General features: G+C 72.3%; 53 protein-coding genes (2 of these 53 running past the window's edge). 30 read left to right on the top strand and 23 right to left on the bottom strand.

What is annotated here, in order from left to right; translation table 11 throughout:
* The 4 genes in view from AB3M81_RS11265 to AB3M81_RS11250 are tightly spaced (at most 49 nt apart) and all read right to left on the bottom strand, a layout consistent with a single transcriptional unit that may run on beyond the window.
* Window positions 1-720: the 5' end (the start) of a protein kinase family protein gene (locus AB3M81_RS11265; RefSeq protein ID WP_412904007.1), read on the bottom strand. The gene continues 849 nt to the left of window position 1, outside the view; only the first 720 of its 1569 coding nucleotides appear in the window; the start codon lies at window positions 718-720; its stop codon lies beyond the left edge, outside the window.
* Between the two features lie 45 nt (window positions 721-765).
* Window positions 766-2406 (bottom strand): murein biosynthesis integral membrane protein MurJ, encoded by a 1641-nt coding sequence (gene murJ, locus AB3M81_RS11260; RefSeq protein ID WP_412904006.1) that lies wholly within the window; start codon window positions 2404-2406, stop codon window positions 766-768.
* A complete protein-coding gene (locus tag AB3M81_RS11255; RefSeq protein WP_412904176.1) occupies window positions 2399-4444 on the bottom strand; it encodes a DUF6049 family protein in 2046 nt (681 codons plus the stop codon). The genes murJ and AB3M81_RS11255 overlap by 8 nt, the downstream gene beginning before the upstream one ends.
* A gap of 49 nt (window positions 4445-4493) precedes the next feature.
* Window positions 4494-5918: a CCA tRNA nucleotidyltransferase gene (locus AB3M81_RS11250; protein WP_412904005.1), complete on the bottom strand. Its 1425-nt coding sequence runs from the start codon at window positions 5916-5918 to the stop codon at window positions 4494-4496.
* 124 nt (window positions 5919-6042) lie between these two features.
* On the opposite strand from AB3M81_RS11250, the gene AB3M81_RS11245 reads away from it, so the two are divergent.
* Window positions 6043-7620, top strand: coding sequence for an ABC-F family ATP-binding cassette domain-containing protein (locus tag AB3M81_RS11245; RefSeq protein ID WP_412904004.1), 1578 nt, complete (start codon window positions 6043-6045; stop codon window positions 7618-7620).
* A gap of 42 nt (window positions 7621-7662) precedes the next feature.
* Here the strand turns inward: AB3M81_RS11245 and AB3M81_RS11240 are convergent, their stop codons facing one another.
* The 6 genes from AB3M81_RS11240 to AB3M81_RS11215 all read right to left on the bottom strand — a co-directional run bounded on the left by AB3M81_RS11240 (window position 7663) and on the right by AB3M81_RS11215 (window position 14588).
* Complete coding sequence (locus AB3M81_RS11240; protein ID WP_412904003.1) at window positions 7663-8958, bottom strand: ABC transporter substrate-binding protein; 1296 nt, start codon at window positions 8956-8958, stop codon at window positions 7663-7665.
* Between the two features lie 61 nt (window positions 8959-9019).
* A complete protein-coding gene (locus tag AB3M81_RS11235; protein WP_412904002.1) occupies window positions 9020-10156 on the bottom strand; it encodes a branched-chain amino acid ABC transporter permease in 1137 nt (378 codons plus the stop codon).
* Window positions 10153-11049: a branched-chain amino acid ABC transporter permease gene (locus tag AB3M81_RS11230; RefSeq protein ID WP_412904001.1), complete on the bottom strand. Its 897-nt coding sequence runs from the start codon at window positions 11047-11049 to the stop codon at window positions 10153-10155. Before AB3M81_RS11230 ends, AB3M81_RS11235 begins: the two co-directional genes overlap by 4 nt.
* Entirely contained in the window at window positions 11046-12899 is a 1854-nt protein-coding gene (locus AB3M81_RS11225) for an AMP-dependent synthetase/ligase (protein ID WP_412904000.1), read from the bottom strand. Before AB3M81_RS11225 ends, AB3M81_RS11230 begins: the two co-directional genes overlap by 4 nt.
* Window positions 12896-13702 (bottom strand): ABC transporter ATP-binding protein, encoded by an 807-nt coding sequence (locus AB3M81_RS11220; protein WP_412903999.1) that lies wholly within the window; start codon window positions 13700-13702, stop codon window positions 12896-12898. Before AB3M81_RS11220 ends, AB3M81_RS11225 begins: the two co-directional genes overlap by 4 nt.
* Window positions 13703-13775: 73 nt before the next feature.
* Entirely contained in the window at window positions 13776-14588 is an 813-nt protein-coding gene (locus tag AB3M81_RS11215) for an ABC transporter ATP-binding protein (RefSeq protein WP_412903998.1), read from the bottom strand.
* A 119-nt stretch (window positions 14589-14707) separates the two neighbouring features.
* Here AB3M81_RS11215 and AB3M81_RS11210 point away from each other — a divergent pair, with 119 nt between their 5' ends.
* Window positions 14708-15304, top strand: a complete 597-nt coding sequence (locus AB3M81_RS11210) for a TetR/AcrR family transcriptional regulator (protein ID WP_412903997.1) — start codon at window positions 14708-14710, stop codon at window positions 15302-15304.
* 3 nt (window positions 15305-15307) lie between these two features.
* On the opposite strand, the gene ppgK is transcribed toward AB3M81_RS11210, so the two are convergent.
* Window positions 15308-16057 (bottom strand): polyphosphate--glucose phosphotransferase, encoded by a 750-nt coding sequence (gene ppgK / locus AB3M81_RS11205; RefSeq protein ID WP_412903996.1) that lies wholly within the window; start codon window positions 16055-16057, stop codon window positions 15308-15310.
* A 106-nt stretch (window positions 16058-16163) separates the two neighbouring features.
* Between ppgK and AB3M81_RS11200 the strand changes: the two genes are divergently transcribed.
* Complete coding sequence (locus tag AB3M81_RS11200) at window positions 16164-17102, top strand: DUF808 domain-containing protein (RefSeq protein WP_412903995.1); 939 nt, start codon at window positions 16164-16166, stop codon at window positions 17100-17102.
* A gap of 109 nt (window positions 17103-17211) precedes the next feature.
* Here the strand turns inward: AB3M81_RS11200 and AB3M81_RS11195 are convergent, their stop codons facing one another.
* The 3 genes from AB3M81_RS11195 to AB3M81_RS11185 all read right to left on the bottom strand — a co-directional run bounded on the left by AB3M81_RS11195 (window position 17212) and on the right by AB3M81_RS11185 (window position 19613).
* Window positions 17212-17832: a LysE family translocator gene (locus tag AB3M81_RS11195; protein WP_412903994.1), complete on the bottom strand. Its 621-nt coding sequence runs from the start codon at window positions 17830-17832 to the stop codon at window positions 17212-17214.
* A 91-nt stretch (window positions 17833-17923) separates the two neighbouring features.
* Complete coding sequence (locus tag AB3M81_RS11190) at window positions 17924-19024, bottom strand: inositol-3-phosphate synthase (protein ID WP_412903993.1); 1101 nt, start codon at window positions 19022-19024, stop codon at window positions 17924-17926.
* A gap of 7 nt (window positions 19025-19031) precedes the next feature.
* Window positions 19032-19613 (bottom strand): PadR family transcriptional regulator, encoded by a 582-nt coding sequence (locus tag AB3M81_RS11185; RefSeq protein WP_412903992.1) that lies wholly within the window; start codon window positions 19611-19613, stop codon window positions 19032-19034.
* A gap of 164 nt (window positions 19614-19777) precedes the next feature.
* On the opposite strand from AB3M81_RS11185, the gene AB3M81_RS11180 reads away from it, so the two are divergent.
* Window positions 19778-21973 carry a transglycosylase domain-containing protein gene (locus AB3M81_RS11180; RefSeq protein WP_412903991.1) on the top strand — a complete coding sequence of 732 codons (2196 nt, stop codon included), beginning with the start codon at window positions 19778-19780 and terminating at the stop codon, window positions 21971-21973.
* Window positions 21974-21976: 3 nt separating this feature from the next.
* Here the strand turns inward: AB3M81_RS11180 and AB3M81_RS11175 are convergent, their stop codons facing one another.
* Together AB3M81_RS11175 and AB3M81_RS11170 are read right to left on the bottom strand one after the other, a co-directional pair.
* Window positions 21977-23011, bottom strand: coding sequence for an alanine racemase (locus tag AB3M81_RS11175; protein WP_412903990.1), 1035 nt, complete (start codon window positions 23009-23011; stop codon window positions 21977-21979).
* 194 nt (window positions 23012-23205) lie between these two features.
* Window positions 23206-24318 (bottom strand): lipid II:glycine glycyltransferase FemX, encoded by a 1113-nt coding sequence (locus tag AB3M81_RS11170; RefSeq protein ID WP_412903989.1) that lies wholly within the window; start codon window positions 24316-24318, stop codon window positions 23206-23208.
* Window positions 24319-24420: 102 nt separating this feature from the next.
* On the opposite strand from AB3M81_RS11170, the gene AB3M81_RS11165 reads away from it, so the two are divergent.
* On the top strand, window positions 24421-25311 hold the full coding sequence (locus AB3M81_RS11165) for a siderophore-interacting protein (protein WP_412903988.1): 891 nt from the start codon (window positions 24421-24423) through the stop codon (window positions 25309-25311).
* A gap of 3 nt (window positions 25312-25314) precedes the next feature.
* On the opposite strand, the gene AB3M81_RS11160 is transcribed toward AB3M81_RS11165, so the two are convergent.
* Together AB3M81_RS11160 and AB3M81_RS11155 are read right to left on the bottom strand one after the other, a co-directional pair.
* Entirely contained in the window at window positions 25315-26115 is an 801-nt protein-coding gene (locus AB3M81_RS11160; protein ID WP_412903987.1) for a siderophore-interacting protein, read from the bottom strand.
* Between the two features lie 66 nt (window positions 26116-26181).
* Window positions 26182-26619: an HNH endonuclease gene (locus AB3M81_RS11155; RefSeq protein WP_412903986.1), complete on the bottom strand. Its 438-nt coding sequence runs from the start codon at window positions 26617-26619 to the stop codon at window positions 26182-26184.
* A gap of 101 nt (window positions 26620-26720) precedes the next feature.
* Here AB3M81_RS11155 and AB3M81_RS11150 point away from each other — a divergent pair, with 101 nt between their 5' ends.
* From AB3M81_RS11150 to AB3M81_RS11095, 12 genes are all read left to right on the top strand, one after another.
* Entirely contained in the window at window positions 26721-28238 is a 1518-nt protein-coding gene (locus tag AB3M81_RS11150; RefSeq protein WP_489671972.1) for a circularly permuted type 2 ATP-grasp protein, read from the top strand.
* Window positions 28238-29164, top strand: coding sequence for an alpha-E domain-containing protein (locus AB3M81_RS11145; RefSeq protein WP_412903985.1), 927 nt, complete (start codon window positions 28238-28240; stop codon window positions 29162-29164). Before AB3M81_RS11150 ends, AB3M81_RS11145 begins: the two co-directional genes overlap by 1 nt.
* Before the next feature lie 31 nt (window positions 29165-29195).
* Entirely contained in the window at window positions 29196-30038 is an 843-nt protein-coding gene (locus tag AB3M81_RS11140; RefSeq protein WP_412903984.1) for a transglutaminase family protein, read from the top strand.
* A gap of 84 nt (window positions 30039-30122) precedes the next feature.
* Window positions 30123-31196 (top strand): L-glyceraldehyde 3-phosphate reductase, encoded by a 1074-nt coding sequence (gene mgrA / locus AB3M81_RS11135; RefSeq protein WP_412903983.1) that lies wholly within the window; start codon window positions 30123-30125, stop codon window positions 31194-31196.
* Between the two features lie 52 nt (window positions 31197-31248).
* Window positions 31249-31992: an ABC transporter ATP-binding protein gene (locus tag AB3M81_RS11130; protein WP_412903982.1), complete on the top strand. Its 744-nt coding sequence runs from the start codon at window positions 31249-31251 to the stop codon at window positions 31990-31992.
* Window position 31993: 1 nt separating this feature from the next.
* Window positions 31994-34552 carry an ABC transporter permease gene (locus tag AB3M81_RS11125; protein WP_412903981.1) on the top strand — a complete coding sequence of 853 codons (2559 nt, stop codon included), beginning with the start codon at window positions 31994-31996 and terminating at the stop codon, window positions 34550-34552.
* Window positions 34553-34670: 118 nt separating this feature from the next.
* On the top strand, window positions 34671-34964 hold the full coding sequence (gene rpsF / locus AB3M81_RS11120) for a 30S ribosomal protein S6 (RefSeq protein ID WP_412904174.1): 294 nt from the start codon (window positions 34671-34673) through the stop codon (window positions 34962-34964).
* 76 nt (window positions 34965-35040) lie between these two features.
* Window positions 35041-35610, top strand: a complete 570-nt coding sequence (locus tag AB3M81_RS11115) for a single-stranded DNA-binding protein (RefSeq protein ID WP_412903980.1) — start codon at window positions 35041-35043, stop codon at window positions 35608-35610.
* Window positions 35611-35645: 35 nt separating this feature from the next.
* The gene (rpsR, locus tag AB3M81_RS11110; RefSeq protein WP_067861076.1) at window positions 35646-35882 is read left to right on the top strand and encodes a 30S ribosomal protein S18; all 237 of its coding nucleotides are present in this window, start codon (window positions 35646-35648) and stop codon (window positions 35880-35882) included.
* An 18-nt stretch (window positions 35883-35900) separates the two neighbouring features.
* Window positions 35901-36347, top strand: coding sequence for a 50S ribosomal protein L9 (rplI, locus tag AB3M81_RS11105; RefSeq protein ID WP_412903979.1), 447 nt, complete (start codon window positions 35901-35903; stop codon window positions 36345-36347).
* Window positions 36344-38029 carry an ABC transporter family substrate-binding protein gene (locus AB3M81_RS11100; RefSeq protein WP_412903978.1) on the top strand — a complete coding sequence of 562 codons (1686 nt, stop codon included), beginning with the start codon at window positions 36344-36346 and terminating at the stop codon, window positions 38027-38029. The genes rplI and AB3M81_RS11100 overlap by 4 nt, the downstream gene beginning before the upstream one ends.
* Window positions 38029-38814, top strand: a complete 786-nt coding sequence (locus tag AB3M81_RS11095; protein WP_412903977.1) for a siderophore-interacting protein — start codon at window positions 38029-38031, stop codon at window positions 38812-38814. Before AB3M81_RS11100 ends, AB3M81_RS11095 begins: the two co-directional genes overlap by 1 nt.
* An 86-nt stretch (window positions 38815-38900) precedes the next feature.
* Here the strand turns inward: AB3M81_RS11095 and AB3M81_RS11090 are convergent, their stop codons facing one another.
* Window positions 38901-40208, bottom strand: a complete 1308-nt coding sequence (locus tag AB3M81_RS11090) for an MATE family efflux transporter (protein ID WP_412903976.1) — start codon at window positions 40206-40208, stop codon at window positions 38901-38903.
* Between the two features lie 408 nt (window positions 40209-40616).
* On the opposite strand from AB3M81_RS11090, the gene dnaB reads away from it, so the two are divergent.
* The 4 genes from dnaB to chrA all read left to right on the top strand — a co-directional run bounded on the left by dnaB (window position 40617) and on the right by chrA (window position 44839).
* Window positions 40617-42011 (top strand): replicative DNA helicase, encoded by a 1395-nt coding sequence (dnaB, locus tag AB3M81_RS11085; RefSeq protein WP_412904173.1) that lies wholly within the window; start codon window positions 40617-40619, stop codon window positions 42009-42011.
* 162 nt (window positions 42012-42173) lie between these two features.
* Window positions 42174-42956 (top strand): hypothetical protein, encoded by a 783-nt coding sequence (locus AB3M81_RS11080; protein ID WP_412903975.1) that lies wholly within the window; start codon window positions 42174-42176, stop codon window positions 42954-42956.
* A 46-nt stretch (window positions 42957-43002) separates the two neighbouring features.
* On the top strand, window positions 43003-43614 hold the full coding sequence (locus AB3M81_RS11075; protein WP_412903974.1) for a class F sortase: 612 nt from the start codon (window positions 43003-43005) through the stop codon (window positions 43612-43614).
* A gap of 28 nt (window positions 43615-43642) precedes the next feature.
* Window positions 43643-44839 (top strand): chromate efflux transporter, encoded by a 1197-nt coding sequence (gene chrA / locus AB3M81_RS11070; protein WP_412903973.1) that lies wholly within the window; start codon window positions 43643-43645, stop codon window positions 44837-44839.
* On the opposite strand, the gene AB3M81_RS11065 is transcribed toward chrA, so the two are convergent.
* The 3 genes from AB3M81_RS11065 to AB3M81_RS11055 form a co-directional block, all read right to left on the bottom strand.
* Window positions 44834-45712, bottom strand: coding sequence for an SGNH hydrolase domain-containing protein (locus tag AB3M81_RS11065; protein ID WP_412903972.1), 879 nt, complete (start codon window positions 45710-45712; stop codon window positions 44834-44836). The two genes, chrA and AB3M81_RS11065, sit on opposite strands and share 6 nt — an antisense overlap.
* A 128-nt stretch (window positions 45713-45840) precedes the next feature.
* The gene (locus AB3M81_RS11060; RefSeq protein WP_412903971.1) at window positions 45841-46770 is read right to left on the bottom strand and encodes an SGNH hydrolase domain-containing protein; all 930 of its coding nucleotides are present in this window, start codon (window positions 46768-46770) and stop codon (window positions 45841-45843) included.
* 138 nt (window positions 46771-46908) lie between these two features.
* Window positions 46909-48573 (bottom strand): FAD-binding dehydrogenase, encoded by a 1665-nt coding sequence (locus AB3M81_RS11055; RefSeq protein WP_412903970.1) that lies wholly within the window; start codon window positions 48571-48573, stop codon window positions 46909-46911.
* A gap of 88 nt (window positions 48574-48661) precedes the next feature.
* Between AB3M81_RS11055 and AB3M81_RS11050 the strand changes: the two genes are divergently transcribed.
* The 4 genes from AB3M81_RS11050 to AB3M81_RS11035 are packed head-to-tail and all read left to right on the top strand — an operon-like array spanning window position 48662 to window position 51945.
* Window positions 48662-49834: a PucR family transcriptional regulator gene (locus AB3M81_RS11050; RefSeq protein WP_412903969.1), complete on the top strand. Its 1173-nt coding sequence runs from the start codon at window positions 48662-48664 to the stop codon at window positions 49832-49834.
* A 14-nt stretch (window positions 49835-49848) separates the two neighbouring features.
* Entirely contained in the window at window positions 49849-50463 is a 615-nt protein-coding gene (locus AB3M81_RS11045; protein ID WP_412903968.1) for a GyrI-like domain-containing protein, read from the top strand.
* 19 nt (window positions 50464-50482) lie between these two features.
* Window positions 50483-51262 carry an inositol monophosphatase family protein gene (locus tag AB3M81_RS11040; protein WP_412903967.1) on the top strand — a complete coding sequence of 260 codons (780 nt, stop codon included), beginning with the start codon at window positions 50483-50485 and terminating at the stop codon, window positions 51260-51262.
* Window positions 51259-51945 (top strand): NAD-dependent deacylase, encoded by a 687-nt coding sequence (locus tag AB3M81_RS11035; protein ID WP_412903966.1) that lies wholly within the window; start codon window positions 51259-51261, stop codon window positions 51943-51945. The genes AB3M81_RS11040 and AB3M81_RS11035 overlap by 4 nt, the downstream gene beginning before the upstream one ends.
* Before the next feature lies 1 nt (window position 51946).
* Here the strand turns inward: AB3M81_RS11035 and AB3M81_RS11030 are convergent, their stop codons facing one another.
* Window positions 51947-52786 (bottom strand): MOSC domain-containing protein, encoded by an 840-nt coding sequence (locus AB3M81_RS11030; RefSeq protein ID WP_412903965.1) that lies wholly within the window; start codon window positions 52784-52786, stop codon window positions 51947-51949.
* Between the two features lie 90 nt (window positions 52787-52876).
* Here AB3M81_RS11030 and AB3M81_RS11025 point away from each other — a divergent pair, with 90 nt between their 5' ends.
* The 5 genes from AB3M81_RS11025 to AB3M81_RS11005 form a co-directional block, all read left to right on the top strand.
* Entirely contained in the window at window positions 52877-54049 is a 1173-nt protein-coding gene (locus AB3M81_RS11025) for a sensor histidine kinase (RefSeq protein WP_412903964.1), read from the top strand.
* Complete coding sequence (locus tag AB3M81_RS11020) at window positions 54046-54696, top strand: hypothetical protein (RefSeq protein WP_412903963.1); 651 nt, start codon at window positions 54046-54048, stop codon at window positions 54694-54696. The genes AB3M81_RS11025 and AB3M81_RS11020 overlap by 4 nt, the downstream gene beginning before the upstream one ends.
* Before the next feature lie 88 nt (window positions 54697-54784).
* Window positions 54785-55558, top strand: a complete 774-nt coding sequence (locus tag AB3M81_RS11015; protein ID WP_412903962.1) for a cutinase family protein — start codon at window positions 54785-54787, stop codon at window positions 55556-55558.
* A gap of 94 nt (window positions 55559-55652) precedes the next feature.
* Complete coding sequence (locus tag AB3M81_RS11010; protein WP_412903961.1) at window positions 55653-56225, top strand: uridine kinase family protein; 573 nt, start codon at window positions 55653-55655, stop codon at window positions 56223-56225.
* A 51-nt stretch (window positions 56226-56276) separates the two neighbouring features.
* Window positions 56277-56823 carry the 5' portion of a hypothetical protein gene (locus tag AB3M81_RS11005; protein ID WP_412903960.1) on the top strand. Its footprint extends 206 nt past the window's final position, so 547 of the gene's 753 nt are visible here — the first part of the coding sequence; it begins with the start codon at window positions 56277-56279; its stop codon lies off the right edge, out of view.

Here is a 56823-nt window from a genome sequence, read left to right as displayed (position 1 = left end):
CCGGTGCGGCTCCAGGATGCGGTCGCAGATGAGGTCGACGTCGCGCAGCACGCCGGCACGGACCTGGCGCGGGCGCAGCAGGTGGCCGTGCTCCGTGGGCGCGGCGCGCAGCCCGTCGACGTGACCGCCCGGCCACCGGCTGACGAGGCACGCGTACAGCAGCTTGCCGAGCGCGTTGACGTCCGCGGCGCGGTACGTGGCCAGGTCGTCGGCGGAGTCCTGGTGGTCGGCGGGGGCGAGCGCGGTGGCGACGCCGAGGCCCACGATCCGCACGGCGCCCGACTCCTTGAGCAGCACCTGGTGCGGCGTCAGGCGCCGGTGGACGAGGCCGCGGTCGTGCGCGTGGGCGATCGACTCGGCGACCTCGGCGACGATGGCGGCCGCGCGCCGGTTGGGCAGCGGGGACTGGGCGAGCAGGCGGCTCAGCGGCGTCGCCTTGGCCCACTCGCGGACCACGACGTGCACGCCGTCCTCGTCCTGCAGCAGGTCCAGCACCCGCAGGAACCGATGGTCCGTGACGGTCGTGGAGAGCCGCGCGGCCTGCAGGAAGTTCTCACCGCGCGGGTCGTCGGCCGGCAGCAGCTCGACACGGACGTTGCGGTGCAGGATCCGGTCGACGGCGCGCCAGTTCGAGGCCCCCAGGCTCTCGCTGACCAGGTCCGCGAGCTCGTAGCGCGAGGCGAGCACGTCGCCGGAGACGTGTGGTCTCCGGTCGCTCATCGTTCCTCCTCGGCCGGCCGTGCGGACCCACTCATCGTACGTGCGTCAGGAACGGCGCAGGACCGAGGTGACGACATAGCGCAGCTCCTCGATGCGGAGCAGGCGTGCGGCCAGCACGGTGGCGACCGCCCCGGCCAGGCCGACCACCACGAGCTCGCCGAGCGCCGAGAGCGGAGACAGCTCGCCGGCGTCCACCGAGGTCCACGCCCAGCGCCCCGCCAGCATGACGCCGGCGGCGACGACGCACACGACCGCGAGGCGCACCACGAACCTCACCGTCTCGCGCTCGGCCAGTGAGCCGATGCGACGCGACAGCAGGGTCGTGGAGACGGCCAGGCCCAGCAGGTACGCCAGGCCGTAGGCCAGCGCGAGCCGCGTGGAGACCTCGATCGGCGCGGCGCCGCGCGTCAGCAGCAGCGCGAGCGCGATGTTGGATCCGGCGATGACGGCCTGGATCCAGAACGGCGTGCGGGTGTCCTCCAGCGCGTAGAACCCGCGCAGCACGACGTAGTGCAGGCTGAACATCACCAGCGCCAGCGCGAACGCCGAGATCGTGGTGCCGATCGCCTCGGTGTTGCCGCGGGCGGCGCCGAACCCGGCCAGGACCGAGGCGATGGGCAGGCCCAGGCACGCGATGGCCACGCCGATCGGCGCGATCAGCATGAGGGCGAGTCGCAGCGTCCGGCCCAGCTCGAGGCGCATGCGGCCGAAGTCGCGGTCGGCCGCGAGTGCCGCGAGGGTCGGGATGATCGCGGTCGCGAGCGAGACGGTGATGACGCCGTGCGGCACCTGGCTGATCAGGAAGCCGACGTCGTAGACGACCTGGCCGGCGCTGGACTCGCCGCGCTTCGCGCCCTCGATGTCGGCGCCCGACGCGAGGCGCACGATCACGAAGTACGAGATCTGGTTGACGACGATGAACGCCAGCGTCCATGCGCCGAGGCGCGCCGTCTTGCCCAGGCCCACACCGCGGAAGTCGAAGCGCGGCCGGTACGAGAAGCCCACCTGGCGCAGGTAGGGCACGAGGACGAGCGCCTGCACGGCGATGCCCGCGGTGGAGCCCAGGCCCAGCAGCCAGGCCTCGCCGGTGCTGAAGCCGTCGGCCGCGCCCGGGGCAGCGACGCCGAAGACGATCGCGTACGCCCCCAGCACGCCCAGCGCGACGAGGTTGTTGACGATGGGCGCCCACATCATGGGCCCGAACCGCTGCCGGGAGTTGAGGATCTGCCCCACGAGCACGAAGGCGCCGTAGAAGAACACCTGCGGCATGCACAGCAGCATCAGCAGCGCGGCCGACTCCCGCTGGCGGGTGAACTCGTCCGTGAACAGCTCCGCGCCGAACAGCAGGCGCAGCAGCAGCGGGACGGCGATCATCAGCACGACCGTGGCGGCGCCCAGCACGAGCAGGCCGAGCGTGATGATCCGGTTGGCGTACGCGTCGCCGCCGTCCGGGTCGTTCTTCATCGCCCGCACCAGCTGGGGCACGAGCACGACGTTGAAGATGCCGCCCGCGACCAGGATGTAGAGCGAGTTCGGGATCGAGTTCGCGACGTTGAAGATGGAGCCGTTCAGCGCACTGCCGACGACGGCGAGCAGGACGAGCGAGCGCAGCAGGCCCGTGATGCGCGAGACGATCGTCCCGAGCGCCATCCAGGCGCTGGCGCGGGCGAGGTTGCCGTCACTCATCGTCGTCCTCGGGGTGCTCGGTGGCGTCGGGCTCGGCACGGCGGCGCCGGCGGCGGCCCAGGAAGCGACGCGCCCACGTCGCGATGACCAGCAGGCCGGCCGCGCCCATCGCGATCCACACGATGAGCCCGACGTTGCTGGAGCGGATGTTGAACACGGCCGGGTCGCCGAAGCCGGCACCGCTCTCGGTCACGAGGCGCGCGGTGACCGTGCTGGAGGTCTGCTCGCCCAGGTCGACCTCGACCGTCACGGTGTGGCGCTCGCCGGGCGCGATCTCGACCGCGTCGATGTCCTGCAGGTCCAGCGCGGGGTTGTCGGCGTCGAGGGAGAGGCCGACCCGGACCGTGCGGCGCGTGTCGTTCGCGACCGTTAGCGGGAACCCGCCGCGGCGGCTGGAGAGCGTGATGGTGGACGGGCTGTCGATCGAGATCCCGGCCAGCTCGGACTGCAGCGCGCTGATCTGGCGGTCGACCTTCTGCAGGGCGACATCGGGGTCCTGGCGCCAGCGGACCGAGAGGTCCTCGACGACCGAGCGGGACAGGTCCACCCGCTCGTCGTCGACGAGGACCTCGTTGAACAACGTGGCGGTGCGCGAGAAGGTGGCGACCCGGTCGAGCAGCGTGGCCGGGAGCGAGGTCGTGTCGACGTCGTCGGGGACCGAGCCGGTGTAGCTCAGCGGCGAGGCGCGGACCAGGTCCGAGGCCGTGACCGGCCGGGTGAGGCTCCCGCTGCCGCGCACCGAGACGGCCTGCGCGGCCACCGCGACGCCGCTGGCGCCGGGGTTCCAGCTGGGATCGACGATCGTCAGCGCGTCCGCGCGCGAGCCGGGATCGCTCTCGCGCGAGAGGACCGCGAGCGCGGCGTCCGTCAGCACGCGCTGGCGCAGGGTCACGGCGGTCTCGACGCCGGGCGTGTCCGGCAGCGTGCCGTTGACCAGCAGCGGCAGGGGGCCGCTCGTCGTCTCGAGGTTCACGACCGAGCCCAGGCGCGGCTCCCAGTCGGGCACGCTGCGGCGCGACACGAGCGTGGGCCCGTCGTCGCGGGCGCGCACGTCCTCGAGCATCGAGCGGGTGACACCGGAGATCGTCGGCCAGCTGGCGCGCGACCCGGTCAGCGCGTGCTCCACGAGCGCGGCGGAGGTGGCGGCGTCGACCTGCTTCCAGAGGGCCTCGGCGTTCTCGGGGTAGCGGTTGAGCGCCAGCTCGTCGGGTCGGGCGTACGACACGATCCACGTGGTCGAGTCCAGGGCCAGCTCGCGGAGCTGGTCGAGCCACAGGCGCACCGCGGCCGCCTGCTCCTGCGTGACCTCGGCCCCGTCCGGGACCTCGTCGGGGTCGGTGAGGTGGGCGAGCTCGTCGAGCAGCGACGGGTCCAGCACGATCGTCCGGCCGGCGCGGGGCGTGGCGCGGGCCGCGTCGAGGTAGTTCCGCAGCTGGCCGTTCGCGACGGAGCCGGCGACCTGCTCCCAATCGGGGTCCGCCGCCTCCCACGTCGGGGTGAACGGGAACACGAGGCCGGCCGGGACGGCCGCGGCCGAGTCGTCCACCCACGGCAGGAAGGTGGTGGCCCGGGCGACGGCGTTGGAGGAGCGCTCGCCCTCGGCATCGGTCGCCAGCACCTGGACGCCCACGGGGTAGACGCCTCCGGGTCCGGCCAGGCCGAGGCGGCGGACCGGAACGCGGATGTCGAAGGGGGCGGAGGCGCCGGGCGCCAGGGTGCCGACCTCGTCGAACGAGCCGGCGTCGATGACGCGCTCGCCCGTGTAGGACTGGCCGTCCTCGATCGCCGTCTGGATCTGCGCGCGCGACTGGAACGGGCTGCGCGGGATGACGAGGTAGGCCTGGACCGCGGACCACGGGGTGTCGCCGGTGTTGCGGATGACGCCGCGCATCCGGATGGTGCCCCGGTCCGACAACGCCGAGGGGGTCAGGGCGTCGATGCGCACGGCGAGCGAGCCCTCGCTGGCGTCGGCCTGCGGGGTCGGCGCGCCCACCAGGAGCGACACGGCCACCACGAAGGCGGTGAGCCAGGCGCGCATCGTCACCACGTCATCGTAGTGGGGCCGGTGCGCCGGTCGGCGGCGCAACTCAGCGGGCGGCCCACCAGGCGCGGAGCGCCTCGATGGCCTGGTCCTGCGGCAGCGGGCCGCGGTCCATGCGCAGGTCGAGCAGGAAGCGGTACGCCTCGCCCACCTCGCGGCCGGGGCCGATCTGCAGGATCTGCATGATCTGGTTGCCGTCGAGGTCGGGCCGGATGGACTCGAGCTCCTCCTGCGCAGCGAGCTGGGCGATGCGCGCCTCGAGGTCGTCGTAGGTGCGCTGCAGCCGCAGCGCCTTGCGCTGGTTGCGCGTGGTGCTGTCGGCGCGCGTCAGGATGTGGAGCCGCTCGAGCTGGTCGCCGGCGTCGCGGACGTAGCGGCGCACGGCCGAGTCGGTCCACTCGCCGGTGCCGTAGCCGTGGAACCGCAGGTGCAGCTCGACCAGCATCGCGACGTCGTCGGTGATGTCGTTCGGGTACCGCAGCGCGCGCATCCGCTTGCGGGTCAGCTTCGCGCCCACGACGTCGTGGTGGTGGAACGTGACCGTGCCGTCGTCCTGGAACCGCCGGGTCCTCGGCTTGCCGATGTCGTGCAGCAGCGCCGCGAGGCGGATCGTCAGGTCGGGACGCTCGTCGAGCCGGTGCTCGAGGTCGATCGCCTGCTCCAGGACCGTCAGCGAGTGCTCGTAGACGTCCTTGTGGCGGTGGTGCTCGTCGCGCTCGAGGCGCAGGGCCGGCAGCTCGGGCAGGACGCGATCGGCCAGCCCGGTGTCCACCAGGACGCGCAGGCCGCGGACCGGGTCGTCCGACAGCAGCAGCTTGTTGAGCTCGTCGCGCACGCGCTCGGCCGAGACGATCTCGATCCGGTCCGCCATCGCGGTGATCGCCTCGGTGACGTCGTCGGAGGCGATGAAGCCCAGCTGGCCCACGAAGCGGGCCGCGCGCATCATGCGCAGCGGGTCGTCGCCGAACGAGATCGCCGGGCCGATGGGGGTGCGGATCGTGCGGTCGGCGAGGTCGTCCAGGCCGCCGTGCACGTCGACGAACTCGAGGTCGCCCAGGCGCAGCGCCATCGCGTTGACGGTGAAGTCGCGGCGCGCGAGGTCGTCGGACAGGTTGGTGCCGAACGCGACGACGGGCTTGCGCGAGTCGGGGTCGTACTCGTCGGCACGGTACGTCGTGATCTCGAGCGTCTCGGTGCCCTTGCGCAGGCCGATCGTGCCGAAGGCGCGGCCGACGTCCCACAGCGCGTCGGCCCAGCCCGCGACGATCGACTCGATCTGGTCGGGCGTGGCCGAGGTGGTGAAGTCCAGGTCCGTCACCGGGCGGCCCAGCAGCGCGTCGCGGACGGGCCCGCCGACCAGCGCGATCTCGTGGCCGGCGTCGGCGAACCGCGCGCCCAGCTCGGTCAGCACGGGGTGCGTCGCGAGCAGCTCGTCGAGGCGCCTCTTCTCGTGCGGGGTCAGTTCGGCCACGAGGGTCGAGTCTATCGGCCCGCCCGCGACCCGGGACGGTCGACGGCGCGGGCCCCGCCGGGTTAGGCTGGTGCCATGGAGAGCTGAGGTCCCGACCGCCCGCCCGCGACCCCGGAGATCTCGCATGTCCTCCTCCCTCCTTTCCTCCCACGCCTCGTTCGTGCTGCCCGACGGCCGCACGCTGCTGCGCGACCTCACGTTCTCGCTCGGTCCCGGGCGCCACGGGATCGTCGGCGACAACGGCAGCGGCAAGACCGCCCTGCTGCGACTCCTCGCCGGCGACCTGAGCCCCACCACCGGCACCGTCGAGGCGCGCGGCCGCCTCGCCCACCTGCGGCAGACCCGCGCCCCTGCCTCGGCCTCCGTCGCCGACCTGATCGGCGTCGGCCCGGTCCTGGCGGCACTGCGCCGCATCGAGGACGGCTCCGTCGACCCCGCCGACTACGACGCCGTCGGCGACGACTGGGACCTGCCCGAGCGGCTCCACGCGTGGCTGGACCGCACGGGCCTGGGCCACGTCGGCCTCGACCGGCCCGCCTCGTCGGTCTCCGGTGGGGAGGCCACGCTGCTCGGGCTCGTCGGACTGCTGCTGCAGCGGCCCGACGTGCTGCTGCTGGACGAGCCGACCAACGACCTCGACGCGGACGGCCGCGCCCGGCTGACCGAGATCGTGGACGAGTTCAGCGGCACCCTGGTCCTGGTCAGCCACGACCGCGCCCTGCTCGAGCACGTCGACCACATCGGCGAGGTCCGCGACGGCACGGTCCGCTGGTACGGCGGCACCTACAGCGAGCACCTGGCGATGGTCGAGGCCGAGCAGGACGCCGCCCAGCGCGCGGTCGCGACGGCGCGGGCCGACGTGCGGCGCCAGCGACGCGACCTCGTCGAGCAGCAGGTGAAGCAGGCACGCCGCGACCGGCAGGGCCGCGACCACGCGGGCAGCCTGCCGAAGATCGTCGCCGGGGCGTACCAGCGCAAGGCGGAGGTCAGCGCCGGGCGCCTGCGCGGGATGCACGAGCAGCGGCTCGAGCAGTCGCGGGACGTGCTGTCCGCGGCGCAGGACCGCGTGCGCGACGACCGGCGCATCCGGGTGGACCTGCCGGACACGGCCGTCCCGCCTCGTCGCGACGTGCTGCGCGCCGAGGGGATCGTGGCGGCACACGGGTCGGCCGCCCCGGTCGACCTCGTCGTGCGCGGACCCGAGCGGATCGCGGTGGTCGGGCGCAACGGCGCGGGCAAGACCTCGCTGCTGCGCACGCTGCTGGGGATGGAGCCGGCGCGGGCGGGCCGGTCCGAGGTGCTCGTGCCGTGTCGGTACCTGCCGCAGGGCGTCGACCTGCTCGATCCCGACCGGTCGGTGCTGGAGAACGTCCGCGCCGCGGCGCCGGACGCGCCGGTGCAGCAGGTGCGAGCCCAGCTGGCACGGTTCCTGTTCCGCGGCGGCGCGGTCGACCAGCTCGTGGGGACGCTCTCGGGGGGCGAGCGCTGGCGCGCGACCCTCGCGAGCCTGCTGCTGGCGACGCCCGCGCCCCAGCTGCTCGTGCTCGACGAGCCGACCAACAACCTCGACCTGGCCTCGGTCGAGCACCTCACTGAAGCGCTCGAGGCCTACCGCGGCGCGCTCGTCGTGGTCAGTCACGACGCGGCGTTCCTGGCCGACCTGCGCCTCGACCGCACGCTCGAGATCGGCCCCCGGGCATGACGAAGGGGGCCGGCCCACCGGGCCGGCCCCCTCCTCACCGCATCAGTTCAACGCGAAGCAGGGCTCCGTGTAGTCGTAGTCCTTCGCGGTCGAGCCGGCCGACATCTCCTGCTCGATGGAGACGCCCGTGGGCGCCGTCTTGTCGACCTTGGAGATCACCGACTGGCGCCACGCGACGTCGTTCGGCTCGCCCGTCTGGTTGAACGCCTCGTCGGGCAGCATGCCCTCGTAGTCGACGCTGTCGAGCTCGGTGGCCGCCTTGGCCACGTTCTCGCGGGTGATGCCGCCGTCCATGTCGGCCGCGGCCTCGAGCGCGGCCAGCAGCGGGTACTCCCACACCCAGCCGGCGGTATAGCCGTCGCTCGGGGACTTGACGTCCGCGAGCGCCTCGCGCATGGCCTCGTGGCCGTCCGAGTCGGTGCCCCACGGACCCCACGGGCCCGCCTGGAAGTACATCGCCTCGAGCGCCGGAGCGGCCTCGGTCTGCAGCAGCGCCGGGTTCCACGTGGGGCTCGATCCGACGACCGTGCCCTTCCAGCCCTGCGCGGCCGCGCCGCCCAGGATCGTGGCCATCTCGGCGGGACCGGTCGTGATGTAGACCAGGTCCGGCTTCTCCTTCAGCACCGCCGCGACGGCGCCGGCCTGGTTGTCCTGGCCGGTCGCGGTCTCGACGGCCTTGAAGTCGAGCCCGTTGGCCTCGGCCGCGACCTTCACGCCCGCGGCGGCGTCTCCGCCGTAGTCGTTCGGGTAGTGGATCGCGAGCACCTTGCCCTTGACCCCGCGGTTGGCGACGGCCCAGTCGACGCCGTTCATGGCCTCGAAGCAGTAGTTCGCGCCGGACTGCAGGATCTGGTCCTCGAAGTCCCACGCCGAGTTCCACGAGGCCGGCACGCCGACCACGTTGTCGGACTTCATGTCCTCGAGGATCGCCAGGGTCTGCGAGGAGCCCAGCGTCTGGCCCAGGGCGAGGATGTCGTTCCTCATCTCCTGGTACTTCTTGTTGTGGATCTCGGGGTTGTACTCGGCGTCGGCGATGTACTTGTCGATGTTGACGTCGTAGCCGCCCACGCCGCCGTCCTCGTTGACCTTCTTCCAGAACGCCTTCTGCGCGTCCGTGATCGGCACGGCCAGCGGGGCGAACGGGCCCTTCGTGAGGTCCGAGATCGCGCCGAGGTAGATGCAGCCGTTGTCCTTGTTCACGGCGTCCGGGCAGGCCTCCTCGGTGATGCCCGGTCCCGCGGCGCTGTCGTCGTCCCCGCCGCCGCGGCAGCCCGCGAGCACGAGGGCCGCCACCGCCGCACCGGCGGCCACGCGGGCCCACTTGCGGTGTTGCTTCATTGATCATCCTCCTGGGTGGTTCGACGGAGCGGTCGCGCCGTCGGCGGCCTCGCGGCCGGGTCTAGTAGGAGAAGGGCCAGCCCTTCCAGTAGTTGCGCAGCCGGACCCAGATGCCGAAGAGTCCGCGCGGCTCGAAGATGAGGAACCCGATGATGAGGGCGCCGTAGAGGATCGCCTCGAGCTGGAAGACCGAGAGCAGCTCGCCGGGGATGTAGTGGGCGATGAACTGGCTGATCCGCGGCAGCAGCGCGATGAACATCGCGCCCATGATCGAGCCGCTGATCGTGGCGACGCCCCCGATCAGCACCATCGCGAGGTACTGCACGGACAGCAGCAGGCTGAACGCGCCGGGCTCGAAGACGCCGATCACGGCGTAGTAGAGAGCGCCGGTGACGCCCGCGAAGAACGAGGACATCGCGAACGCCATGACCTTGTACTTCGTCAGGTCGACGCCGATCACCGCGGCCGCGACGTCACGGTCGCGCACCGCGCCGAACGCGCGGCCCACGCCCGAGCGGGCGATGTTGCGGCCCAGCACGGCGAACACGATGAGGAACACCAGGGCCAGGAAGAACTGCGCCTGGCCGCGGGACAGGCCCGAGATCGGCTCCATCGAGGCGAAGTCGATGCCGAACAGCTCCAGCTCGGCGCCGCGCCGGCCGACGCCGGGACCACCGGTGATGTCGCGCGCCTCGCGGAAGATGTGGTCGCCCAGGAACACCAGGCCGAGCGTCACGATCGCCAGGTACAGGCCGCGCAGCCGCACGGCGAGCGGTCCCACGAGCAGTCCGGCGAGCGCCGCGGTGACACCGGCGGCCGGGAGCCAGATCCACATCGGCAGCCCGTAGCCGAGCAGCGCGCCGTCGGGATCGCCGCCGAGGACGGCACCGGTGTAGGCGCCGACGCCGATGAAGAAGGCGTGACCGAGCGAGACCTGGCCGGCGTAGCCGGTCACCAGGTTGAGGCCGATCGCGCCGACCGACGAGATCATGCCGAGCGTCAGCACCTGCAGCAGGTCGTCGGTCAGCAGGAACGGCACGACGAACGAGGCGATCACGAGGCCGATGACGCCCCGACGCTTCGCGGACGTGTTCGCCAGCGCGAGGTCCTGGGAGTAGCTGGTCCGCAGCAGCGGACGGCCGCGGACGCCGGTGGACCGGCGGGCGTGCGTGGACGGGGCGGAGCGCAGGACGGTCATACGCGCTCGACCTCCTTCGTGCCGAAGAGGCCGTAGGGCCGCACGAGCAGCACTACGAACATGAGGGCGTAGGGCGCCACGAGCGAGAAGTTGTTGCCCAGCCAGGGCGCCACGTCAGGCTGGTAGACGGCGGTGAGCAGCTCGACGATGCCGACGGCGAGTCCGCCGATCACCGCGCCGGGGATGCTGTCGAGTCCGCCGATGATGATGGCGGGCAGCGCCTTGAGGGCGATGATCCACGTGTTCTGCTCCAGGCCGGCGCCGGTCGCCGCGACGAACGTGCCCGCGATGGCCGCGAGTCCGCCGGCGATGGCCCAGGCCAGCGCGAAGATCGCTCCGACGCGGATGCCCTGTGCGAGCGCCGTCTCCTGGTTGAGCGCGGTGGCGCGCATGGCCAGGCCCGTCCGGGCGTACCGGAAGAACAGCGCGAGGGCGACGACCGTGACGGCCGTGACGGCGATCAGGCCGAGCCGCTGGTGCGAGATCGCCAGCCCGGCGAACTCGAACCGCTCGCTGCCGTTGGGGTACGAGACCGAGCGCGGGTCCGGGCCCATGTACCGGTTGGTGAGGATGCGCAGCACGATGTCGACGCCGATCGTGATGATCGCCAGCGTGAACACCGGCTTGCCCACCATGGGCCGCAGCGCGAGCCGCTCGACGAGCATCCCCAGCAGCGCGCCGAGGACGACCGCGACCAGCAGCGCCGGCCAGAACGCCAGGTCCCAGGCGGACGTGGCGTGGTACGCGAACAGTCCGCCGCACACCATGAGCGCCGGCTGGGCGAAGCTGATGACGTGCGTGGCCTTGAAGATCATCACGTAGCCCAGCGCGAGCAGCGCGTAGATCGAGCCCTGCGCGAAGCCGTTGAGCAGGGTCTGCAGGAACTGCGTCATGCCGAGACCCCCGTCCGCTCGTCGTAGAGACTCTCGATCTCGGCGGCGAACCGCGTCGTGATCGCCGAGCGCTTGATCTTCTGGGTCGCCGTGAGCTCGCCCTCCTCGTGGTCGAGCTCCTTCGGCAGCAGCGCGAACCGCTTGATCGTCTCGACGCTGGCGAACTTGCGGTTCGTCTCGTCGACGATCGACTGCACGAGCTCGCGGACCTCGGGCTTCTCCGACAGGTCGCGGTAGGTCGTGAACGGCAGGCGCCGTTGCTGGGCCCAGTTGCCCACCGTGTCGAGCTCGATCCCGATCAGCGCGGTCAGGTACTTGCGACGGTCGCCGATCACGATCGCCTCCTTGATGTAGGGCGACGACTTGAGGCTGTTCTCGATCTCGCTGGGGCTGATGTTCTTGCCGCCGGCGGTGATGATGATGTCCTTGATGCGGTCGGTGATCCGGATGTGCGTGCCGTCGACCCACTCGCCGACGTCGCCGGTGTGCAGCCAGCCGTCCGGGTCGATCGTCTTCGCCGTGGCCTCGGGGTTGTTCCAGTAGCCGACGAACGTGCCCGCGTGCCGCGTGAGGATCTCGCCGGTCTGCTCGTCGATCCGCACCTCGGCGCCGACCTGCGGCTCACCGACCGTGCCGACCTTGACCCGCCCGGCCATGTTGGCCGTCGCGATCGCCGAGTTCTCGGTCATGCCGTAGACCTCGTGCATCGGGATGCCGATGCCCATGAAGAACTCGAGCACCTCGGGGGCGATGGGCGCCGCGCCGGACGCGGCGTAGCGGACCTTCGCCAGGCCGAGCCGCTCGCGCAGCGGGCGGTAGAGGCAGACCCAGCCGACCGCGTAGACCGCCCGGGTGGCCGCGGTGTGCCGGCCCTCGTTCTCGACGAGGGTGCGGCCGATCCACGCCGCGCGCTTCATCCAGAAGTCGAAGCTCCTGCGCTTGAGCCACGACGCGCCGCTCATCCGGATGTGGACGCCGGCCGCGACCTTCTCCCAGATGCGCGGGACGCCGAACAGCAGCGTCGGCTGGACCTCGCGCAGCGCCTGCTGCACGGTCTCGATCGACTCGGCGAAGTTGACCTGGGAGCCGACGGCCGCGTTGAACCACGTCGTGAAGACGCGCTCGGCGACGTGGCACAGCGGCAGGTACGACACGACGAGGTCGCGGTCGCTGGCCGGCGGGTCGACGAAGGCGCCGCCCTGCTGCAGGGTCCCGATGACGAACTCGATGTTGCGCATCGAGAGCATCGCGCCCTTGGGCGGGCCGGTGGTCCCGGACGTGTAGACGAGGGTCGCGAGGTCGTCGGGCACCGCCGACTCGAGCCGCTCGGTCACGGCGTCGGGATGCTGGGCGCGGTGCTGCTCGCCGAGCGCGACGAAGTCGTCCCACGCCATGAGGCGCGGGTCGTCGTACCGGCCGCGGATGCCGCGCGGGTCGACGTAGACGACGAAGCGCAGCTCGGGCAGCTCGTCGGCGATCTCGAGGTACTTGTCGACCTGCTCCTGGTCCTCGGCGACGAGGACGCACGCGCCGGAGTCGCGCAGCACGTGCAGCACCTCGGGCGCGGGGTTGGTCGGGTAGAGGCCCACCGTGGCGGCGCGGATCGCCGTGATGCCGATGTCGCAGTACAGCCACTCGCGCCGGTTCTCGCTGTGGATGGCGACGCGGTCGCCGACCTTCACGCCGAGCGCGAGCAGCGCGTGGCCCACCAGGACCGAGCGGTCCCAGTACTGCGCCCACGTGACCTCCTCCCACAGGCCGAGGTCCTTCTCGCGCATCGCGATGCGGTCGGGGGTGTCCTGGGCGCGGGCGCGGATCCGCTTCGGCAGCGTGTCGGGTGCCGCGGTCATGCGAGGTCCTCCTGCAGCTCGGCGACGACGGCGTCGTCCACGGGCCCGAGGTAGGCCCGGATGACGTCGGGATGGGTCTGCACCTCGTGGGGCGTGCCGGTGGCGACGGGCTTGCCGAAGTCCATCGCCATGACGCGGTCGGCCAGGTCCATGACCAGGCCCATGTCGTGCTCCACGAGGATCATCGGGACGTGCAGCTCGTCGCGGATGTCGAGGATGAACCGCGCCATGTCCTCGGTCTCCTCGCCGTTCATGCCGGCGACGGGCTCGTCGAGCAGCAGCAGCTTGGGCTCCATCGCCAGCGCGCGGCCGAGCTCGATCCGCTTCTGGATGCCGTACGGGAGCATGCCCACGGGCAGCTGGCGGTAGCCCTCGATCTCGAGGAAGTCGATGATCTCCTCGACGCGGCGGCGGTTCGCCACCTCGGCGTGCTTGGCGCGGCCGAGCCACGCCACCGCCGACGGCCAGCCGTAGCCCAGGTGGGCGTGACGGCCGAGCATGAGGTTGTCGACGACGTCGAGGTTCTCGAACAGCTCGATGTTCTGGAACGTGCGCGCCATGCCGAGGTTGGCGATGCGGTGCGGGCGCATGCCGCGGATGTCGGTGCCGTCGAACTCGACGCTGCCCTGCTGGGGCCGGTAGACGCCTGAGAGCACGTTGAAGATCGACGTCTTGCCGGCGCCGTTCGGGCCGATCACCGCGAACAGCTCGTCGGGATAGACGTCGAAGTCGACGCCCTGCAGCGCCTTCACGCCCGAGAACGACAGCTCGACGTCACGGACCTTGACCACGGGTTCAGTCACAGGACCCTCCTCGGGTCGGGGGAACAGGCAACGGGATGCGGCGGCACCGGGCGGTCGGCGGACGACCCGCGGTTCACGACAGCCATCGCTTCCTGCGCTTGTAGTGCTTGATGTCGCGGTAGCTGGTGGCCGTCTCGCCGCGGCCCAGGTAGAAGTCGCGGATGTCCTCGTCGTCGAGCAGCTCGGCGGCGGGCTTGTCCATGACGATCTTCCCGTGCTCCATGACGTAGCCGTGCTGGGCGATCGAGAGCGCCATCGTGGCGTTCTGCTCGACCAGCAGCACGGTCGTCCCGCGCTCGTTGATCTGCACGACGATGTCCTTGATCTGCGACACGATGCGCGGCGCCAGGCCCAGGCTGGGCTCGTCGAGCAGGAGGATCTCGGGCTGCGCGACCAGCGCGCGGCCCATCGCGAGCATCTGCTGCTCGCCGCCGGAGAGGTAGCCCGCGGTGTTCTTGCGGCGCTCCTTCAGGACGGGGAACAGGTCGTAGACCTCCTCGATCGCCTCGCTCAGGCCACCCTTGCGGGTGTGCCCGCCGACGCGCAGGTTCTCCTCGACCGTGAACTCGGCGAACACGCGACGGCCCTCGAGCACCTGGCCCAGGCCGGCGGCGACGATCTTCGGCGCGTCGGCGGTGTGGATGGGGGTGTCGCCGAGCAGGATCTCGCCCTTGGTGATCTCGCCGTCGTGGATGTCGAGCAGTCCCGAGAGCGCACGCAGCAGCGTCGTCTTGCCCGCGCCGTTGGCGCCGAGCAGGGCGACGATGCTGCCCTTCGGGACCGTGAGGCTCACGCCTCGCAACACCAGGATGACGTCGTTGTAGACGACCTCCAAGTTCTTGACCGTCAGCACGTTCTCCCCCTCGGTGTCGGCGGTCTCCGCCATGAATGTGACGACATCCTCACATAGAAAGTGATCCGCGTCACGGACTATCTACACTCGGAGTGTCGAAACTTTCGACGCCTGCTTGCCCACAGGGGGTGCCGCGGGTGGAACATAAGGCGGTGACCTCCATGCAGTACCGCCAGACGGACGGCCGGATGCAGCGCAGCGAGCGCACGCGCGCCCAGATCGTGGAGGCGCACGTCGAGCTGCTGCGCGAGGGCGTGCTGCGGCCGACCGCCGCGGTGATCGCCGAGCGCGCGGGCGTGTCGCGGCGGACGCTGTGGTCGAACTTCCACGACATGGAGGGACTGCTGACCAGCACGGTCGACCACTGGTTCCGCCTCGACGACGAGCTCCGCGGCGAGATCGACCCCGAGGCGCCGCTGGACGAGCGGATCGCGGCGTTCTGCGCCGAGCGCGAGCGGCGACTGGTCAACATCGCGCCGGCGGCCCGCGCGGCGGTGCTGAGCGAGCCGGACTTCGACGCGCTGCGCAGGAGTCGTGAGGGGCACATCCACCGCGTGCGCACCGACCTCGAGCGGGTGTTCGCGCGCGAGCTGGCGGGCGAGGACGAGCCCGGCCTGCTGGTCGACGCGATGACTGTCGCGGTCAGCTGGAACGCGTGGTCACTGATGTTCGACGACCACGGCTATCCCGCGGCCCACTGCCGCCGGCTCATGGAGCGCGCCCTGCGCGCCCTGCTGCACGTGGGCTGACGCTCAGCCCAGCACGCCGAGCTGCGCCGCGCCGATGATGCCGGCGTTGTTGCGGTGCTTGGCGGGGATGATCGGGGTGCGCAGGTCCAGCAGCGGCAGGAACTTGTCGCTGTCCTTGCTCACGCCGCCGCCGACCACGAACAGGTCGGGCGACAGCAGCCGCTCCAGGTGCGCGAAGTAGGTCTGCAGGCGCTCGGCCCACGCCTCCCACGAGAGCTCCTCGCGCTCGTACGCGCTGGCCGCGGCCCAGGTCTCGACGTTCGCGTGGCCGTCGACCTCGAGGTGGCCGAACTCGGTGTTGGGCACCAGGGTGCCGGCGTTGATCAGGGCCGAGCCGATGCCGGTGCCGAGCGTGATGACGCAGACCAGGCCGTGCTCGTCGCGCGCGGCGCCGAAGTCGTTCTCGGCCACGCCCGCCGCGTCGGCGTCGTTGACCACGTGCACGGACCGGCCGAGCACCTCGGTGAACAGCGCGTCGACGTCGGTGTCGATCCACGACTCGTCGATGTTGGCGGCCGAGCGGGCGACGCCGTGCTGCACGACCGCCGGGATGGCCACGCCGATCTGCGGCACGTCCTGCGCCTCGGGGAAGTGCTCGACGATCTGGCGGGCGACCTCCGCGACCGCCTCGGGGGTCGCGGGCTTGGGGGTGGGGATGCGGAACCGGTCCGCCGCCAGCTTGCCCTTGTCCAGATTGACCGGCGCGCCCTTGGTGCCCGTGCCGCCGATGTCGATGCCGAAGCCCATGACCATGCCAGAACCCTATCCGTGGGGCCCCGCGCCCCGACACCTTCGCCACGCCGAGGCCCGCACGGTCGTCGGCGCGCAGGACCCCGGACCCCGCCCGTACGCTGACCCCATGGCTGGAGGACTTGTCGCCCTGCTCGACGACGTGGCCGCGCTCGCGCGGCTCGCCGCGGCGTCCATCGACGACGTGGCGGCCGGTGCCGGCAAGGCCAGCGCGAAGGCGGCCGGCGTGGTCGTCGACGACGCCGCGGTCACGCCGCGCTACGTGCACGGCGTCGACCCCAAGCGCGAGCTGTCCATCATCGGCCGGATCGCCAAGGGCTCGCTGCGCAACAAGCTGCTGTTCATCCTGCCGGCGCTGCTCCTGCTGAGCGAGCTCGCGCCGTGGATCCTCACGCCGCTGCTCATGCTGGGCGGCACGTACCTGTGCTTCGAGGGCGCCGAGAAGATCTGGCACGTCCTGCACCCGCACCACGAGAAGGCCGAGGAGCCGGCGACGGCGCAGGGCCCCGAGGCCGAGAAGAAGGTCGTGTCGGGCGCCATCCGCACGGACTTCATCCTGTCGACCGAGATCATGGTGATCTCGCTCAACGAGGTGGCTGACGAGGGCTTCTGGGCCCGGGCGATCATCCTCGCGATCGTCGCGCTCGGCATCACCGCGCTCGTGTACGGCGCCGTCGCGCTGATCGTGCGCATGGACGACGTGGGCGTGGGCCTGGCGGCGCGCAGCTCGGCGCTCGCCCAGCGCACGGGCCGGCTGCTGGTCAAGGCGATGCCGCGCGTGCTGCAGGCGCTCGCGATCGTGGGCATCGCGGCGATGCTGTGGGTCGGCGGCCACATCCTGCTCGTCGGCACCGACGACCTCGGCTGGCACGGGCTCTACGGCCTCGTGCACGACCTCGAGCACGCGGTCGGCGAGGCCGTCCCGTTCGCGCACGGCGCGTTCGAGTGGCTGGCCAACACGGCGGCCTCCGCCCTCATCGGCCTCGTGGTCGGCGCCGTCGTCGTGGCGGTCGTCAACGCCGTGAAGCGCCTGCGCGGCGCCCACTGACCCCTCCGGGGTCCGAGATCCGTAGCGGTGTCCACCTGGATCGAGGCGGACCGAGCCGGATCGGGTGGACAGCGCCACACATCGTGCGCGGCGGAGGCCGCGCCGTGGCTCAGGCCTCGGCGGCGAGCACGGTCGCGAAGCCGAGCATGACGGCACCGGTCGCGCCGTCGACGCCCCGGCGGAACGGGGGCCGGGCGAGCTTCGTGGCGGCGGCGTGCGCGATCTCGATCACGACGAGGTGCACGAGGCCGCCCACTGCGACGAGCGTGAGCGCGTAGCCCAGCAGCACCGCCATGCCGTCGCCCGGGGAGACGAACTGCGGCAGCACCGCGAGGTTGAACGCCAGCACCTTGGGGTTGGTGATGTTGCACAGGAAGCCCTGCCGGAACGCGGTCCGGCGGCGCACCGGGCGGGCCGAGCCGCCGACGGCCCACGCGTCCTCGCCACGCCGGACCGCCGCGCGCAGCGCCGTGAAGCCGAGCCACGTCAGGTACGCGACGCCCGCCCAGCGGATCGCCTCGAACACCGGCTCGGCGTGCGTGATGACCGCGCCCAGGCCCGAGGCTGCCAGGACGCCCTGGATCGCGCAGCCGGTGACGATGCCCAGCGCCGTGAACAGGCCGCGGCGGCGCCCGCCGAGCACCGACGCGCGCAGCGTCAGGAACGTGTCCGGGCCCGGCGCGACGGCCAGCAGGACCACGAACAGCAGGAAGGACAGGTAGGTCGCCACGACGCGATGCTATCGCCGCGCCGGACATGCGAAACGCGCCGGATCCCCAAGGGATCCGGCGCGTTGCGCGACAGGTGCGGAGAGCTGGAGGTCAGCGCTCCTCGGTACCGGCGATGAAGCCCTCGAGGCGGGCGCGGCCCTCCTCGTCGGGACGCTGCTCCGGCGGCGACTTCATCAGGTACGACGAGGCCGACAGCAGGGCGCCGGAGATGCCACGGTCCTTGGCGATCTTGGCGGCGCGGATGGCGTCGATGATGATGCCGGCCGAGTTCGGCGAGTCCCAGACCTCGAGCTTGTACTCCAGGTTCAGGGGCACGTCGCCGAAGGCGCGACCCTCGAGGCGGACGTAGGCCCACTTGCGGTCGTCGAGCCACGCGACGTAGTCCGACGGGCCGATGTGGACGTTCTTGTCGTCGACCTTGCCGGCCAGCGGGCCGTGCAGGTTCGAGGTGACGGCCTGCGTCTTGCTGACCTTCTTCGACTCCAGGCGCTCACGCTCGAGCATGTTCTTGAAGTCCATGTTGCCGCCGACGTTGAGCTGGTACGTGCGGTCCAGCGTGACGCCGCGGTCCTCGAACAGCTTCGCCATGACGCGGTGCGTGATGGTCGCGCCGACCTGGCTCTTGATGTCGTCGCCGATGATCGGGACGCCGGCGTCCTCGAACTTCTTCGCCCACTCGGGGTCCGAGGCGATGAACACGGGCAGGGCGTTGACGAACGCGACCTTCGCGTCGATGGCGCACTGCGCGTAGAACTTGTCGGCCTCCTCCGAGCCCACGGGCAGGTAGGAGACGAGGACGTCGGCCTGCGTGTCCTTGAGGACCTGGACGACGTCGACGGGCTCGGCGTCGGACTCCTCGATGGTCTGCAGGTAGTACTTGCCCAGGCCGTCGAGCGTCGGGCCACGCTGCACCGTCACGCCGGTCGGCGGGACGTCGGTGATCTTGATCGTGTTGTTCTCGCTGGCCTGGGTGGCCTCGGACAGGTCGAAGCCGACCTTCTTGGCGTCGACGTCGAACGCGGCGACGAACTCGACGTCCTTGACGTGGTACGGACCGAACTGGACGTGCATGAGACCGGGGACGGTGCCCTGCGGGTCCGCGTCCTTGTAGTACTCGACGCCCTGGATCAGGGACGTGGCGCAGTTGCCAACGCCGACGATGGCCACGCGGACCTTGTTCTCCGAACTCATGGAGACCTCACTTTTCCTTGTCTGTCGTGCTGATGTCTTCGTGCTGCATGAACGCGTCGGCGCGTTCACGGTCGATCAACTCGGTCAGCCAGTTGATCTCGCGCTCGACCGACTCGAGGCCGTGGCGCTGAAGCTCGCGGGTGTAGGAGTCCATCCGCTCCCGGCGCTGGGCCGAGGCCTTGCGGACGTTCTCGAGGCGCTCCTCCAGCCGTGACCGGCGTCCCTCGAGGATGCGCACCCGGGTGGGGGAACTGGTGCGGGCGAACAGGGCGAAGCGGACGCCGAAGTTCTCGTCGTCCCACGCGGACGGGCCACCGTCCTCGAGCAAGGACGTGAAGTACTCCTTGCCCTCGGCCGTCAGCCGGTAGACGATCCGGGGGCGCTTGCCCCGCGGGGACGTCTCGGTGTCGGCCGCGATGTAGCCCGCCTTGGTGAGCTGCTTGAGGCAGGGGTAGAGGGTGCCGTAGGACAGCAGCCGCGTCCAGCCCAGCAGCCCGTTCACATGCTTGCGCAGCTCGTAGCCGTGCATCGGGGAGTCGGCGAGCAGGCCGAGGACGGCCAGCTCCAGGGCCGCACCGCGTCGGGCCATCGTCGCCCCCCTTCCCGAACACACGAACCGATGCCACGAATGGCTATATCGGTACGATACATCGAGTCACGTCGTTCGTGAACACCGCCGCGGCCCGTCGGGTGTTTCTCAGGAACACCCGTCAGACTGGAGCGCTGGTGCAGTCGTTGGAAAGGAACCGGTTCGTGGCGAGAACTCGCACGAAGAAGAAGCAGGGCCGACTCTCGCGGTTCGCCGGCAGGATCGGCGGCACGGGGTCGTGGCCCGTCCGCACGCTGCGCTGGCTGCTCTTCCTGGGCACGCTCGGCTTCGTCGGCGGTGCGCTGCTGGTCGCGGTGCTGTACGCGACGATCGAGATCCCCGATCCCAACGCGGACTTCCAGACCGAGACGACCAACGTCTACTACTCGGACGGCAAGACCAAGATCGGCAGCTTCGCCACGCAGGACCGTGAGCGCCTCGAGTACGACGAGATCCCGAAGATCATGCGCGACGCCGTCGTGGCCGCCGAGGACCGCACGTTCTGGGAGAACCGCGGCATCGACATCAAGGGCATCGTCCGCGCGGCGCGCGACAACGCCACGAGCGGCCAGATCACCGGCGGCGGCTCCACCATCACGCAGCAGTACGTGAAGATCCTCTACCTGAACCAGGAGCGCTCCTACTCCCGCAAGGTGAAGGAGGCGATCCTCTCGGTCAAGATCCACAACCAGCTGACCAAGCAGGAGATCCTCGAGGGCTACCTCAACACGATCTACTACGGCAACGGCTCGTACGGCGTCGAGGTCGCCTCGCAGAACTACTTCGGCAAGCCGGCCGCGAAGCTCAACGTCGGCCAGGCCGCGTTCCTGGCGACCGTCATCAACAACCCCTCGTACTTCGACCCGTACGCCGAGGGCGCCGCGGACCGCGTGCTGCCGCGCTTCAACTACGTGCTCGACGGCATGGTCAAGCGCGGCTCGATCACCGAGGAGGAGGCCGCCAAGTTCCGCGACCGCTTCCCCAAGTTCAAGAAGCAGAAGGCCAACCAGCGCTTCGGCGGCCCCAAGGGCCACCTGCTGAGCGTCGTGAAGGACCAGCTGCGCGCCGAGGGCTTCCTGGACTCCGAGATCGAGGGCGGCGGCTTCCGCGTCGTCACGACCTTCGACAAGGACAAGCACGAGGCCGCGGTCGAGGCCATCAAGCAGGTCCGTCCCGAGGGCCTCGACGAGCTCAACACGGCGCTCGTGTCCGTCGAGCCCGGCAGCGGCGCCGTCCGCGCGATGTACGGCGGACCCGACTACCTCAAGAACCAGCTCAACTGGGCGATGCTGCGCACGCAGCCGGGCTCGACGTTCAAGGCGTTCGCGGTCGTCGCGGCGCTCGAGAACGGCTACAGCCTGCAGACCCGGTTGAACGGCAACGCGCCGTTCAAGGTCGGCGACGCCGAGATCGAGAACCAGGGCGACGCCGGCGGCAAGTCGTACGGCTTCATCAACCTCGAGCGCGCCACGCAGTTCTCCGTCAACACCGCGTTCGTCGACCTGACCGACCAGATGGAGGACGGCGAGCGCAAGATCCTCAAGGCCGCCCGCGAGGCCGGCATCCCGGACTCGACGGTCGACCAGATCGAGCCCGTCATCGGCGTCTCGCTGGGCTACGCGCCCGTCGCGCCGATCGACATGGCCAACGCGTACGCCACGTTCGCGGCCGAGGGCAAGCGCGCGCAGTGGTTCGTCATCGACGAGGTCGAGGACACCCACGGCGCCCGGGTCTTCAAGCACCGCGGCTCCACCAAGCAGGCGATCGACAAGGACGTCGCCGCGGACACGCTGGCGGCGCTGCAGGCCGTGGTGAACGGCGGCTCGGGCACCAGCGCCCGCACGTTCTGCCCCACGGTCGGCAAGACCGGCACGGCGACGGCGACCGACCCGGACGGCGAGGGCGACCACGTGTCGTCGTCGTGGTTCGTCGGCGCGACGCCGAAGCTGGCCACGGCCGTCGTCTACAACCGCGGCAAAGGCAACGAGGAGCTCGAGGGCTACCTGAACCCGTTCTTCGGCGGCACGTACCCGGCCCAGACCTTCGCGGCCTACCAGAACCGCGCGATCGAGGGCGAGGAGTGCGGCACGTTCCCGCCGCGCGCCAACATCAAGGCCGACAAGGGCACCTCCGTCGCGCCGCCGGTCACCCCGAAGAAGAAGCCGAAGAAGGAAGAGCCGGAGAAGACCAAGTCGACTCCGAAGCCGACGCCCAAGCCGACGCCGACGCCCGAGCCCACCCCGGAGCCCGAGCCGACGCCGACGCAGGACCCGGTGCCGCAGCCGACGCAGCCCACGGCTCCGCCGGCGGCCGGCGGCAACCGCCCCGGCATCGGCGGCGGGGGCGGCGGGGGCGACTGAGGCTCAGGCCTCGGCGACCCGGTCGAACGCCGCGATCGTGTAGCGGACGGCGGCCGGGAGGCGGTCGCCGACGGCGGGCACGGCCGCGCCCTCGGGCAGCAGGATCATGCTGGCCTGCATGTGCGGCGGCTCGACGAACCAGCGCTGGCGGCCGTCGACCGTGAAGGGCGACAGGGCGAGTCCGGCGGCGGCGAGGCCGCCCTTCGCGACGGCCTTGCCGCGGCCCGCGACCCCCTCGACGGCACGCGGCGCCTCGAGGCCGATGCCGTGGCTCGTCCCGCCGGCGACGACGAGGACGTGGCCGGCGCGCGGGACCCGGCCCTGGCGGTAGCCGACGCGCTCGCCGCGCTGCACGGTGTGGACGTCGAGCACCGTGGAGCGGACCTCCAGCGTGTCGAGGCGGCCGAGCCACAGCGACGTGCCGACGCGCGGCCGGATCGTGAGGTTGGGTCGCTCGGCGCGCAGCTGCTCGAGCTCGTCGACGGTCAGGTGCGAGACGTAGACGGTGGTGGTCTCCAGCGCGGACGTCTCCAGGACGGCGCACAGGGTGCGGGCCTCGGCCAGGTTGCCGCCGGACATCGGCAGGTGGATCGCGAAGCCCTCGACGGTGAGCGGCGCGGCGGCCAGCTGTCGGGCGGCCTCGGCGAGGCTGTGGCGATCCAGGCCATGGCGTGCCATCGAGGTGATCGCCTCGACGACGACCCGCGCTCCGGGCAGCCTCGCGGCGAGCGCGGGGATGTCCTCGACGCGGCTCACGGTGTGGATCAGCCGCGGGTCGGCGATGCGCGGCGAGAACGGGCGCCACGGGGTGAGGACCTGGACGTTGCCGGGGAAGGCGCCGAGCAGCTCGTCGGCCTCCTCGTACGTGCCGACGGCGATGAGGTCGGCGCCCAGGCGGACCGACTCGCCGGCCAGCCGCTGGCGTCCGAGGCCGTAGCCGTTGCCCTTGACGACCGGGACGAGGCCGGGGTGGGCGTCGCGCGTGGCCAGCAGGTGGGAGCGCCACTCGGCGGCACGGATCGTCAGGTCGAAGGCCATGGGTCCATCATCGCGCGTGGGCGCCCGCCCGCCCGCGACCGGTCCACGGCGCGGGCGGCAAGGTGGCGAGGCGGCGTCCCCGCCCGCCCCGTGCCCGACTCTTGGAACACGTTCCACCGTCGTTCGCTCGCGAAGCGTGCGACGCGGTCCAGAAGTCGGCGTCGGGCGGCGGGGCGGTGCCCCGGCCCGCCGGCTCAGCCGCGGCGCTTCATGTACGCCGTGAAGGCGGCGTAGAGCGGGCGGTTGATGGGCAGGTCCCACTCGCCGAGGTACTCCACGGCCTCGCCGCCGGTGCCGACCTTGAACTGCAGCAGGCCCACGTGCGGGTCGTCGGAGTCGAGCGTGTCCGTGATGCCGCGCATGTCGTACACGTCCGCGCCGGCGGCGAGCGCGTCGCGCATCATCTGCCACTGCACCGCGTTCGAGCCGCGGACCTCGCGCTTGGCGGTCGTCGAGGCGCCGTACGAGTACCAGGCGTGCGTGCCGACCTGCACGAGAGTCGTCGAGGCGACGAGGTCGCCCTCGTGGTGCGCGAGGTACAGGCGCAGGCGCTGGGGATCCTCGGCGGTCATCGCGTCCCACATCGTGTGGAAGTACGACAACGGCCGCGGCGTGAAGTGGTCGCGCTCGGCGGTCTCGACGTAGACGCGGTGGAACTCCGCGAGGTCGTCGCGCGTGCCGAGGCTGACCTCGACGCCCTGCTTGGCGGCCTTCTTGATGTTGCGGCGCCACAACTGGTTCATCGCCTTGAGGACGTCGTCCTCGGAGCGGCCCGCGAGCGGCACCTGGAAGTTGTACTTGGGCTGGCCGGCGGAGAAGCCGCCCTCGGCGGCCTGCTCGCGCCAGCCCAGTCGGCGCAGCCGGCCCGCGAGCGCGATCGCGGCCTCGTCGGCGTGATCGGCGGGCACGTCGCCCAGGCGCGTCAGCACGTCGTCGGCCAGGGCCGCCTTGAGCGTCGCGGCCGCCCAGCGGCGGGTCACGACCGGCGGGCCGATGCGGATGCCGAAGGCGCCGTTGGCCTTGAGGTGGTCGCGCAGCGCGGTCAGCGCCGCCTCCACGTCGCCGCTCCAGTCGAGCACGGGACCCTCGGGCAGGTACGCGAGATAGCGCTTCAGCCTCGGCACCTGCCGGTAGAGGACGAGGCCGGCGCCGACGAGGCCGGACTCGTCGAACCAGCCCAGCGACTCGCCGCGCCACTCGGCCTTCACGGCGGCCCACGCGGGGGTCTGCAGGAAGCTGGCCGTCCCGCGGGAGGCGACGAAGGAGAGGTGCTCCTCGGACGAGATGGGGCGTACGCGGATGGTCACGCCCTTGAGGCTATCCAACAGGTGTTGTTAGCCTGACCTAACCGGGACTTCCCGGTGGGGCTCGATCGCACCGGTGGCGCCCGTACGAACGAAGGGAACCCCGTGAAGACCTTTGCCGCGACCGTCCTGGGTCGGCGCCAGCTGACCCCGCACCTGGTCTCGATCTCGCTCGGTGGGATCGACGGCTGGCAGTCGACGGGCATCCCGGACGAGTACGTCCGGCTGCTGCTGCCCGCCCGTCCCGGTGCGCCCATCGCGCTGCCCACCATCAACGAGGACTTCTCGTACAGCTACCCCGAGGGCGCCGAGCCGCTCGTGCCGCGGGTCTACACGATCTCGGACCACCGCGTCGTCGACGGCGACGTGCGCGTGGACGTCGACGTCGCGCTGCACGAGCACGGCGCCGGCTCCGACTGGGCGCGCACGTGCCAGCCGGGTGACCAGGTCGGCATCATCGAGCCGCACGGCCTCTACCGTCCGGCCGAGGACGCGCGCCGCCAGCTCTTCGTCTGCGACATCACCGGCGTGCCCGCGCTGGCGCGCATCCTCCGCGACCTCGACCCGGGCGTCGTCGCCGAGGCGCACGTCGTGCTGACCGACGCCGCCGACGAGGTGCCGCTGCCGTCCGCCGCGGACGTCCACGTCGAGTGGGAGGTCGTCGAGGACGAGCACATGATCCCCAACGCGCTCGAGGAGGCCGTCAAGCGCCGTGACCTGCCGGCCGATCCCGCGGGGCACTACGTCTGGCTCGCCGGCGAGGCCCGGGCCAGCCGCGCCATCCGCAAGCACCTGCGCCGCACGCTCGGCTGGCCGCAGGCGGCGTTCTACACGTGCGGCTACTGGCAGATCGAGGCCGAGAAGTGGAACGCGCGCTACGAGGAGGTCGCCGAGATGATCCAGGCCAAGGCGCTCGCGGCGTACCGTCGCGCCGGCCAGGACGAGGGCGCCTACCTCGACGAGCTCGACGACATCTACGAGTCCGTCGGCCTCTGACGCTCAGCGCGCGCGGCGCCAGTAGCCCGCGGCGCTGATCCGCACGCGCGGCACCTCGCGCGAGAGCAGGTGCCGCCGCAGCCGCCGGGCGAGCGACTGCTCGCCCGCCACGAACGCGTGCACGCGCGACCGGTCGAACACGACCGTCTCGGCCGTCTCGAGCGCGACCCGGCCGGGCGGGTCGTCCTCGTCGCGGCTCAGCCACACCAGCTCCACGCCCGGCGGGTGGTCGAGCTCACCGGCATCGTCGATCGAGGGCACCTCCAGGACCGCCGTGCCGGTGGCGTCCTCGGGCAGGGACGCGAGCACGCCGGCCACCGTCGGCACCCCGGTCTCGTCGGCGACGAGCAGGACGTGGTCGCTGCCGCGCGAGCGGTCGAACGCCTGGCCCTCGTCCACCGCGGCGAGCCGGTCGCCCGGTCCGCAGGACTGCGCCCACGCCGAGGCCGGCGCGTCGGTGCCGTGCAGCACGAAGTCGATGTCGAGCTCGGGGCCCTGGCGGCCGATCGGCCGGAACCGCCGCACGGCGTAGTCGCGCAGGACGGGCCGCTCGTCACGGTCCAGGGTCAGGTAGCGCAGGCGCTGCAGCGGCGTCACGCGGTCGGGCAGGTCGTCGAGCGAGGAGGGGTTGGCGCTCGGCAGGACGAGGCGCAGCCACTGGCCCCAGCCGGACGCGGTGAACCCGGTGATCGCGTCGCCGCCCACGGTGACGCGCTGGTAGTGCGGGGCGACGCGCTCGCTGCGCAGGACCTGCAGCCGCAGCAGCGGCCGTCCCCGCAGCGGGACGAGCGCGAACGATCCCATGGCATCCCCCTCGGCACCATGCTGGACCACTCGGGCGCGGATGTGAACGCCGAAGTGTGGCTCGCGTCACACCAGCAGTGCCGCCGTGGGTCTGCCGGGAACCACGAGCAGGGGCATGCCGGCCTCGTCGGGCGTGCGATTGCCCTTGCGGTGGTTGCAGCGCAGGCACGCGGCGACGGCGTTCTCCCACGTGAGCTCGCCACCGCGCGAGCGCGGCACGATGTGGTCGACCGTCTCGGCCTCGCCTCCGCAGTACGCGCACGAGCGGTCCCGCGCCTTGATCGCGCTCTTCGTGCACAGGTGGGTGCGGCGGTGGCGCCACTTCGCGACGACGTACCGGACGAGCCGCAGCACCTTCGGCTTCGGGAACGGCCCGAACGTCTCGTCGTGCGACTCCTCGATGACCGCGACCTCGCGCACGAGCATCTTGATCGCATGGCGCAGGGACACGCGCTGCAGTGGCTCGTAGCTCGCGTTGAGCACCAGGACGTCGCCAGCGGTCATGGGCTGCCCCTTCCCCTGCGAGAAAGCGTAACCAGCATCACGTCACGGAGGGGTCGCTCTCCGAAACGTGCGTGTGACGATCCGCCCCTATGGTGGGGAACGTGACGGACGCCCAGCTCTTCGACGGATACGGACCGGTCGCGGGTTATGACGAGATGTTCGCCGAGTCGGGCGTCCGTGACGTGTACTCGGGCATCCACGCCGCCTTCGGCCGGATGCCCTCCGACGAGGTCCGCCAACGGGCTGAGGGACTCGCCTCCTCGTACCTCGAGCAGGGCATCACGTTCGGCGTCGCGGGCGAGGAGCGGCCGTTCCCGCTGGACATCGTGCCGCGCATCATCGAGGCCGACGCGTGGGACCACGTCGAGGCGGGTGTCAAGCAGCGGGTGAAGGCCCTCGAGGCGTTCCTGGCCGACGCGTACGGCTCCGGTGAGCTGTTCCGCGACGGCGTCGTCCCGCGCGAGACCGTCGTGACGTCGCACCACTACCACCGCGTCGTCGCCGGCATCGAGCCCGCGAACGGCGTGCGCATCCACGTCTCGGGCATCGACCTCATCCGCGACGGCAACGGCGACTTCCGCGTCCTGGAGGACAACGCGCGCGTGCCGTCGGGCGTCTCGTACGTCATGACCAACCGCCGGGCGATGTCCGGTGGCCTGCCCGAGGTCTTCGCGAACCACCGCATCCGTCCCGTCGCGCGCTACTCGCGCCAGCTGCTGTCCGCGCTGCGGGCGGCGGCGCCCGCGGGCGTCAGCGACCCGACCGTCGTCGTGCTGACGCCCGGCGTCTACAACTCCGCCTACTTCGAGCACACGCTGCTGGCGCGCACGATGGGTGTCGAGCTCGTCGAGGGTCGCGACCTCGTGTGCCACGGCGGGCGCGTCATGATGCGCACCACCGACGGGCTCGCGCCGGTGCACGTCATCTACCGCCGCATCGACGACGACTTCCTCGACCCGCTGTCGTTCCGCGCCGACTCCGCGCTCGGCGTGCCGGGCCTGATCAACGCGGCCCGCGCCGGCAACGTCACGATCGCCAACGCCGTCGGCAACGGCGTCGCCGACGACAAGCTGCTCTACACGTACGTGCCCGACCTGATCCGGTACTACCTCGCCGAGGAGCCGATCCTGCGCAACGTCGACACGTGGCGCTGCGGCGACGACGAGCAGCGCGAGGAGGTCCTCGACCGCCTCGACGAGCTGGTCCTCAAGCCGGTCGACGGCTCCGGGGGCAAGGGCATCGTCATCGGCCCCGCGGCCACGCGCGAGGAGCTCGACGAGCTGCGCGGCAAGATCCTCGCCGCGCCGCGCGACTGGATCGCCCAGCCCGTCATCTCGCTGTCGACGGTGCCCACGCTCGTCGAGGACGGCATCCGTCCGCGACACGTCGACCTGCGGCCCTTCGCGGTCAACGACGGCGACGACGTGTGGGTGCTGCCCGGCGGCCTGACCCGCGTGGCGCTGCCCGAGGGCGAGCTGATCGTGAACTCCAGCCGCGGCGGCGGCTCCAAGGACACGTGGGTGCTGGCGCGTCCCACCGAGTCGATCGAGGAGGCCGACGACGACCTCGAGCCCGTCGCGCAGGGCCAGTCGATCGCGCCGCTGAGGGGGGAGGCCTGATGCTCAGCCGGATCGGCGAGTCGCTGTTCTGGATCGGTCGCTACCTCGAGCGCGCCGACGACACCGCGCGCCTGCTCGACGTGCAGATGCAGATCCTCGTCGAGGATCCCGCGACCGACGAGGTCACCGCGTGCCAGCAGCTGTTCGCGGTCATGGGCATCGACGACTTCGGCGGCGTCCCCAACCGCTGGTCGATGCTGGACCTGCTGGCCTACGACCAGAAGTCGCCCAGCTCGATCGCCGCGGTGATCGGCTCGATGCGCGAGGCGGCCCGCAGCGCCCGTGAGGTGCTCTCGACCGACGTGTGGTCCGCGATCAACACGACGTGGCAGGGCGTCCCCGCCGCCACGTCGATGCGCCCCGTCGAGATGTTCAACTGGGTCCGCCGCCGCACGGCGATGATCTCGGGCTCGGCCGACGACTCCATGCCGCGCGACCAGGGCTGGTACTTCTACGTGCTCGGCCGCAACATCGAGCGCGCCGACATGACCGCGCGACTGCTGTCCACGGCGGCGAGCGCGGGTGGCTCGGGCGTCGCGTGGCAGAACACGCTGCGCGCCTGCGGCGGCTACGAGAGCTTCCTGCGGACGTACCGCGGCATCGAGCGGGACTCGGCCTCGGCCGAGTACCTGCTGCTCGACCGCTGGTTCCCGCGCTCGCTGGTCTCCAGCCTGAGCGAGGCCGAGCGGGCGCTCACGCGCCTCGACGTGGCGGGCCGTCGCGCGGGCTTCTCGGACGAGGCGCTGCGGCTGCTCGGCCGCGCGCGCACCGGGATCGAGTACCGCCCGCTGGGCGAGATCCTCGAGACGATGCCGTTCGAGATGGAGCGCATGCAGCGCGCGTGCGCCGCGGCCAGCGACGCCATCACGTCGAGGTACTTCGCGCAGGAGGACTGGCACCTGTGGAAGGGGAGGGTCTCACTGTGAGCGAGCGTCAGCGAGTCACGGAGGTGCGGGCATGAGCATGCGCATGCGGGTCAGGCACGCCACGACCTACACGTACTCAGAGCCCACGGCGGCCTCGTACAGCGAGGCCCGGCTGACGCCGCAGACCACGGCCGAGCAGTACGTCCGGCGCTCGCGGCTGGAGATCACGCCGACGGCGTGGTCGCAGGAGTACCGCGACTACTGGGGCGCCACCGTGGTGGCCTTCGAGGTGACGGACCCGCACGACCAGCTGACCGTCGTGGCCACCTCGATCGTCGACACCGCTGCCCCGGCGGAGCCCGCCGAGTCGATCCAGTGGGACGACCTCGACGCCTCCACGCTCGACCGCTACTGCGAGTTCGTGCACCAGCAGGACCGCGTGCGGCCCGCGCCCGGCCTCGTTCCCGAGCTCGACGCGATCCGCGAGCGGTCGCAGACGCCCGCCGACTACGTGACGGCCGTGTGCGAGCTGCTGCGGACGCGGATCAAGCGTCTGGTCGCCGCCACCCACGTCACGGCCACGGCCGAGGGAACGTGGGAGTCGGGCAAGGGCGTCACGCACGACATCACGCACGTCGCGATCGGCGCCCTGCGCCACGCGCAGATCCCCGCGCGCTTCGTGGCGGGGTACGTGCACCCCGACGCCGACCCCGAGCTCGAGGCCGCCGTCCCCGCGGAGCCGCACGCCTGGCTCGAGTGGTGGGACGGTCGCTGGACCGGCTGGGACGTGATGGGCGGCGAGGCGCCCGGTGAGCGGCACATCGTCGTCTCGCGCGGCCGGGACTTCGACGACAACCCCAACCTGCGCGGCATCTACGCCACCGACGGCGACGTCAGCACCGCCGTCGAGGTCGAGATCACCCGCATCGCCTGACCTCCGCTGCCGCACTCGCGGTCCGGCCGGGAGCCCCTGGCGCTCGCCGGGCGGGGTGTCCGGCCCCCGGCCTAGGGTGGATCCATGAGCACCGAGTGGACCCGCAAGCGCGTCGCCGAGACCCATCGACCCTGGCAGGCGGACGCCGACCGCTACCAGGGACTCGAGTACCGCCGGGTCGGGCGATCGGGCCTGCTGCTGCCGCCCATCAGCCTCGGCCTGTGGTGGAACTTCGGCGACAACCGCACGTTCGACTCCCAGCGCGAGGTGCTGCGCCACGCGTTCGACCTCGGCATCACGCACTTCGACCTGGCCAACAACTACGGCCCGCCGCCGGGCTCGGCCGAGGAGAACTTCGGCCGCATGCTGCGCGGCGACTTCAAGCCCTACCGCGACGAGCTGATCATCTCCACGAAGGCCGGCTGGGACATGTGGCCCGGCCCGTACGGCTTCCACGGCTCGCGCAAGTACCTGCTGTCCAGCCTCGACGCCTCGCTCGAGCGGATGGGCCTGGAGTACGTCGACATCTTCTACTCGCACCGCGCCGACCCGGACACTCCCGTCGAGGAGACCGTCGGCGCGCTGGACGCCGCCGTGCGCCAGGGCAAGGCGCTCTACGTCGGCATCTCGTCGTACTCGGCCGAGCGCACGCGTCGCGCCGCCGAGGTGGCCGCCGACCTCGGCACCCCGCTGGTGATCCACCAGCCGGCGTACTCGATGGTCAACCGCTGGGTCGAGGACGAGCTGCTGTCCACGCTCGAGGACACCGGCATGGGCTCCATCGCGTTCACCCCGCTCGCCCAGGGCCTGCTGACCGACCGCTACCTCGGCGACGAGCCGGTCGAGCGCTCCGGCGGCCGCAGCTCGTTCGACGAGTCCGTCGTCGAGGGCAACCGTGACCGCCTGCGCGGCCTGGCCGAGATCGCGCGCGAGCGCGGCCAGTCGCTCGCCCAGCTCGCGATCGCGTGGGTGCTGCGCCCGGGCGCCGCGACCTCGGCGCTGATCGGCGCGTCCAGCACGCGCCAGCTCGACGAGAACGTCGCGGCCGCGGCCAACACGGACTTCACCGAGGACGAGCTGCGCCGGATCGACGAGCTCGTGGGCCACGACGCTGATGCACGAGTCGACCTGTGGGGCGGGTCTGCCGACATCGTGTAACTCTCAGTGACATCGTGGTCGCGGAGTCGGGCCCGTCCCCTAGGCTCAAGCCATGGACAAGCCCGTCGCCGCCCATGCGTACGACCTCATGAAGACGTATGGCAAGGGCGATGCCCAGGTCAAGGCGCTCGACGGCGTCTCGATCGAGATCTACGAGGGCGAGTTCACCGCGATCATGGGGCCGTCGGGCTCGGGCAAGTCGACGCTCATGCACTGCATGGCCGCGCTCGACAAGCCCGACGGCGGACGCGTCACGATCGCGGGCACGCCCCTGGCCAAGCTCGACGACAAGGCGCTGACCATCATGCGCCGCGAGCAGATCGGCTTCGTGTTCCAGTCGTTCAACCTCGTGCCGACGCTGACGGCCGAGGAGAACATCCTGCTGCCGCTCACGATCGCGGGGCGCAAGCCCGACCAGGGCTGGTACTCGCGCGTCATCGAGGCCGTCGGGCTGGCCGACCGGCTCAAGCACCGCCCCAACGAGATGTCCGGCGGCCAGCAGCAGCGCGTCGCGTGCGCCCGCGCCCTGGTCAGCCGGCCGTCGATCGTCTTCGCCGACGAGCCCACCGGCAACCTCGACTCCACGTCGGGCGCCGAGGTGCTGTCGTTCCTGCGCCGCAGCGTCGACGAGTTCGGTCAGACGATCGTCATGGTCACCCACGACCCCACGGCCGCCAGCTACACCGACCGCGTCGTCTACCTCGCCGACGGCCGTGTCGTGTCCGAGCTGCGCGAGCCCACGGCCGAGAAGGTCCTCGAGCGGATGAGCGTCGTCCAGCGCCGGATGGGCGCGTGACGTGCGCAAGGTCACCTGGCGCAACCTGGTCGCGCGCAAGCTGCGCCTGCTGCTGAGCGCCTTCGCGATCGTCCTGGGCATCGCGTTCCTGTCCGGCTCGCTCGTGTTCACCGACACGATCGGCAAGAGCTTCGACGAGATCGCGAACGGCATCGTCGCCGACGTGGCCGTGCGGCCCGTCACCGACGCCGACGACGCGATCGCGGTCGGCATCAACCGCGACGCGCGCACCGTCCCGACCGATCTCGTCGCGAAGATCGAGGCGCTGCCCGAGTCCGGCCGCGTCGAGGGAACCGTCAACGGCACCGGCCTGTTCGTGGTCCGCCGCGACAACAAGCTCCTCGGCGGCACCGGCGCGCCCACGATCGCGCTGAACGCGGGCACCGGCGACCCCGTCCCCAACGCCGCGGGCGCCCCGATGCTGACGTGGAGGACCGGGGCCGCCCCGCAGGCCGAGGGGCAGATCGCGCTCGACTCCCGCTCGGCGCAGGTCGCCGGCTACGGCGTCGGCGACACCGTCCGCGTGGCGATGCCCGGCGACCCGCCGATCCTCGAGGCCGAGCTGGTCGGCATCTTCGACTTCGCCTCCGGCGGCCTCGCCGGCGCCACGATCGTCATGTTCGACGACGCCAGCGCCCAGAAGTACTTCCTCGGCGGCAAGGACGCGTTCAGCCTCATCCAGGTCGAGGCGGCCGAGGGCGTCACGCAGCGCGAGCTCGCCACGGCCGTCGAGCCGCTCATCCCCGACGGCACCGAGGCGGTCACGGGGACCGAGGTCGCGCAGGAGTCCCAGGACCTGTTCGACCAGCTGCTGGGCTTCCTCAACACGTTCCTGCTGGTGTTCGCCGGGATCGCGCTGGTCGTCGGCACGTTCCTCATCGTCAACACGTTCTCGATCCTGGTGGCGCAGCGCAGCCGCGAGCTCGCCCTGCTGCGGGCGCTCGGCGCCTCGCGGGGGCAGGTCAGCCGCTCGGTGCTGACCGAGGCGTTCGTGATCGGCCTGATCGGCTCCACGCTGGGCCTCGCGCTGGGCTTCGGCCTGGCGTCGCTGCTCAAGGTGCTGTTCAGCAACTTCGGCCTCGACCTGTCCGGCACGGCCCTGGTGTTCCGTTCGCGCACGGTGGTCGCGGCCTACGTCGTGGGCATCGTCGTGACGATGCTCGCCGCCTGGATCCCCGCCCGCCGCGCCGCGCGCGTGCCCCCGGTGGCGGCCATGCGCGACGAGATCGCGATGCCCGAGTCCTCGCTGCGCTGGCGCCTGCTGCTCTCGCTGCTGTTCGGCCTCGCCGGCGCCGCGGGCATGGCGGCCGGCTCGTGGCTCGACGTGCCGCGCCCCATCGTGTGGGTCGGCCTGGGCATCTTCGGCGTGCTGATGGCCGTCGCGCTCGGCAGCCCCGTCATCGCGATCCCCGTGCTGGCCGTCTTCGGCGCGATCTACCGCGCGCTCTTCCGCGCCGTCGGGCTGCTCGCCGCGCAGAACGCCCGCCGCAACCCGCGCCGCACGGCCGCCACGGCCTCGGCCCTCATGATCGGCCTGGCCCTCGTCACGACGATGTCGATCCTGGGCGCCTCGATCAACAAGTCGATCGACGCGGGCGTGGACCGCGAGTTCTCGGCCGACTTCATCGTGCAGAACGTCAGCGGCCAGGCGTTCTCGCCCACGATCTCGCGCAACGTCGCCGAGGTGCCGGGCGTGGCCGACGTCGCGGCGTCCCAGCTCGTCGTCTTCCGGGCGAACGACACGCAGGTGTTCGCGTCCGCGGTCGAGGCCGAGCAGTTCGACAGCGTCATCGACCTGGACTACGTCAGCGGCGAGGCCCCGGTGGCCGAGGGCACGATCGCGCTCAGCGAGACGCTCGGCGACCGCCTGGGCCTCGGCACGGGCGACAGGGTCGACCTGCGCTTCACGGGCGGCTCGGTGCCCAGCACGGTCACGGGCGTCTTCGCCGACAGCAACATCGTCGGCCAGGCGGTCGTGCCGCTGTCCACCGTCACGGCGGCCGGCATCGCGCGCGCCGACACCTCGCTCGCGGTGAACGTGAACGAGGGCGCCGGGACCACCACGATCCGCCGCAGCCTCGAGCGCGCCGTCGGCGACAACCCGACGATCGTCGTGCAGGACAAGCAGGAGTACGCCGAGGCGCAGCGCGCGCAGGTCAACACGCTGCTCTACCTGATCTACGCGCTGCTGGGCCTGGCGATCGTCATCGCCGTGCTGGGCATCGTCAACACGCTCGCGCTGAGCGTCATCGAGCGCACGCGCGAGATCGGCCTGCTGCGCGCCGTCGGCGTCACCCAGCCGCAGCTGCGCCGCATGGTCCGCCTGGAGTCGGTCGTCATCGCGATCCTCGGCGCCCTGCTCGGCATCGGGGCGGGGATGCTGTTCGGGATCACGCTGCAGCGCTCGTTCGCCGACGACGGGATCACCGACCTGGCGATCCCGGCGGGGTCGCTCGGCGTGTTCGTCGTGGTCTCGGCCGTGGTCGGCGTGCTGGCCGCCGTGCTGCCCGCGCGCCGCGCGGCCAGGCTCAACGTGCTCGAGGCGATCAGCGGCGTCTGAGCGGGATTTCCCCGCGGCCACGGCCCGCTGATAGACTCTTGAGGTTGCCGTTCGAGGCAGCACCCTCCTGTGACGGAAAGCCCGTCACCGCTCAGTCCAAAGGAGATCCGCAGTGTCACTGCGCAAGTACGAAGTCATGGTCATCCTCGACTCGGATGTCGATGAGCGCTCGGTCGAGAAGAGCCTCTCGACCTACCTGAACAACACGATCGTCTCCGACGGTGGATCCGTCGACGGCATCGACGTGTGGGGCAAGCGCCGCTTCGCCTACGAGATCAACAAGAAGTCCGAGGGCATCTACGCCGTCATCGGTCTGTCCGCCGAGCCCGCCTCGGTCAAGGAGCTGGACCGTCAGCTGTCGCTGAACGAGTCCGTCGTCCGCACGAAGGTCACGCGTCCCGACGCGAAGTGATTCTGTGGACGGCGCGAAACCGTCCCCCGAATCCGACACACTCGTCGCGAGAGCACCTCACAGAGAAGGCTGATCCATGGCAGGCGAAACCACCATCACCCTCGTCGGCAACCTGACCCGCGACCCCGAGCTGCGGTTCACGCCGTCGGGTGCGGCCGTTGCCGACTTCACCGTCGCGTCCACGTCGCGCACGTTCGACCGTCAGACGAACGAGTGGAAGGACGGCGACACGCTGTTCATCCGCTGCTCGGCCTGGCGCCAGCTGGCCGAGAACGTCGCCGGCTCGCTGACCAAGGGCACGCGGGTCATCGTGACCGGCGCGCTGAAGGTCCGCGAGTACGAGCGCCAGGACGGCGGCCGCGGCACGAGCGTCGAGATGACGGTCGACGAGGTCGGCCCGTCGCTGCGCAACGCGACCGCGCAGGTCCAGCGCACCTCCGGGGGCGGCGGCCAGGGCGGTGGCTTCGGCGGCGGCAACAACGCCGGAGGCTTCGGCGGCGGCAACGCCGGCGGCTTCGGTGGCCAGCAGCCTGCCCAGCACAACGATGCGAGCGCCTGGGCCCAGCCGGCCCAGCCGTCCGGACCCGCCGGGGGCAACGACCCCTGGGGCGGCGGTGGCGGCTCCAGCGACGAGCCCCCCTTCTGATCCACCACACGTAGCAAGACATTTCCAGGAGCATCATGGCCAAGCCCGTTGTCCGGAAGCCGAAGAAGAAGAGCAACCCGCTCGCGGCCGCCGGCGTCACCACCATCGATTACAAGGACACCGCACTGCTGCGGAAGTTCATCTCCGACCGCGGCAAGATCCGCGCCCGTCGCGTCACCGGCGTCTCCGTCCAGGAGCAGCGCCAGATCGCCAAGGCGATCAAGAACGCGCGCGAGATGGCGCTGCTGCCCTACACGTCCAGCGGTCGCTGAGTCAGGAGCAGAGAACAGATGAAGCTCATCCTCACGCACGAGGTCAGCAACCTCGGCCAGCCCGGCGACATCGTCGAGGTCAAGGACGGCTACGGCCGCAACTTCCTGCTGCCCCGCAACTTCGCCATCCGTTGGACGAAGGGCGCGGCCAAGCAGGTCGAGTCGATCAAGGCCGCGCGTGACGCGCGCGCCGTGCACGACCTCGAGACCGCTCGCTCGATCAAGGGCAACCTCGAGTCCGGCGCCATCAAGGTCCCCGCGCAGGCGGGCGAGGGCGGCCGCCTCTTCGGCGCCGTCACCGTGACCGACATCGCCGACGCCCTCGCCGGTGCGGGCGCGCAGGTCGACAAGCGTCGCATCGAGGTCGGCAACCCGATCAAGAGCCTCGGCGAGCACACGGTCTCCGTCCGTGTCCACCCCGAGGTCGTCGCGACGGTCAAGCTGAACGTCGTCGCCGCCAAGTGATTCGCCAGTCGCCGGGTCCCGCTTCGCGCGGGGCCCGGCGCTGTGCTGTCGCGGCACTGGCGGGCGCGCTGCTGGCCGGCTGCTTCGGCGGCGGTGACGACACCGAGGAGAAGAAGGCCGAGCCGACGGCCGCCCCCCAGCTGTCCCTCGCCGACGTCCACGCGGCCGAGGCCGCCGACGTCGACGCCGGAGGGACGCTGCGCATCGGCGTCTCGTCGTTCCCCGCCACGTTCAACCCGGTCCACACCGACGGTGTCGCCAGCACGGCTCCGCAGATCCTCGCGCCCACGCTCGGCAGCGCCGTGCGCGTGACCGAGGACGGCTCTTGGACGCTCGACCGCGACTACGCGACGAGCGTCGAGGTCACCGACCAGGACCCCTTCACCGTCCGCGTCGAGCTCAACGAGCAGGCCGTCTGGCAGGGCGGCACCGCCATCACCTCGGCCGACATGGTCTCGTTCGTCGACGCGATGCAGGACGACGACTTCGCCGCCGCGGCGGCCCCGGCGTTCGACGACATCGAGCGCGTCGAGCCGGACGGCAGGTTCGCCTACGACGTCGTGTTCGACGGCCCCAATGCCGACTGGCCCGCCGCCGTCTATCCCACGCTGCCGAAGGCGTACACGAAGTCGGCGCAGACGTTCAACCGCGCGATGACCGCGCGGGCGCCGTCGTCGAACGGGCCCTTCCGGGTCGCCTCGATCGAGCGCCGCACCGGCACGATCACGCTCGAGCGCAATCCGCGCTGGTGGGGCGCCGAGCCCAGGCTCGACTCCATCGTGTGGCGCATCGGCGAGCCCGGCGTGCTCGCCGCGGCGCACCGCGCCGACGAGCTCGAGGTCGCGCCGCTGACCCCCGAGAACCGCGAGGCGCTCGCCGGCGCCGAGCTGCGCGCGTCGCTCGGCTCGGAGTGGTCGCACCTGACGCTCAACGGCGGCACGGGTCCGCTCGAGGACGCCGACGTCCGCCGCGCCGTGGCCCTCGCCGTCGACATCGACGGCATCGTGGCCGCCACGTCCAAGCGCTACGGCACCCGGACGGTCGCGATGGACTCCGTCGTGCTGCTGCCGGGTCAGGCGGGGCACCGCGAGACGCGCCGCGCGCGCGACCTCGAGCAGGCCGAGCGCCTCCTGGCCAAGGCCGGCTGGCGCCGCGAGGGTGACGGGCCCGCGCGCCGCAAGGGCCGTCCGCTGACGCTCTCGCTGCCGGTGCCGGACACCATGACCGGCGCGATCCAGCGGGCCGAGCTCGTCGCCGAGAACCTGGCCGAGGTCGGCGTCCGCGTGAAGGTCACGAAGGTCCCGGGCCGGACCTTCTTCGAGCGGGTCGTGATCCCCCTCGACTTCGACCTGACCACGTTCGCGTGGCAGGCGCAGGCCTTCGACCTGGCCGACACCCGCCAGCTGTTCACGCCCATCGACGGTCCACAGAACTTCACGGGCAAGGCATCGGGCGCGATGGCCAAGGCGTTCGACGCCGCGATCGCCGAGACCGACGACCGGCGCCGCGCGGCGAGGATCGCGAAGGTCGACGCGGTCGCCCGCGCGCAGGCCTCGATCATCCCGCTCGCGGTGATCCCGTCGGTCCTGGCCGTCGACCCGCGCGTCGTGAACTACGGGCCCACGGCGCTGGCCGACCTCGACTGGACGATCGTCGGCTACGCCGAGAAGGGGAAGGGCTGATGGCGCGCACCCGCCGCGAGGCCGTCGCGTGGCCCACGATCCTGCGCGAGCTGCGGGTCGCCCGCGTCGCGGACGTCACCGCGTCCACGCGCCGGGTGACGCTCGTCGGCGAGCAGCTGGGCGAGTTCCCCGTCGCAGGCGGCACCGCCGCGCCGTTCCGGTCCGAGGGCTTCGACGACCACGTGAAGCTGCTCGTGCCGCTCGAGGGCACCGACCGGCCGCCACTGCCGGTGCAGGGCCCCGACCGACTCGAGTGGGGCGGCGCCGGCGGCCGGCCCGTCGCCAAGGACTACACGCCGCGCCGGTTCGACCCCGACGCCGGCGAGCTCGACCTCGACTTCGTGCTGCACGAGGGTGGCTTCGCGGCCGGCTGGGCGCGGCGCACCCGGCCCGGCGACCCCGCCTGGATCGTCGGTCCCACCCGCTCGCTGCTGCTCCCGGCGGGCGTCGACCGCATCCTGCTGGCCGGCGACGAGACCGCGCTGCCCGCGATCGCGCGGCTGCTCGACGCGTGGCCCGGGGGCGTCGAGGCCGACGTCGTCATCGAGGTCGCCTCGCCCGAGGGGATCCAGGACCTGCCCGACCACGGCGGCGTGACGGTGCAGTGGGTGCACGGCGCGCCGGCGTGGGTCCAGGCCGTGCACGACCTGCCGTGGGCCGACGGCACCACGTTCTGCTGGGTCGCCGGCGAGGCCTCCGCGGTCCGTGACGTGCGGCGCTTCCTGGCCGACCAGCGCGGCGTGCCGCGCGACTGCCTCGACGCCACCGGCTACTGGCGCCGGTGACAGTTTCCCCGGTTAACCGGGGAATCCGTCACTTCGCGAGGGTTGCGATCCTCGTGAAGTGACAGGAAACCTCGTTCGGTCGCGGGTCAGGCCGCGCCGAGCACCATCCACCGGTCGCCGCGCTGGCGCCACCACAGGGTGACCCACCGCGTCGCCTGGAACAGCGCGTAGGCGGCCCACAGCCACGTGAACCCGGCGCCGGTCGCGCGGATCAGCAGCGCGACGGGCGCGTAGACCAGCAGCGTGACGAGGCCGGCCCAGGCGAGGTAGACGCCGTCGCCCGCGCCGATCAGCACGCCGTCGAGGACGAACACGATGCCGGAGACGGGCTGGATGAGCGCCACCAGCAGCAGCGCCGGGACCGCCGCGGCCCGCACGTCCGCGTCGGGGCTGAAGGCGCGCGCCACCCACGGCGCCGTGACGGCCAGCAGCACGCCCGCGACGACGCCGAAGCCGAGTCCCCAGGCGATGACGCGCCGGGTCACCGCCCGGGTGCCCTCGGCGTCGCCCGACCCGAGCGAGTGGCCGGTCAGGGTCTGCGCGGCGATCGCGAAGGCGTCGAGCGCGAACGCCAGCAGCAGGACGACCGTCGTCGCGATCTGGTGCGCGGCGAGCGCGGCATCGCCGAAGCCGGCCGCGACGAGCGTCGCGAGCAGCAGGACGGCACGCAGGCTCAAGGTCCTCAGCAGCAGCGGGACGCCGTCGCGCCCGGCACGGGCGACGTCGGCCCACCGCAGCCGCGCCGACGCGTGCGAGGCGACGCTGCGCCGCAGCACCTGTCCCACGAGTGCGAGCGCGGCGGCCCACTGTGCCAGCACGAGACCCAGCGCCGCGCCGCGGATGCCCAGGCCGGCGCCGTAGACGAGTCCCACGGTCAGCACGACGTTGAGGACGTTGGCCACGATCATGACCACGAGCGGGGTCCGCAGGTCCAGGACGCCGCGCAGGGCGCCCGTCGCCGCGAGGACCAGCAGCACGGCCGGGATGCTCGCCGCCGCGATGAGCAGGTAGTCCGAGGTGAGGTCGGCGACCCGGGCCGAGCTTGACAGCGCGGCACCCAGCGGCCCGGCCGCCGACGCCACGACGGCGCCCAGCACGAGTCCGATCAGCAGGGCCAGCCAGACGCCGCCCAAGGCCGCCTCCAGCGCCCGCCGCGGCTCGCCGGCGCCCTGGTGCCGCGAGACGGTCGCGGTGCTGCCGTAGGCGAGGAACACGCACAGGCCGACGATCGTCGACAGGATCGTCGAGGCGGCGCCGAGCGACGCCAGCTCGGCCCGGCCCAGGTGCCCCACGATGGCCGTGTCGGCCATCAGCATGAGCGGCTCGCAGATCAGGGCAGCGAACGCGGGCAGCGTGATCGCCCAGATCCGGCGGTCGAGAGCGGAGAGCGGCACGGGGCGACGATACCCCTGTGAACCATGGGGTTGCTTTGTCGACATGTCGGTGTGCTGCCGCGAGTGTGTCGTGGAAAACTCTCGGACCGGCAAACACCGCTGATCTTCCTTGCTCCACACCGGGGGACGCACGTTTACGCAGGTCAGAGGCCATTGTGAGCCGCGTCACGTCGGACTTTCCACAGGGTGGTCCACCGACTGTGCACACACCGTGACGGCGTTTTCCACACGATCGGCGGTGTTGTGCACACCCCCTGTGCACCGCGGTCTGGATGTTGGTTCGGCACCGCCGTATGGTCACCGAGGGACCTCGACCGACCCCGGGGGAGACGGCGATTCTGTCGGTGCTCGTCCCTAGCTTCGAAACTGCTGCCGATCACGTCGAGGAGTGCCGTGAGCGTTACCGATCTGTACGAGTCCGAGCGACCGTCCGACTCGGCCTCCGGTTACGTTCCGCCCCAGGACCTGCCCGCCGAGCAGAGCGTCCTGGGCGCGATGCTGCTGTCCAAGAACGCCATCGACCCGGCCACCGACCTGCTCGAGGGCCGCGACTTCTACCGCCCCGCGCACGAGATGATCTTCGAGGTCATCACGGACCTCTCCGGCCGGGGCGAGCCCGCCGACGCCATCACGGTCGCGGCCGAGCTGACCCGTCGCGGCGAGATCGCCAAGGTCGGCGGCGCGGCCTACCTGCACGACCTCGTCCAGGGCGTGCCGATCGCGGCCAACGTCGACTACTACGCCGAGATCGTCCACGAGAAGGCCGTCCTGCGCCGCCTCGTCGAGGTCGGCCAGCAGGTCGCCCAGCTCGGCCAGTCCGGCACGGGTGAGATCCAGGACATCGTCGACCGCGCCCAGAAAGCCGTCCTCGACGTCGACGGCAGCAAGTCCGGCGAGGACTACAACGTCCTGTCCGACCTCATGTCGTCCACGATCGACGAGCTCGAGGAGCTCGAGACCCGCTCGGGCGACGTGCACGGCGTGCTCTCGGGCTTCCCCGACCTCGACCGCCTCACGACGGGCTTCAAGCCCGGGCAGATGATCGTCGTCGCGGCGCGACCCGGCGTCGGCAAGTCGACGCTCGGCCTCGACTTCGTGCGCAACGCCTCGATCCGCCAGGGCCTGACGTCCGCCATCTTCTCGCTGGAGATGACGGGCTCCGAGATCGCGATGCGCCTGCTCTCGGCCGAGGCGAAGGTCGCGATCCACCACATGCGCGCCGGCTCGATGTCCAGCCGCGACTGGGACTCGATCGGCCGCGCGATGGCCACCGTGCAGGCCGCGCCGATCGTCATCGACGACAGCCCCAACATGACGATGCCGGACATCCGGTCCAAGGCCCGGCGCATCAAGAAGCAGCACGGGCTCGACTTCATCGTGCTGGACTACCTGCAGCTGATGACCTCGGGCAAGAAGGTCGAGAACCGCCAGGTCGAGGTCTCGGAGTTCTCGCGCCAGATCAAGCTGCTCGCCAAGGAGCTGGGCGTCCCGGTCGTCGCGATCAGCCAGTTGAACCGTGGCTCCGAGCAGCGCACCGACAAGACGCCGCAGATCTCCGACCTGCGTGAGTCCGGCTCGATCGAGCAGGACGCCGACATCGTGCTGCTGCTCAGCCGCCCCGATGCCCACGGCGCGGGTGAGTCCGAGCGTCCGGGCGAGGCCGACATCATCGTCGCCAAGAACCGCTCGGGCCCGGTCAGCAAGGTCGCCGTGTCGTTCCAGGGCCACTACTCGCGCTTCACGCCCATGGCGCGCGAGCCCGAGGCCCCCGTCGGCGGCGCCTCCGCGGCGGACTTCGCGTAAGGTCTGTATCCCTCCATTCTTCCTCGCGTTCCAAGGGTTTCCAAGGTTCGCCGATGTTGACGATCTCACCCTCCACACCCCTTCGGTGCCCCACGGGGTCGACATAACGTGGATGATGCGGGCGGCGAGCGCCGCGCGCAGGACCGGGAGTGAAGGAGGATCATGTCCACGCACGACAGGAGTGCGGGATCGAGGACCAGGTGGCTTCGGACGGCCACCGCGCTGGCCGTCGCCGGGGTGGTGACCCTGGGCAGTGGCGGGCTCGTCCTGGCGTCCGCAGGATCGGCTGCCGCGGATGCGCCGGCGAGCCTGGAGAAGATCGGCGTCTGCCACCGGACCGCCTCGGAGTCCAACCCGTACACCTACATCTCGGTGCCGTCCGAGCAGGCCAACGGCCACATCACCGGCACCGACAAGCAGCACAACCAGCAGATCACCTGGCAGTCCGACGGGACGTGGCGCGGTGTCGCCCACCGAGCCGGTGACCTCCGGCTGGACTACTTCGCCTCGAGCGAGGAGATCGCCGCCGGACGGTGCTTCGACACGGCGCCCGAGCCGACCACGGAGCCGACGACCGAGCCGACGACCGAGCCGACCACGGAGCCGACGACCGAGCCGACGACGGAGCCGACCACCGAGCCCACCGAGGAGCCGTCGACCGAGCCGACCGGGGAGCCGTCGACCGAGCCCTCCGATCCGTCGGACGAGCCGCAGGCCGACGACCGGCAGGCCACGACCGAGGAGCAGTCGTCCACCGACGTGTCGCCCGCCGAGGAGGAGAGCGCGGACGAGGCCGTGACCCCGGCCGTCCCGCGCCGCGTGCACGCCGGCGCCGGCGAGGCCGATGCCGCGACGATGTGGGGCTCGGGGCTCCTGGGCGGTGGCACCGCCCTGCTGCTGAGCTCCGGCGGCGTGGCGGCCGGCGCGAGGCGGTTCGAGGCCTGACATGCGACGCGACCGCGCCTTGCGGCCCGGCCGGCGGGGACTGGCGGTGGTGCTCACCCTGGTGATCGCCGCGGTCGTGGCGGGGCTCGTCCCGGGACTCGCGGCCGAACGGGCCTCCGTGCCCGCGCGCGAGCCCGCGGCGGCCCCGGCCACGCCGACCGCGTGCGCCGAGGCGACCGAGGCCCCGGTCGCCGACGCGGCCGAGGGCGAGCCCGTCCGCCTGGTCATCCCCGCGATCGGCGTCGACGCCCGCGTCGAACCGATCGCGACGGAGAGCGAATCGCTCGAGCCGCCCGCCGACGTGACGCACGTCGGCTGGTGGGCCGCCGGCGCCCGGCCCGGGAGCGCCCGGGGCGCGGTGCTGCTCTCGGGCCACACCGTCCACTCCGGCGGCGGCGTCTTCGACGACCTCGGGGACGTGGCGCCGGGTGACACGGTCCGCGTCCGCACGGACGCCGGCTGGGTGACCTACCGGGTGACCGACGTCGACGAGTACTCGCATCGCCGGCTCGCCTCCGCGTCCGAGACGCTCTTCGACCAGACGGCTGCCAGCCGGCTCGTCCTCGTGACGTGCAGCGGCTACCGGCTCGGCCGTTACCACGCGAACACCGTCGTGGTCGCCAATCCGGTCCCGTCCCGGGCGGCCGCCGTCGACTGACCGGCCGGCCCCGGCCATGATGGTCGCGATGACCGATACGGGGCGGGCGCGCGGCGGGACGGTCGCCGAGGTCTTCTGGGTGTTCCTGCGCCTGGGGCTGACCTCGTTCGGCGGGCCCGTCGCCCACCTGGCCTACTTCCGGGAGGCGTTCGTCCAGCGCCGGAAGTGGCTGACGGACGAGGCCTACGCCGACCTCGTGGCCCTGTGCCAGTTCCTGCCCGGACCGGGCTCGAGCCAGGTCGGGATGATCATCGGCCTGCGCCGCGCCGGCCCCGGCGGGCTGCTCGCGGCGTGGATCGCGTTCACCCTGCCCTCGGCGGTGCTGCTCGTCGCGTTCGCCTACGGCGTCGCGGCGTACGGTGACGTCGCCGGCGCGGGCTGGCTGCACGGCGTCAAGGCGGCCGCCGTGGCCGTGGTGGCCCAGGCCGTCATCTCGATGGCGCGCACCCTGACCCCGGACGTGAAGCGCGCCGTCATCGCCGTCGCCGGAGCGGTCGCCCTGCTGCTCGTCGCCAGCCCGCTCGCGCAGATCGGCGTGATCGTGGCGGGCGGCCTCGTCGGCTGGTGGTGGCTGCGCGCCGACGAGCCCGAGAGCGTTCGCGAGCTCGCGCGGGTCTCGCACCGCGGCGGCATCGTGGCGCTCGCGCTGTTCGCCGTCCTGCTGGTCGCGCTGCCGGTGCTGGTCGCCGTCACGGACGACCCGGCGCTGCGGCTCGCCGACATCTTCTACCGCACGGGCGCGCTCGTCTTCGGCGGCGGCCACGTGGTGCTGCCGCTGCTGGAGTCCCAGACCGTCCAGGCCGGCCTGATGGACGCGGACACGTTCCTCGCCGGGTACGGCGCGGCCCAGGCGGTGCCGGGGCCGCTGTTCACCTTCGCCGCCTACCTCGGCGCGAGCATGGAGTCGGGTCCCGACGGGGTCGCCGGAGCGGCGATCGCGCTCGTGGCGGTGTTCCTGCCGGCCGGGCTGCTCGTGGTGGGGGTGCTGCCGTTCTGGGACCGCCTGCGCCAGGCGCCGTCGGCCCGCCGCGTCGTGATGGGCGTGAACGCCGCGGTCGTGGGGATCCTCGCCGCCGCGCTCTGGGACCCGGTCATCACGCAGGGGATCGTCTCGTGGGGGACGCTGGCGGTGGCGCTGCTGGTCTTCGCCTCGCAGCGCTGGACCCGCGTCCCGATCTGGCTGGCCGTCGTGCTGTCGGCCGTGGTCGGGCACGTGCTCCTATGAGGGCAGGACGCCGATCCGGCGCAGCCGGCGCTCGAAGAACGGCGCGAGCGAGCGCGTGTAGGTCGCGGTCAGGTGCTGGCGGTCGCGGAACATGACCTGCCCGTGCGGGGTGACGACGCGGCACAGCCCGCTCGGGCAGTAGGTGCTCCGCATCGAGATCCGGTGCGCGGCCCTCGCCCCGTACCTCTCGCGCGCGAGCGAGACGGACGGCGCGGTCCAGTCGAACCACATGACGTTCGCGGTCCGATCCGCGCAGTTGCGCCACTGGCGCGGCTCGCGGTTGTCGCGCAGGCACTCCAGCGGCGACGGGCGCGTGAGCACCCAGTTGGCCGAGTCCGAGACGGCGATCACCGGGATCCGCCGCCGCAGCGCCGGCCGCCACGCGCGGACGGTGTCGGGGCCGCGCTGCGCCCGCGTCCCCGGCATGGTCGAGGCGCGGTGGTTCACGACGACGGCCGCGACGCCGCGCTGGCGCGCCACGTACCGGGCGACGTTGGCGCGCCAGGCCTGGCAGTCGTCGCGCACCCACCGCTTCGGGCTCTCGATCTCGCGGCTGGACCAGCCGCAGCGCGAGCGGATCAGCAGGGTGACGCGCACCATCCCCTCCTCGGCGAGTCGGCGGAAGGCGGGCGAGAGGGCCCGCAGGTGCGAGTCGCCGATCAGCAGCAGGCGCGGGCCGCGACGGCCGTAGTGGCAGGGGCGCAACCGGGTGTCGCCCGGCTTCGAGCCGCTGAAGCACGCCCGGGTGCCGGGGGCGACGTCCCGCGCCGCGGCGGCGAGGCTCGACAGCCGCGGCGCGTCCTGCGCGACGGCGGGACAGGCGCCGAGCAGCAGCACGACGAGGCCGACGACGACCGCGAGCCGAGCGCGCATGGGCACCTCCCGACCTCAGGGTGCCACGTCCCGTGGCCGAGATGTGTAGCGCTGCCCACCCGAATCGGGCCGATCCGACCGGATTCGGGTGGATACCGCTACACATCCGGTCCGGGCGGGCCCGGAGGTCAGTCGGAACGGGTGGGCAGGACGCCGCTGGCGGGGCGCAGGGCGTCGGCCGGGTCGAGGAAGACGACGCCCGTGGCGCGCAGGCGGCGCTCGAAGAACGAGGCGAGCGAGCGGGTGTAGGTCGCCGTCAGGTGCTCGTCGTCGCGGTACATGATCTGGCCGCCGGGTGTCACGACGCGGCAGCGGTCCTTCGGGCAGTACACGGCGTCCATGTCGATCCGGAACGCCGAGCGGGAGCCGAACTCGCGGCGGGCCAGCTCGACCGCGGGCTCGGTCCAGTCGAAGCCCATGACCTCGTCGCGCGGCGCGGCGCACGCGTCCCACTCGTCGGGCGTGCGGTGCGAGCGCAGGCACGCGGTGGGCATGAAGTCGGCGTCCCAGTTCGCCGCCCCCGAGATCGCGATGACCGGGATCCGGCGCTCGAGGGCGATCCGCCACGCGCGCACGGTGTCGGGGCCGCGCTCGCTCTCGCGTCCCGGCATGGTCCAGCCACGATGGCTCGTGACGATGGCGCGGATGTCGTCGTGCTCGCGCAGGTAGCGCTGCACGTCGGCCCGCCAGGCCTGGCAGTCGGGGCCGACCCAGTCGAGGTCGTGCTCGAGCGGGCGCGACGTCCAGCCGCAGCGCGAGCGCGTGATGAGGGTGAGGCGGAGCGTGCCCTCCTCGGCGAGCCGCCGGAGCGCCGGCGACAGCGCGCGCATGTGCGAGTCGCCGAGCGCCACGACGTGCGGGCCCCGCGTGCCGTACTCGCACGCGACGATCTGCGTCTGGCCGGGCGCCATGCCCGGGAAGCAGGCGTTGGTGCCGGGCGCGGTGTCGCGCTCGGCGGCGGTGATGCTCGACAGCGTCGGCTCCTCGCGCGCGGAGGCGGGCTGGGCGGCCAGCACCGGCAGGACGAGCGCCAGGACGGCGACGAGACGCAGGAACAACGGACGACCTCCCCGAGATTTTCTCGGTGATCCAGCCTGCCACGATCCGGCCGAGCCTTCGACTCGTGGCGTCCCGCACCGCTCGGGGAGGAGTGAGCGGTACGGGACGCCACCACACCCGGGTGGGAGGCCCGGGACTCAGGGGCGGGCGAGGGCGCGGCCCGCGGCGCGGCCGGAGAAGATGCAGCCGCCCAGGAAGGTGCCCTCCAGGGCGTTGTGGCCGTGGACGCCGCCGCCGCCGAAGCCGGCGACCTCACCGGCGGCGTACAGGCCCGGCACGGGCGCGCCGTTCGCGCCGATGACCTGCGAGTCGAGGTTCGTCTGCAGGCCACCGAGCGTCTTGCGCGACAGGATGTTGAGCCGCACGGCGACGAGCGGGCCGTGCGCCCGATCGAGGATCCGGTGCGGCTTCGCGACGCGCACGAGCCGGTCCATCCGCGAGCGGCGCGCATTGTGCATGACCATGACCTGCACGTCCTTCGTGAAGGGGTTGGCGATCTCGCGGTCGCGAGCGGCGATCTGCCGCTCGAGGTCGGCGGCGTCCAGCTTGGGGCCCCGGGCGATCTCGTTCATGCCGGTGACGAGCTCGTCCAGCGTCTGCGCCACGACGAAGTCGACGCCGTGCTCCTTGAACCGCTCGACCGGTCCCGGCGCGCCCTTCGCGAGGCGGCTCCTGAGCAGGAACCGGACGTCGCGGCCGGTGATGTCGGGGTTCTGCTCCGAGCCCGACAGCGCGAACTCCTTCTCGATGATCGACTGCGTCAGCACGAACCACGAGTAGTCGTGGCCGGTCGCGAGGATCTGCCTCATCGCGCCGATCGAGTCGGCGCCCGGCACGCCCGACATGCCGGTCAGTCGCCGGCCGTTCGCGTCGAACCACATCGACGACGGCCCGGGCAGGATGCGGATGCCGTGGTCCGGCCAGATGGGGTCCCAGTTGGTGATGCCCTCGGTGTACGCCCACATGCGGTCGCGGTTGACGATGCGGCCGCCCGCCTGCTCGGAGATCGCGAGCATGCGCCCGTCCACGTGCGCGGGGACGCCCGAGATCAGGTGCTCGGGCGCGGGGCCGATGCGGTCGACGGGCCAGTTGGCGCGCATGAGCGCGTGGTTGTGGCCGATGCCGCCCGAGGTGACGATCACGGCGGCGGCGTGGTGCTCGAACTCGCCGACGACCGTGCGGGAGGATTTCACGCCGCGCGGGGACTCGTCGGCCTCCAGCACGGACCCGCGGACGCCGACGACCGCGCCGTTCGCGGTGAGCAGCTCGTCGACCTGGTGGCGGAACGCGAACTGCACGAGGCCGCCGGCCTCGGCGGCCAGGACGGGCTCGGCGAAGACCTCGACGAGGCGCGGGCCGGTGCCCCAGGTGAGGTGGAAGCGGGGGACCGAGTTGCCGTGGCCGGTCGCGGAGCCGTCGCCGCGCTCGGCCCAGCCGACCATCGGCAGCACGCGGTGGCCGAGCTCGCGCAGGTACGCGCGCTTCTCGCCGGCCGCCCACGCGACGTAGGCCTCGGCCCAGCGGCGGCCCCAGCTGTCCTCGTCCTCGAGCCGGTCGAAGGAGGCCGAGCCCATCCAGTCCTGCAGGGCCAGCTCGACCGAGTCCTTGATGCCGGTGCGGCGCTGCTCGGGGCTGTCGACGAAGAACAGGCCGCCGAGGGACCAGAACGCCTGGCCACCGAGGTTCGCGCGGTTCTCCTGCTCGACGACGAGGACGCGCCGGCCGGCGCGGGTCAGCTCGTGGGTGGCCACGAGGCCGGCGAGACCGGCGCCGACGACGATGACATCAGGCTGGAACGACATGGGGAAACGATCCGCCGAGGCGCCCACCGCGACCAGTAGCCTTGTCAGCACCTGCGCACCGACTTTGTCACCCAGCACACGGAGGGCCATGCACCCCGACCGCCGCGGCGTCATCGCGAGCCTGCTCCGAGACGAGGACGCCCTCGTCTCGGCATTCGTCACCACGATCGGTCGCGAGATCCCGGCGTACGCCACCCTCGACGACCGTCAGCTGCAGGAGGTCCGCTCGATCACCGCGTGGACCCTGCGCCGGGTGCTCGACCTGTGGGCGCAGGAGGCCCAGCTCACCGAGGACGACATCGCGCTGTTCCGCGGGGTCGGCGCCGTCCGCGCCCGCGACGGGCGCCCGCTCTCGGCCGTCCTGCGCGCGTACCGCGTCGCGGCGGCCGAGTTCCTCGACCAGGTCGCCGACCGGTTCCGCGACGCGGTCTCCGCCGAGGACGTCACGTCGCTCGTGCGCGTGTGGTTCGCCGTCCTCGACGAGCTGTCCGAGGCGATCTACGACGGCTACGAGTCGACGGGTCGGTACCTCGACGCGGACCGCGAGAGCTCATTGCGCGGCCTGTTCGTCGACCTCCTGCTGGGCCGCCAGAGCCACGCCGGCACGCTCACCGCGCGCCTGCGCGAGCTCGACGCCCAGTTGCCGGCGCAGTTCGAGCTCCTCGTGGCGGCGCCGCCGGACGGGACCGAGCCCCGCCGTGCCGCGGAGCTCCTGGTGGAGGCGCTCGAGCCCGGTGACGACGGCACCACCGTCGTGACGTCGGTCGCCGCGGTGCTCGACGGCCTCGGGGTCGCGCTGCTGAGGTCCGTCGACGCCTCGATGCTCGCGGCGAGAGCCCGCGAGCACGGACTGCGTGTCGTGCGCCAGCCGGGCGTGACGCCCCGGAGCGCGCCGCGCGCCTACCGGCTCGCCGCCCACGCGATCGGCGCCGCGCCGGACCTGGCCTGGGGACGGGGAGTGCTCGACGACGGCGACCTCGAGGTGCTCGCGCTCGTGACCGGGCACGCCGACGCCGACCCGCGGCGCGCCGCCGACGTCGTCCTCGGTGCCGTGGCCGGCCACGCGGACACGCTGCGCACCCTCGACGCCGTGCTGCACGCGGGCGGCGCGGCACCGGCGGCCCAACGGCTGCACCTGCACCCCCAGACCGTGCGCTACCGCGTGCGCCGCATCGCCGCCGCGACCGGACGCGATCCTCGTGACCCCTGGGACCGCTATGTTCTGCAGACCGCGCGCGTGGCGGGCGGACCGTCGACCTGAGCGCAGGAGGACGCGTGAAGACCGATCTGAAGACGTCCGTCCCCGGCTACGAGGCCACCCGGGGCGAGTTCACGACCGTCACGCTGCCGCCTCTGCGCTACCTCATGGTCGACGGCCACGGCGACCCCAACACGACCCCGGCGTACGAGCGGGCGCTCGCCACGATCTACCCGTTCGCGTACCGGCTGAAGTTCCTCAGCAAGCGCACGCTCGACCGCGACTACGGCGTGCCGCCGCTGGAGGCGCTGTGGTGGGCCGACGACCCCGACGCCTTCACGACCGCGCGCGACAAGAGCCGCTGGTCGTGGACCGTCCTGAGCCTCGTGCCGGAGTGGATCGAGCAGCAGCACCTCGACGCGGTCCGCGCGGACCTGGCCGGCCAGGCGTCCGCACCGGTGCTCGACGAGCTGCGCGTCGACGTCCTCGACGAGGGGACCTGCGTCCAGACGCTGCACGTGGGCCCGTACGACATGGAGGGCCCGGTCATCGCGGCGCTGCACGACCACGCCGCCGCCCAGGGCCTGCGGCTGACCGGGCGGCACCACGAGATCTACCTCAGCGACCCGCGCCGCAGCGCGCCCGAGCGCCTGCGGACGATCCTGCGACAGCCGGTGACGCCCGTCGGGTGAGCCCGCCTACGGTGGAGGGGTGGACGTGACCCCCGAGGACGTGACCCTGGCGAGCGAGCTGGTCGTCGAGGCGGCCGCCCTGGCCGCCCGCATCCGCGCCGAGGACGACCTCGAGGCCCGCGCCAAGACCGGTGTCTCGGACCTGGTCACGGCGGCCGACCTGGCCGCCGAGGCGCGGATCGTGGAGCGGCTCGACGCCGAGCGTCCCCACGACGGCCTGCTCGGCGAGGAGGGCACGGCGCGCGACGGCTCGTCGGGCCGCCGCTGGGTCATCGACCCCGTCGACGGCACGTACAACTTCGCGTCGGGCTTCGACTACTGGTGCTCCGCGGTCGCGCTGGCCGAGGGCGACCGGGTGCTGCTCGGTGCGGTCGCGCACCATGCCACCGGCACGGTCGTCGTCGGCGGGCCGGACGTGCCCACCACGCGCAACGGCCGCCCCGTCGCGCGACTCGAGGACGCGCCGGTCGCGCGGCTCAGCGCCGCCACCTACGCGCACCCCGCGTTCATCGTCGACCACCCCGGCTTCGCGAGCTGGCGCCGTGCCGCCGCCCTTCCCGCCACGATCCGCATGCTCGGGTCGGGCTCGATGGACCTCGTGGGCGTCGCCACGGGCCGGCTCGGCTGCTGGTTCCAGCACAGCACGCCCGACTGGGACTGGCTGCCGGGGCAGGCGCTCGTCGCCGGCGCCGGCGGCACGACCGAGCGGGTCGAGGCCGACGGGCTGCGGTGGTCCGTCGCCGGGCCGGCCACCGCGGCGCGCGAGCTCGCCGCGGCACTGCGGGGGGACGGCGCATGAGGATCGTGGTGCTGACGGGCGCGGGCATCTCCGCCGAGAGCGGCCTGGCGACGTTCCGCGACGCGCGCGGCCTGTGGGAGGGACACCGTCCCGAGGACGTCGCCACGCCCGAGGCGTTCGCCCACGACCGCGCCCTCGTCCAGCGGTTCTACGACGCGCGCCGCGCCTCGCTCGCCCGCGTGAGGCCGAACGCCGCGCACGAGGCCCTCGTCGAGCTCGAGCAGCACCTCGGCGACGACTTCCTGCTCGTCACACAGAACGTCGACGACCTGCACGAGCGGGCGGGCTCGCGACGCGTCCTGCACATGCACGGCAGCCTGCGCCGCGTCCGCTGCGAGGTCTGCGAGCACCGGTTCGAGTACGACGGTTCGCTGGAGCACGAGCCCGCGTGCCCCGAGTGCGACCGCGCCGCGCTGCGCCCCGACATCGTGTGGTTCGGCGAGTACCCGCACGGCATGGACGACATCCACCGGGCGCTGTCCGAGGTCGACGTGTTCGCCGCGATCGGCACGTCCGGCGTCGTCTACCCGGCGGCGGGCTTCGTCGACTACGCCCACGCGTCGGGGGCGCACACGTTCGAGCTCAACCTCGAGCCGACGGGCGGCGGGTTCCACACCACGTTCGCGGGACCGGCCACCGAGGTCGTCCCCCGCTGGGTCTCGCACCTGCTGAGCCGCGACTGACTCAGGCCCCGACGGGGCCGCCGCCCGGCTCGGCCGCCTCGAGCACCTCGACCTCGTCGCCGACGCGGATCGTGACGCCCGCCGTGTCCGGGATGAGGTTCACGCCGAACCACACCGCGCCTCCGAAGCGCCGGATGCGTGCGAGCGTGCGGATCGGCTCCTTGCCGCCGACGACCTCGCCGGACTCCGCTCGGTCGAGGGTCGTGATGACGCAGCGGGCGCAGCCCTTCACGGCGCGGAACACGGCGTCGCCGACCCGGATCCGGCGCCAGTCGTCCTCGGCCCACGGCGCCTCGCCGTCGATCACCAGGTTGGGCCGGAAGCGGCGCATCGAGAGGGGATCGCCGTCGCCCTGCGCGATCGCCTCGTTGAGCGCGGCCAGCGACGCCTCGGTCGCGACCAGCAGCGGGTACCCGTCGGCGAGGCTCACCCGGTCCTCGGGCTCCGACCGCGCCGGGTTGACCGGCCGCCGCCGCGGGTCGTCGAGGTGGACGAGGCGCGCCTCGCGGCCGAGGGTCTCGGTCAGCCACGCGGTCGCGTCGGCCTCGGCCGCCGTGATCAGCGAGCTCCAGATCCGCACCGGCACCTGGCGCGCGGGATCGGGCACCGGCACGTCGATCGTGGGCCGCCCGGGCGCGGCGAGCCGCAGGCCGGCCTCGGTCAGGCTTGCGTCGATGCCGATCAGGGCTCGGACCTCGCGGGCCGTGAGGAACGTCCCCTCCGGGTCGACGACCATCCACCGGCGGTCCCCGGCCAGTCCCCACGGCTCGACGAGCGCGGAGGCGAGGTCCTCGATGGACCCCGACTTGAGCGGGTGACGGTGGAGGGACGTGAGGCGCACCGGCTCAGGCTAGCGACGAGGTGCGGGACGCGTGAGGACCGACGAGACTCGTGGGCCCCTCAGACACCACGGTCTGCGACGATGAGTGGCGTGAGGAACGCCCCAGCGACGGCCGCCGGCCCGTCATCGCGCCGGGCCGAGCTGGGCATCGCGCTCGTGAGCCCGGTGATGCGCGCCATCGTGCTGGTGCAGATCCTGCTCAGCGTCGCCTCGGGCTCGCAGCTGGCAACCCATCCGGGCCCCTACATCCTGTTCTCCCTGCTCGTGGCGGCGGTCTCGATCCTGATGATCGCCCAGTGCCTGCTGACCGGATCGGTGCTGCGGGGCTGGTGGCACGTGCCGGACATCGCGGTGGCGTGGGCGGCCGTCCCGGTCATGAGCCTGCTGATGCCGCCGACGCACGTGGTCGGGACGTGGGAGGCCTGGGCCGCGGGCCTGGCCATCAACGTCGCGGCGCTCGGCGCGACCTGGTTGAAGCCGGGTGTCGCCGTCGCCCACGGCGTCGCCCTGGGCACCTGGTACCTCGCGTGGGTCCTGAAGGTCGGCCCGTCGTGGGAGACGATGATCAACAACGCGCTGACGATCCCGGCCTACGCTCTCGTCGTGGCGCTCCTCGTGGCGTACCTGAGGGCGCTCGCGGCCGACGCGGACCGGTCCCGCGAGGAGGCGGTGGAGGCCTCGCGCGCGCTGGAGCTGGAGCGGTACCGGCTCACGGTCCACGACGCCTCGAGCATCCTGCGCCTGCTGTCGGACGAGGACACGCCGGCCGAGGTCCTGCCGGGCCTGCGCGCCCAGGGGCACCGGGAGGCGACGCGACTGCGGAACTACCTCTCGGCGGACGCCTCGCCGTCCCGGCCCGGACGCCGCACCGTCGGCACGATGCTCGACGAGTCGCTCGAGGGCTTCGACGACCTGCCGCTGGAGCTGGCGGTCGACCTCGGCCGTCACGCCCGGCTCAGCCCCGAGGTCTGGACGGCGGCGAGCCGCGCGGTGACGACCGTGCTGCACAACGTGCGCCTGCACGCCGACGCGCACCAGGTGATCGTCCACGCGGACAGCGACGACGTGACGTGGGAGGTCGTCGTGGCCGACGACGGCGTCGGCTTCGACCAGGCGAGCCAGCCGCTCGGCTTCGGCCTCGACACCCAGGCCGGCCAGGCGCTGCGGGACGTCGGCGTCACCGCGACGATCCGCTCGGCACCGGGCCGCGGCACCTCGGTGACGCTGGTCGGTCCCGTCGAGCGGGAGGGACTCGACGCATGAGCGATCCCGTCAAGGTCGTCGTGATCGACGACAGCACCGTCATCCGTGGCGGGTTCGCGACCGTGCACCCGGGCCTCGAGGTCGTCGCGACGTACGCGAGCGTCGAGGAGTTCGAGGCCGCGCCCGTGCCGTGCGAGGTCGTGGTGCTGGACCTGCTGCTGCGCGGCCCGCGCGGCTCGAACGTCAAGCAGGGCCGGACGGCGATCCGGGCGCTGCGCGCCCGCGGCCGGCCCGTGTGCCTTTACACCGACGAGCGCCGCGCGATCGTGCTGGCGCTGTGCCTGCGTGCCGGCGCGCACGGCGTCGTGCACAAGTCCGACCCGCCCGAGGTCGCCGTCCGCGCGATCCGCGACGTCCGGGACGGGACGGTCGTCGTCACCCAGTCGCTCATCGGGCTGACCGAGCTGCTCGACCGACGCGGCGCGCGGCTCGAGCTCAGCCCGCGCCAGCGCGAGGTCATCTCGGCGCGAGCGCGCGGCCGGCACTGGGCCGACATCGGCGCCGAGCTCTACATCACCGAGGACACCGCGCGCGAGCACTATCGGGCGGCCTGCGCGAAGCTGCGCTCGTACCTGCGGCACACCAGCCCCGGCGACATCGAGCGCGCCGTCGGCCTCGCGCCCGGCGACGTGCTCGACGAGGAGTGACCCCCCGCTTCCGGGGGTTCCTCCCGTCCGGTGCCGGCCACCAAGGTGGGACGAGTGGTCCCGCCGGGGCCCGGACGAAGGAGCGGTCGTGCGCGGCTTCCATCACCTGCGGCGGGCGACCGCCGGCCTCGCGGCCTCGATCATGGCCGCGAGCGGCCTGATCGTCCTGACCAGCACTCCGGCGCAGGCCGCGTGCACCGCCTGGACGATCATCGGAGTCCGCGGCACCAACGACGGCACGAAGGCGTCGCTGGGGACCCAGCTGCCGACGGCCGTCTCGGCGTTCAAGGCCAAGAAGGGCTCGGCCAACGTCACGACCCAGTACGTCTCCTACCCGGCGGACGTCTGGCCCAGCTGGGACGACGGCGCCTACACCGCCTCGCTCAAGGCCGGCCGGACCGCGCTGAAGAGCAAGATCACGACCCGGCTCAAGGACTGCCCGTCGACGAAGCTCGCGCTGTTCGGCTACAGCCAGGGCGCCCACGTGGTCGGCGACGTCGTCGTCGGTCTCTCGGCGACCCAGCGCAAGAGCCTGCAGGGCGTCGGCCTGATCGGCGACCCGATGTTCAACCCCGGCCTCAAGGGCAGCCGCACCGGCGACACGAAGCACGGCGGCATGCTCGGCCGGCGCGCCTCGTGGCCGAGCGACGTCTACGTCTACGACGTCTGCAACAAGAAGGACCAGATCTGCGCGTCGTACTCCACGGCGCAGTCCTTCGCCTACCTCGTGAACCCGTTCGCGAGCCCCAAGGAGCACCTGAGCTACACGACCACGACCTACTCGCCGGTGAAGAGCTCCAGCGGCACCGTCATCGCCGGCGCGAAGGCGATCGGCGAGCGCGTCGCCACCAGGACCTACTGACACCCACGATCTCGGGGGGAGCCGACGGCTGGGACGTGCTGCACGTCCCGGTCGTCGACTTTTCCCCCGGCCGCGGCCCCTACGATCGACGTCGATGGACCTGACACCCGTGCTCGCCCTCGTCGAGCGACGCCGTCGCGAGGCCGGCCGACCCGTCGTCGTGGGCGTCTCGGGCCACGGCGGCTCGGGCAAGTCGACGCTCGCGCGGGCGCTCGTCGAGGCGCTGCCCGACGCCGTGCGGCTGCGCGGGGACGACTTCCTCGATCCCGCGCGGGTGCACCGGCGATCGGCCGACTGGGACGGCGTCGAGCGCGACCGGCTCGCCACCGAGGTGCTGCGGCCCTTCCGCGACGGCACGCCCGGCGAGTTCCGCCGGTACGCCTGGGACCTGGGCCGGCTGCGCGATCCCGAGCCCGTGCCGCGGGCCGACGTCCTGGTGGTCGACCTCATCGGCCTCTTCCATCCGGACGTGCTGGCGCTGCTCGACGTGACCGTGTGGTGCGACGTCGACCCCGAGGTCGCCCTGCGACGGGGCATGGCGCGCGACCGGGCGGCGGGGAACGACCACGACCGGGTCTGGACGCAGGTGTGGGGCCCGAACGAGCGCGACTTCGACGCGGCGTTCGCGCCCCGCGAGGTCGCCGACGTGCGCGTCCCCAACCCGTGAGGCGCGCTCGCCGCCCTGCGAGGCCCGGGCGGCCCACCTAGCGTGGACGGCATGAGCCACACCGACGTGCACACCGACAAGCGCCTCGCGTGGGGCCTGCTGGTGGCGGCGGTCCTGCAGGCCGCCGCGCCGGTCGTGCAGGCCCTGTCCGACGTCGAGCAGCCGTCCGACGGCAGCGAGGACCTGCTCGTCACGCCGGCCGGCTGGGCCTTCTCGATCTGGAGCCTCATCTACGCCCTGGCGATCATCCACGCCGTCGTCACGGTGTGGCGCCACGACGGCGTCGGCAGCGGGCGCTTCGTCTGGGACCTCATCGCGCTCTATCTCGGTGCCGCCGTGTGGATCGCGGTGTCGGCCGCCGGGATCAGCTGGGCGACGTTCGTCGTGCTCGTCGTCATGACGTGGTTCGCGATCGACGCCGCCCGGATCGCGGCGTCCACGCGCCTGCGCGAGCCGCGGTGGATCGGCCACCTGGCACGCGCGACGAGCGGCATCTTCGCCGGCTGGGTCAGCGCCGCCGTCTTCCTCAACCTGGGCACCGGCGCGCTCGAGCTCGACCTCGTCAGCCCCTCGGACGAGACGTGGCAGGTGCTGCTGC

It is taken from the genome of Aeromicrobium jepli, assembly GCF_047246605.1.
Classification (GTDB): domain Bacteria; phylum Actinomycetota; class Actinomycetes; order Propionibacteriales; family Nocardioidaceae; genus Aeromicrobium.
Note: the sequence above shows the minus strand (reverse complement) of the source record. Positions and strands in the feature narration are given on the sequence as shown.

Bases quoted from the DNA above. Each gene is read 5' to 3' on its own strand.
- AB3M81_RS11225 (WP_412904000.1), bottom strand. From the start codon at position 12,899: ATGACCGCGGCACCCGACACGCTGCCGAAGCGGATCCGCGCCCGCGCC.
- AB3M81_RS11035 (WP_412903966.1), top strand. From the start codon at position 51,259: ATGAGGATCGTGGTGCTGACGGGCGCGGGCATCTCCGCCGAGAGCGGC.
- AB3M81_RS11010 (WP_412903961.1), top strand. From the start codon at position 55,653: ATGGACCTGACACCCGTGCTCGCCCTCGTCGAGCGACGCCGTCGCGAG.
- AB3M81_RS11240 (WP_412904003.1), bottom strand. From the start codon at position 8,958: ATGAAGCAACACCGCAAGTGGGCCCGCGTGGCCGCCGGTGCGGCGGTG.
- AB3M81_RS11140 (WP_412903984.1), top strand. From the start codon at position 29,196: ATGAGCATGCGCATGCGGGTCAGGCACGCCACGACCTACACGTACTCA.
- AB3M81_RS11020 (WP_412903963.1), top strand. From the start codon at position 54,046: ATGAGCGATCCCGTCAAGGTCGTCGTGATCGACGACAGCACCGTCATC.
- AB3M81_RS11095 (WP_412903977.1), top strand. From the start codon at position 38,029: ATGGCGCGCACCCGCCGCGAGGCCGTCGCGTGGCCCACGATCCTGCGC.
- AB3M81_RS11255 (WP_412904176.1), bottom strand. From the start codon at position 4,444: ATGCGCGCCTGGCTCACCGCCTTCGTGGTGGCCGTGTCGCTCCTGGTG.
- AB3M81_RS11230 (WP_412904001.1), bottom strand. From the start codon at position 11,049: ATGACGCAGTTCCTGCAGACCCTGCTCAACGGCTTCGCGCAGGGCTCG.
- AB3M81_RS11185 (WP_412903992.1), bottom strand. From the start codon at position 19,613: ATGGCCCGACGCGGTGCGGCCCTGGAGCTGGCCGTCCTCGGCCTGCTC.
- AB3M81_RS11050 (WP_412903969.1), top strand. From the start codon at position 48,662: ATGCACCCCGACCGCCGCGGCGTCATCGCGAGCCTGCTCCGAGACGAG.
- AB3M81_RS11155 (WP_412903986.1), bottom strand. From the start codon at position 26,619: ATGACCGCTGGCGACGTCCTGGTGCTCAACGCGAGCTACGAGCCACTG.
- AB3M81_RS11235 (WP_412904002.1), bottom strand. From the start codon at position 10,156: ATGACCGTCCTGCGCTCCGCCCCGTCCACGCACGCCCGCCGGTCCACC.
- AB3M81_RS11130 (WP_412903982.1), top strand. From the start codon at position 31,249: ATGGACAAGCCCGTCGCCGCCCATGCGTACGACCTCATGAAGACGTAT.
- AB3M81_RS11145 (WP_412903985.1), top strand. From the start codon at position 28,238: ATGCTCAGCCGGATCGGCGAGTCGCTGTTCTGGATCGGTCGCTACCTC.
- AB3M81_RS11175 (WP_412903990.1), bottom strand. From the start codon at position 23,011: ATGGCCTTCGACCTGACGATCCGTGCCGCCGAGTGGCGCTCCCACCTG.
- AB3M81_RS11245 (WP_412904004.1), top strand. From the start codon at position 6,043: ATGTCCTCCTCCCTCCTTTCCTCCCACGCCTCGTTCGTGCTGCCCGAC.
- AB3M81_RS11115 (WP_412903980.1), top strand. From the start codon at position 35,041: ATGGCAGGCGAAACCACCATCACCCTCGTCGGCAACCTGACCCGCGAC.
- AB3M81_RS11160 (WP_412903987.1), bottom strand. From the start codon at position 26,115: ATGGGATCGTTCGCGCTCGTCCCGCTGCGGGGACGGCCGCTGCTGCGG.
- murJ (WP_412904006.1), bottom strand. From the start codon at position 2,406: ATGAGTGACGGCAACCTCGCCCGCGCCAGCGCCTGGATGGCGCTCGGG.
- AB3M81_RS11200 (WP_412903995.1), top strand. From the start codon at position 16,164: ATGGCTGGAGGACTTGTCGCCCTGCTCGACGACGTGGCCGCGCTCGCG.
- AB3M81_RS11190 (WP_412903993.1), bottom strand. From the start codon at position 19,024: ATGAGTTCGGAGAACAAGGTCCGCGTGGCCATCGTCGGCGTTGGCAAC.
- AB3M81_RS11055 (WP_412903970.1), bottom strand. From the start codon at position 48,573: ATGTCGTTCCAGCCTGATGTCATCGTCGTCGGCGCCGGTCTCGCCGGC.
- ppgK (WP_412903996.1), bottom strand. From the start codon at position 16,057: ATGGTCATGGGCTTCGGCATCGACATCGGCGGCACGGGCACCAAGGGC.
- rpsR (WP_067861076.1), top strand. From the start codon at position 35,646: ATGGCCAAGCCCGTTGTCCGGAAGCCGAAGAAGAAGAGCAACCCGCTC.
- AB3M81_RS11215 (WP_412903998.1), bottom strand. From the start codon at position 14,588: ATGGCGGAGACCGCCGACACCGAGGGGGAGAACGTGCTGACGGTCAAG.
- chrA (WP_412903973.1), top strand. From the start codon at position 43,643: ATGACCGATACGGGGCGGGCGCGCGGCGGGACGGTCGCCGAGGTCTTC.
- AB3M81_RS11065 (WP_412903972.1), bottom strand. From the start codon at position 45,712: ATGCGCGCTCGGCTCGCGGTCGTCGTCGGCCTCGTCGTGCTGCTGCTC.
- mgrA (WP_412903983.1), top strand. From the start codon at position 30,123: ATGAGCACCGAGTGGACCCGCAAGCGCGTCGCCGAGACCCATCGACCC.
- AB3M81_RS11080 (WP_412903975.1), top strand. From the start codon at position 42,174: ATGTCCACGCACGACAGGAGTGCGGGATCGAGGACCAGGTGGCTTCGG.
- rplI (WP_412903979.1), top strand. From the start codon at position 35,901: ATGAAGCTCATCCTCACGCACGAGGTCAGCAACCTCGGCCAGCCCGGC.